Genomic DNA, 57,185 nt, shown 5'->3' on the forward strand with positions numbered 1-57,185 from the left:
CGGGTGTTTTGGCTGACCTCTAAAACAACTTTACTGCAATAACACGCAATTAATGAAATTTCTTGCATTTGCTACGTAATGGAGGAAAACTACGAGGCAGGTGCAGGGACACGCTCTTGGGAGGAGTTCTATGAAGTACAAGAAAATCAATGGGTTTGTTGCATCTGCCGCAATTGCAGTTGCTGGTGTAGCGGCGGTTCCGGCACAGGCCGAGGGCATCATGTGTGATCCGGGCGAGACCTATATCATGAACGTCATGGTTTCGGGTCACCCCTATTGGGTACCGGTCTATCAGGGCTTCAAGCAGGCCGCCGAAGCCTTCGGATGCGAGACCGTTTTCTCGGGAACCCCGGATTACGACATCACTAAGCAGATCGCCTCGTTCGAGCAGGATCTGGTGAAATCGCCTGCGGGAATTCTGCTGCACCCGATGCAGTCTGACCCGTTCATCGAGCCGATTGACCGCGCCATCGGCAACGGAACCGAGATCGTGACCTTTGCCGCCGATAGCCCGAATTCCAAGCGGACCGGCTATATCACTTCGGACAACCATGCCGAGGCAAAATTCGCAGCGGAAGAAATCGTCAAGCAGGTAGGCGACAGCGCCGAATATGCGGTTCTGGAGAACCCCGGCCAGTCGAACCATGACCTGCGCGTGACATCGCTAATCGCGTATATGGAGGCCAACTATCCGAATATGAAACTGGTGGGCCGTCAGGCGACCAATCAGGACAGCAACGCGGCTTATCGTGCGACGGCTTCGATCATCCAGGCCAACCCGAATGTCGCGGCAATCTGGATCCCAGAAGCGGGGTCTGCTGAAGGTGCCGTGGCCGCCAAGCTGGAAGCTGAATCGGACATCCTGATCATGCATGCGGACGTCACGCCCACAACGCTGGAGCATATTCGCGCGGGCAACATCCACATGTCGCTGAACCCCAATCAGGGTGTGCAAGGCTTCATGGGCTTCATGGCGGTGCATCTGGCCAACCGGGCGGACATCTTTGATCCGTTCAACGACTGGCAGACCAGTGGATTCAACCCGGTTCAGATCCCGTTCATGGACAATGGCTTTGCGGTCATCACCAAGGACAATGCCGACAGCTTTGATCTGAACGTCTACATGGAAGGCCGTGACCCGGCCTGATCGGGAAACATGCTTCTCCCCGAGGACCGTTTGCTGCCTAAAGACGTCTTCTAAGGTGGGCGGTCCTCAACTCTAAGACTTAGTTAGCCAAGAAATGAACATCGTGATGCGGGATGTGATCCTCAAAATCGAAAACCTCAGCAAGTCCTTTGGTCCGGTCAAGGCGCTGCGAGGGGTAAATTTCGAACTTAAGAAGGGTGAGATTCACGCGATTGCAGGCGAGAATGGCGCGGGCAAGTCGACACTAATGAATGTGATCGACGGGATTTTGCAACCGGACAGCGGGGATATTGTGCTGGACGGTAAAGCGGTCAAAATCTCGTCGCCCACAATGGCACAGCAACTGGGCATTGGTTTCGTCCATCAGGAAATCGCCCTGTGCCCGGATGTGTCGGTGGCCGAGAATATCTTTATGGCCACCACGAATGTCAGCCGGTCGTGGCTGATGGACTACAAGAAACTGGAACGCGAGGCGGTGGATGTATTTCGCCAACTCAGCGATATCGACCCTTCGGTTCTGGTAAAAAACCTATCTATCTCGAATCAGCAACTGGTCGAGATTGCCAAGGCCCTAACGCTGGATTGCCGCATTCTGATTTTGGATGAGCCTACAGCCGCACTCACGGAAACCGAGGCTCAGACCCTGTTTGGGATCATGCGCAATCTGGCAGATCAGGGAATTTCGATCATCTACATCTCGCACCGGATGGTCGAAATTTTCGACAATTGCGACCGTGTGTCGGTGTTCCGCGATGGGCAGCACATTGTCACGAATGACGTAGCAGATATTCAGCCCAGCGATGTCGTCAACGCGATGGTCGGCCGGGTGATCGACAACCTGTATCTCGATAAAGCCGCCGAAGGCGCGATTTCGGAGGAAACCGTCCTTAAAGTTAAGGGTCTATCCGAAGCGACGCGGTTTCAGGACGTCAGCTTTGAGCTGAAGAAAGGCGAAATTCTGGGCATCGCGGGATTGATTGGTGCCGGACGAAGCGAGATCGTCAAAGGCATTTGCCAGCTTGAGGGGGATGTCACGGGGGATGTCTGGCTCAATGGTGAAAAGTTAGCGCTACGCAACTATCAAGACAGCATCGCCAAGGGAATGGTGTACCTGTCTGAAGACCGAAAAGGCGACGGCGTTTTCCTTGATATGTCGATTGCGTCGAATGTGTCAGCCTTGAAGGTCGAACAAGTGGCAGGGCCGCTCGGATTGATCCGGACCGGCACCGAAGAGGCTCAGGCCGAGGCTTTGGGGCGTAAGCTGAACCTGAAATGCAGGTCGTTGAGTGATCCTGTTTCGTCCCTGTCGGGGGGGAACCAGCAAAAGGTGGCAATTGCTAAAATGCTCTCGGTCAATCCGCGGCTGATCTTTCTGGATGAGCCGACCCGAGGTGTCGACGTGGGCGCGAAATCGGAAATTCACAAGATCCTGAGAGACTTGGCAAACGATGGTGTCGGGATCGTTGTGATTTCGTCCGAGTTGCCCGAACTGATTGGTGTCTGTGACCGGGTGCTGGTGGTGCGTGAAGGGCGTATCAGCGGCCAAGTCACAGGCGATGAAATGACAGAAGAAAACATCATGCATCTGGCCTCGGTCACGGACGCGCAGGCATCAGTCGCATGAGTGGAGAAGCGAAAATGGACAACACCGTAAATCTGGCCCAAGCGGATGCGGCCGACAATATGCCGTTTCTGAAACGGCTGTTTCGGATGCGCGAAACCGGATTGATCGTGATCATTCTGGCGTTGTTCCTGATCATGTCCTTTGCCTCACCGTATTTTCTGACCTGGGCTAATATGCGGGCAATGTCGATGGCCTTTGCGGTGGATGGCTTGCTGGTGATCGGGATGACGATCCTGCTGATATCTGGAGGCATTGACCTTTCGGTGGGCTCGGTCACGGCACTGGCCATGGTGATCGCGGGCTGGCTGTTTCTGAGTGGAGTAAACCCATGGGTGGCCTCGGCCATGGCAATTGCACTCTGTACGGGTATTGGCGCGTTCATGGGGTTCTTCGTGACGCGCGTAGGGCTTCACCATTTCATCGTATCGCTGGCGATCATGGTGATCGCGCGGGGCGCATGCCTGCTGTTCACTGGAGGGCGTCCGCTGGGCCTTTATACCCTACCTCCCGAGTTCAAGTTCATCGGGCAGGGCACCATCGGGCAGATCCCGATCGTGATCGTCATTTTTCTGGTCTTCGTGATCGCCTTTGACTTCATGCTGCGGCGCACGACTATGTTCCGCAAAGTGTTCTACACTGGCAGCAACGAAAAGGCCGCCGCCTATTCGGGTATCCGCACCAAAAAGGTGATCTTCCTGACCACCACGCTCTGTTCAACTCTGTGTGGCATTGCAGGCATTATCTACATGGCGCGGTTCGGCTCGGCCCAACCGACCTTCGGGCTGGGGCTGGAGCTGACCATCATTGCCGCCGCCGTCATTGGCGGGGCCAGCCTGAATGGCGGGTCGGGGTCAATCCTTGGCGCAATCCTGGGCGTGATCCTTTTGTCGTTGGTCTCCAGTTCCTTGGCGCTGCTGGATGTGTCGGTCTACTGGCAGGACATCATCCGCGGCTCGATCCTGTTGGCGGCAGTGACCATCGACCATTACCTGAACAAAAGGCGAGGGTGATGGTCGACAAGAAGAAAGACTTTGAGCTGATCCGGCAGATCCACACCGTTCTGGTCCTGCACTATCTGGAAGGCCAGAAACAGGCCGATATCGCGCGGGCGCTGAACCTGTCGAACTCGAAGGTCAACCGTCTGATCACACAGGGCCGCAAGATGGGCATGGTCAAGATCGACATTGAAAGCCCGTTCGAGACACTGATGGATATCGAACGGGATTTGACAAAGTCGTCGGGCCTGTCTGAGGCCATCGTCACCCCTTCGGTTGCGGGTAGCGAAGAAACAACTCTGCAACAAGTCGGGCGGGCCGCTGCCAACCATTTGATCGAAAACCTTAGCGAAGGTGATGTTATTGCGATCACTGGCGGAAAAGCCGTCAGCGCCACGGTCGAAGCGTTGGAGGTCGAACGCGCAGTCGATGTTACTGTAGTGCCCCTGACCGGCGGCATTCAGGGCAAATACTATACAGATGTGAATCACTTGGCGACGCAGATGGCAGAGCGGTTGGGCGGCAAGACAATGTTGTTGCATGCGCCGCTATTTGCGGAGAGCCGCGATCAGCGGGACATGTTGGAACAGGTCTCTTCGATCCGCGAGGTGCTGGATCTGGCCCGCCACGCCAATGTAGCGCTTGTAGGGGTTGGGTCAATCGAGCCGGAAGGCTCCAGCTACTACGACCTTCACCCAGTGCCCGAAGCAGATCGTAAGATGCTGATGGGCATGGGCGTGATCGGAGAGTTTCTGGCCCACCTGATCCATATCGACGGCTCGGTCTCGAACTATGCGCTGAACTCGCGGCTGGTCTCGGTGTCGCCAAACGATCTTGCGCATTGCAAGCGGGTGATCGGGGTGACCGCAGGAGCGCAGAAAGTGCTGCCGATCAAGGCGGTACTGAACGGAAAGTTTCTCAATTCGCTGATCTTGGACGAGAGCACAGCGACTGCAGTCTTACGGGAAATGGAAGGAGCACGAAATGTCGCATGAAATGTTGACGCGGGAAATCGGAAACTCTGGTATCGAGGCCTCTGTGGTCGGTCTTGGAACCTGGGCCATCGGCGGGTGGATGTGGGGCGGAACGGATGAGGCGAAATCCATCGCCGCAATCCAGGCCTCGGTCGATGCGGGGATTACGTTGATCGACACGGCCCCTGCCTATGGGCAGGGCGTAGCCGAAGATATTGTTGGCAAGGCATTGAAAGGGCGCCGCGACAAGGTGGTGCTGGCCACCAAATGCGGGTTGGTTTGGCATACGCAGAAGGGCAACCATTTCTTCGACTATGACGGCAAGCCGGTGCATCGCTATCTGGGCAAGGACGCGATTATCTATGAGGTCGAGAAAAGCCTGACCCGACTGGGTACCGATTACATCGACCACTACATCACCCATTGGCAGGACCCTACCACCCCCATCGCTGAAACGATGAAGGCGTTAGAGACCCTGAAACAGCAGGGCAAAATCCGCTCTATCGGGGCCAGCAATACTTCGGTCGATGAGGTCAAGGCTTATGTCGCCTCCGGTCAGTTGGACGCCATTCAGGAAGAATACTCGATGGTCAAGCGCGACATCGAAGGCACGCTGCTGCCTATGTGCCGCGAGAATGGTGTGTCGGTCCTTAGCTATTCATCGCTGGCGCTAGGGTTGCTCAGTGGCAAGATCGGTCCTGATCGGGTGTTCGAAGGCGACGATCAGCGCAAGGACAATCCGCGTTTCTCGATGGCTAATCGCCAGAAGGTTGCCAATCTGATGGGGACCATCGCGCCTATTGCCGAGGCACATGGCGCGACGCTGGCGCAGACGGTAATCGCTTGGACCGTGCAACAACCCGGTATCACATTCTCGCTTTGCGGCGCGCGTGACGCGGCACAGGCGGCCGAGAATGCCAAGGCGGGCCAATTGCGCCTGACCGAAGCTGAAACCGCTGACATCAGTGCGCAAGCTATCGCGCACCTGAGCGATCTCGACAGCTAAGACCCCAAGGCCCCCGCAACGAACAGGACCACCATGTCAGAACAAAGACAACAATGCCTGACAAAGCTGCACGAGAACGCTGTTTTTGACGCCGTGGTTATCGGCGGGGGCATAAACGGGATTGGAGTTTATCGGGATTTGGCCTTGCAGGGGCTGCGGGTCTTGCTGGTTGAGCGCAACGACTTTGCCTCGGGGTGCAGCGCCGCGCCGTCGCGGATGATCCATGGTGGATTGCGTTACCTAGAGAATGGCGAATTCGATCTGGTGCAGGAGTCGCTGCGCGAACGCGATGCACTGCTGTTGAACGCTCCTCATATGGTGCGGCCTTTGCCGACGGTCATTCCGATCACTTCGGTGTTTTCGGGTATGTTAAACGCGGTGGCCAGTTTTGTCGGTTGGCAGGGCAAACCCTCTAGTCGTGGTGCGATGCCGATCAAGCTGGGGTTGTCGCTGTATGATTGGGTGACGCGCAAGCGGCGTATCCTGCCAAAGCATCATTTCAACAGCGCAGGGCGAACGCGCAGCGACTGGCCTGAGCTAACGCCCAAGGCCACTCGATCAGCCGTGTATTATGACGCGCAGATCACGCATCCAGAACGTCTGTGTGTCGAAATGATCCGCGATGTGCAGATCGCCGCGCCTGATTGCATAGCTTTGAACTATGCCGAAATGACGCGGGACGGTGAAGATTATGCTGTGACAGACCGGCGCAGCGGTCAGCAATTGCCAGTTCAGCCCAAGGTGATCGTGAATGCCACTGGTGCCTGGCTGGATGATACAGTCCGCAGCCTGGGCGGCGAAGCCAGTCAGCAGATGGTCTCGGGCACCAAGGGTTCGCACCTGATCATCGACAACCCGGCACTGTTGCAGGCGCTTGGCGGTCATATGGTCTATTTCGAAAATACCGACGGGCGGGTCTGTATCGTGTTTCCCTATCAGGGAAAGGTGCTGGCGGGTTCAACCGATATTCGCGTCGACAAAGCAACGCGCGTGCGATGTGAGCCGGAAGAGTTCGACTATATTCTCGGTTCACTGCGGTTGGTATTTCCTGAGATTCAGATCGCTGCCGAACAGGTTGTGTTCAGCTATAGCGGGATCCGCCCGCTGCCGCACAGTGATCAGGATTTCACCGGTCGGATTTCGCGTGGTCATTACACGACGCGGCTGGACGGATCGGTGCCGCAGTTCTGCATGGTTGGTGGTAAATGGACGACCTTCCGCGCATTTGGTGAACAGACCACGGATAAGGTTCTGGCCGCGCTTGAAAAACCGCGTAAGACGTCGACCCTTGGATTGCCTATCGGGGGCGGAGCACAGTTTCCCGATGATGCGAAAACGCTGCAAAACAGGCTGGTCGAGGACTTTCACATTTCGCCCGACCGCGCGCTGCACCTGATGGAACATTACGGCACGCACGCCGACGATGTGGGACAGTTCTGCCAATCGGTTAAGGATACGCCACTGTTGGCTGGCTGCCCTTATACCGAGGCCGAGATTATTTGGCTGCTGCGCACGGAATTTGTCGAAACCCTGTCTGATATCGTCCTGCGCCGGACCGCTTTGGCGATCACAGGGCAGATTTCGGATGCGCTGCTGGGCCAGTTGGGAACTCTTGTGGCCGCCGAACGCGGTATCAGCCCGCAGGAAATCACTGATCAGACCCAAACGCTTATACATGAATTGTCCGAGTATTACGGCGTGTCCGCCGAAACTCTGACCGCACGAAACAAGGAACGGAGAACAGAATGCGTGTAAGTACCAAAGCCCGAATGAACCGGATGTTTACCAATGGCGGATGTCTGGACGTGGCGATCGACCACGGGGTCTGCAATGAGCCCAGCTTTATGGTCGGGCTTGAGGATATGGCGGGTGTCATGGACACGCTGATTGGGGCCAAGCCGGATGCCATTCAGTGTGCCTATGGGCAAGCCGACCTGCTGCAATCGCGCCCCGAAAAGGACAAGCCCGCGCTGGTGATGCGGATCGACATGGGCAACCCCTATAACGATCAGCGCCACCGGGTGATGTGGTCGATGCTGCAAAACGCAGACGAGCCGATTATCGGCGCACTGGAAATGGACGCCGCCGCCGTTGTCGTCAACCTGTTCATGCTGCCGGACGAGCCTGAACTGTTTCGTCAGTGCGTCGAGAACATCAGCAAGGTGCGCGCGGCCTGTCACAAATACGGTATGCCGTTGATGATCGAACCTCTGGTCATGCTGCCCAATGAAGTGCGCGGTGGTTATCAGGTGGATGGTGACGCCGAGAAGATCGTGACGTTGGTGCGACTGGCCTCGGAAATGGGGGCTGATATCATCAAGGCAGACCCAACCGAAAACCCCGAGGACTTCCACCGCGTGATTGAGGCTGCGCGCGTGCCCGTTCTGGTGCGCGGCGGTGGTAAGGAAGAACTGAAGAACGTGTTGATGAAATCGGCGGCACTGATCGCGCAGGGTGCGCAAGGGATGGTTTATGGCCGCAACATCTATCAGCACGACAATCCCAAGGCGGTTGTGGCAGCATTGATGGCGATGATCCATGATAAGGCCAGCGGCGAAGAAGCGTGGGATATCTATAACCGTGGCTAACAACCAATACATATTGGGCCTGGATGCGGGGAATACGGTCATCAAGGCCGTGCTCTTCGACCTAAACGGGCAGCCCGTGGCGATGCAGGCGCTGGACGGTCAGTCTTCGACCCCGCAACCGGGACATGTGGAGCGTGACCTGAATGAGCTTTGGGCCAATGCACGGCAGGTGATCTCTGGTTGCATCGACAAGGCCGGGGTCACGTCGGATCAGATTATTGGCGTCGGTTGTGCCGGGCATGGCAACGGGCTGTACCTGCTGGACAAGGCGGGTGAACCGCTTGTCGGCATCCAGTCGCTTGACACGCGCGCTGCCGGTCTGGCCGAGGAATTGTCCGAAGCCGCAGGGGATGCTCTGCACGCGCTGTGTTTGCAAAAACCGTGGCCGTCGCAAACCCCGGTTCTGCTGGCTTGGATCAAACGCCACCAGCTCGAGATTTATGTACAGACCGGCACTGTGCTTCTGTGCAAGGATTTCATTACCTACAAGCTGACAGATGAGCAGGTCAGCGAGATATCGGACATGTCGGGCAGTGGTCTGACCCGGATGCCGGACTGCACCTATGACGACACACTGTTGGCGCTTTACGGTTTGGAAGACGCGCGCGAGATGCTCCCGCGCTTGATCGACCCGGCGGATATCGCCGGAACCGTCAGCGCCGAGGCCGCCGCAGCAACCGGCCTGGCCGAAGGCACACCGGTGATTGGGGGCTATTTCGATGTGGTCTCCAGCGCAATGGGCTCGGGCGTCGTGCGTGCGGGCGAGGCGTCGATCATAGCAGGAACCTGGAGCATCAATCAGGTGTTTTCGGACAAACCTGCCGTCAACGATGATCTGTTCATGGTGTCGGGCTTTGGCCCCAACCGGTTCGTGAACATCGAGGCCAGCGCGACGTCGGCCGCCAATCTTGAATGGTATGTGCGTGAATTCGTCGAACGCGGCGCGCATCACGACGATCCTTTTGGGTTCTGCAATGACAAGGTGGCCGAGGTCACCCCTGCGGCGGATGACCCGTTCTTCCATCCGTTCCTTTATGGTTCGGGGCAGGGGGCGTCGTTCCGGGGCGGGTTTTATGGTGTTGCGGGCTGGCACGGTGAAAGCCACATGTTGCGCGCCTTGTTCGAGGGTGTTTTGTTCGAGCACCGCCGCCATATCGAGGTTCTGAAAACCGCAGGCGTCAGCTTTGATCAGGCGGTTCTGTCTGGCGGTGGCTCGCGCAGCCCTGTCTGGCCGCAGATGTTCGCCGATTGCCTTGGTGTACCGATCTATGTGGCCGAAGCGCAGGAAACTGGTGCTTTGGGTGCGGCGATTGGTGTGTCGGTGGCAACGGGCGCGTACGGCTCCTACGAAGAGGCCATCGGTCAGATGACCCGCCGCAAGGCCGAGTTCCAGTCGAATGCGGACATGAAAGCCCATTACGATAACCGCTACGCGCAGTACCTTGCGCTTATCGAAGCCATGCGCGGGTTTTGGGACAGCGCTCAAACTTCAACCGAAAGGTAATCAGCATGAAAGCCGTGGGATTTCTGAAATCACTTCCAATTGACGCGCCTGACAGCTTGATGGATGTCGACCTGCCAGAGCCGGTTCTTCGACCCAACGATCTGCTGGTCGAGGTCGAGGCAATCTCGGTCAATCCCGCAGATGCCAAGCGCCGCATCCGAACAGCAGCCGAGCAGGACCATGCCGAGCCGTTCATTCTGGGATATGACGCCGTAGGTATTGTGCTTGATATGGGCCCCGACGTTACAGGATTCACCAAAGGTGACCGGGTGTGGTATGCTGGCGATGCCGATCGCCCAGGGTCTTATGCTGAGTTGCAGGCGGTCGATCATCGCATCACATCACTTGCTCCGAAGTCGATGGGCCCCGCCGCGGCGGCCTCTTTGCCCTTGGTGTCGCTGACCGCGTGGGAAATACTGTTTGACCGATTGCAAGTTCCCACAAATGAAACGCCGGCCAGCCTGCTGGTTATCGGCGGGGCCGGAGGGGTGGGTTCGATTACCCTGCAACTTGCACGTAGGCTGACTGGATTGAATCTGATCGCCACTGCATCTCGCCCTGAAACGGTCGATTGGTGCAAGGACATGGGTGCGCATCAGGTGGTTAACCATCGCGATCTGATCGCCGAGGTGCAGGCCGCAGGGCATGAAACCGTGGACTACATCACGCAATACGCCGACACCGCACAGCATTGGGATGCCATGTGTGAACTGATCGCGCCGCAGGGCCGCATTGGAACCATTGTCGAAACGTCGGAAAAGCTGGATATCTCGGCATTGCAGGGCAAGTCCGCTGCTCTGATGTGGGAACTGATGTTCACCCGTTCGCTGTTTGGAACGGCAGATATGGCTCGGCAGGGGCAGATTTTGGCTCGTGTTGCCAGTATGGTCGATGACGGGATCATCCGAACGACCGAACAAAAAACACTGAACGGCTTGTCAGCGGAAACGCTGAAAGAGGCTCACGCGCTCATCGAAACCGGTCGCATGATCGGCAAACTTGTCGTCGCATTCTAACCAGAAAGACCAGAATTTCATGACACACGCCCGGAAACTTGATGGCGAATACGACTATATTATCGTCGGTGCAGGCACGGCGGGCTGTGTTCTGGCAAACCGCCTGACTGAAGACCCCAAGACGCGGGTTTTACTGCTAGAGGCGGGCGGATCGGACAATTACCACTGGGTCCATGTCCCCGTTGGCTACCTCTATTGTATTGGCAATCCGCGCACTGACTGGATGATGAAAACCGCTGCTGAGCCGGGGCTAAACGGGCGTTCCCTGGTCTATCCGCGCGGCAAGGTTCTGGGCGGCTGCACCTCGGTCAATGGCATGATTTATATGCGGGGGCAGGCGGCGGACTACGATCATTGGCGTCAACTGGGCAATGCCGGTTGGGGATGGGACGACGTGCTGCCCTATTTTCTGAAGTCCGAGGATCACCATGCGGGCGACAGTGAGATGCACCGCTCAGGAGGTGAGTGGAAGGTTTCAAAGCAGCGTTTGGAATGGGATATCCTGAAGGCTGTGCAGGAAGGGGCCAAGGAATTTGGCATTCAACCACGCGCGGATTTCAACGATGGCAGTAACGAAGGCACCGGGTTCTTCGAGGTCAACCAACGCAAAGGCGTGCGCTGGAATACAGCGAAAGGTTTTCTGCGCCCGGCGATGAAACGCCCGAACCTGCGCGTAATGACTCATGCAGAAACACAGACGTTGTTGTTCGACGGTAAGCGAGTGACAGGCGTTTGCTTTCAGAAAAAAGGCGTTCGCTATGATGCCTTCGCAGGGGCCGAGGTTTTGCTGGCCGCCGGGGCGATCAACTCTCCCAAAATTCTGGAACTCTCGGGTGTTGGCCGAGGTGATGTGTTGGCCGAACATGGCATTGCTGTGCATCACGAAAGCACAGGCGTGGGTGAGAACCTTCAGGATCATCTGCAAATCCGCACCGTGTTCAAAGTACAGAACGCGAAAACGCTGAATACGATGGCTAACTCGTTGGTCGGCAAGGCGAAGATCGCTCTGCAATACGGGTTAACGCAATCGGGGCCGATGTCCATGGCACCCAGTCAATTCGGGATGTTCACCAAATCCAACCCAGATCTGGCGACGCCGGATCTGGAGTATCACGTTCAACCCTTGTCCACTGACAAACTGGGCGATCCGTTGCATCCGTTTCCGGCCATTACCGTTTCGGTCTGCAATCTGCGCCCTGAGAGTATTGGAACCTGCCATATTCAGGGAGCGGATACCTCGGACCAGCCCGATATCCGTTTGAATTATCTGTCCACGGACAATGACAAGCGTGTTGCCGCGAAATCAGTGCGCCAGGCGCGGATGATCATGACGGCGAATGCCCTCAAGCCTTATCAGCCCGAGGAAGTTCTGCCGGGTCCAGCCATGGAAACCGAAGAGGATCTTGTGAAAGGTGTTGGTGACATTGCCACCACGATCTTCCACCCAGTCGGGACATGTAAGATGGGGTCTGATGCATCGGCGGTAGTGGGTACGGATCTCAGAGTGCATGGCCTTGGGGGGATTCGGGTTGTTGATGCGTCAATCATGCCGAAAATCGTTTCGGGCAACACTGCATCTCCTGTTGTTATGATCGCTGAGAAAGCGGCCGACATGATCCGCAACAGGGCCTGAGACATGTCGGAGATTGTGATCATCGCGCGCATCGAGCCGGAAGAAGGCCAGTCAGAAGTGGTGCGCACCGCAATCGAAGATCTCGCAAATGCCAGTCGTCAAGAGGCAGGTAACCGGGGCTATGATGTGTTCTTATCACCCGACAAAAAGACCGAATTTCTGATCCACGAGATTTGGTCCGGGGGTGAGGCGATTACCAGTCACGGGCGCATGCCGCACATGGTCCGGTTCAAAGAAATCGTGAAGGGAAAAGCGCGAATTTCCGTTCAGAAGCTGGCGAAGCTGTAAGCTCGGCGGGATTCTTTTCACCAAAATCTAACAGTGATTCAGAGCATTTTTCTTTTCGGTCACCATTGTGCTGACCAGGATACGTCTGTGCTGTAACGCCCTTCTAAAGAGAATGAACTTTATGTGTTTATTTTCAATTATTTATGAGAATATTGCAATAGCGGATCCACAAATTTCTTAAGCTTATCGGGCGCCAAAAACAGTTGACTAGGCAAGCAAAATGATAATAATAACATATACTGTAATATATTTCAGCATCGATTCCTGAGGAGAGGTTCGGGCTGGAATTGCGGCTCTGATGCCTATTGTTTCAGATCAGCCGCGCTCTGGAGGAAACAAAAAGGGAAGAGATGAAAATGCAGCGGAGGAATGTACTCAAGGCGGGTCTGCTGGCCACGACACTGACTTTTGTTGGTGGGGCCGGGGCTTTTGCTGATGATGGGAAGCGGATCGCATTCTTTGTGTCCGACTTGTCGAACGTATTTCACCAATCTCAGGCGGCCGAGGCCGAGCGCTATGCAAAAGAAAAATATGGTGCAGAGGTTGTGGTCTTTGACGGCCAGGCAGATTCTGCTGTCATGACTCAAAATGTCGACCAGATCGCCGCCGGCGGTTTTGATGCAGCCACTCTGCACATCTGGGATGCTGAGGCCGCGACGCCCGGCGTCGAAGACGCGTTGGCCGACGATATTGTCATGACCTCGTTCTTCAGCCCGATCACCGACACGGGCATCCCGACCGCACGCAGCGATGAAGCCGCAGTGTCGTTCGAAATGGGCGCACAGATGGCCAAAGCGTGGAAAGAGGCACATCCTGACAAGTCGATCGTCATGGTGCAACTGGGTTGGCCGAACCACACCGAGGTAAACTCGGGTCGGACAGCGCCTTTTGCTGAAGGTGTGCTTTCGGTTGATCCTGACGCTGAAAACCTGGGCGCGCTGGATTCCAGCAAGGGTCAGGAAGCGGCCAAGCAGATCATTGTCGACCTGCTGACCCAACGGCCCGAGGTGAACTTGATCTATTCCGAAGCCTCTAACCTGACCGTCGGTACTATGGCCGGCCTGGCGCAACTGGGTCGTGGCAAGTTCGACAACGGCAAACCGCTGACTGAAATCGTGGCAAGCGTCGATTTTGACTCGGTCGAATTCGAGCAGGTCTATGATCCGAATTCCAGTCTGAAAGTCTCGATGGGCCTGCCGCCGGTTGAAACCGCACAAGGCCGCATCGACCTGATCATGGATGTTCTGGATGGCAAGGTCGCACCAACCTCAGACACAGCGGAAGAGTTCTTCTATAAGGCCTACACTGTATCTTACTGGTCGATGCCGAAAGATGAGGCAGAACAGTGGCTTAAGGACCAGTTCGGCGGCTAACCGACCCTGACGAACCTATCGTTGCGATCAGGCCTAATACCCGACTTTTGACCTGATCAGCCCGGTTGGTTCTTTAATTGCTGCCAACGTCGTAACCGCGTCCTCCCTACTGAGGCCGGCGTTGGTAGCAACCTATTCAAAATCAGATAAGCTTGGCCCATGGAAGCGACCAGTTCGCTGCCACTGTTGTCTTGCGAAAATAAAGGGAATGATCGTGCAGACTGCCTTTGCCGACAATGCACAGGAAAAAGCTCTGTCCGTCAGGGATCTGACCAAGGACTACCCCGGTGTACGCGCCGTGGACACCGTGTCGTTCGATATTGACCGGAATACGGTGCATTGCCTGGTCGGCGAGAATGGGGCGGGGAAGTCAACTATCGTCAAGATGCTGACAGGCGCGCTTGCCCCGACAAGCGGATCAATGGCCATTCTGGGTCGTGATCATGCGCCCAGCAGCACGCAGGATGCACGCGAAAGCGGTATTGGCACGCTGTTTCAGGAACTGCACGTTGTTGATCAACTGACTGTCTTGGAAAACCTGACCCTCGGGATGGAGGCCAGTCGGCTTGGTTTCCTGGTCAAGTCCGATCTAGAGGAGCGGGTGACTAAAACACTCGCGGCAATTGAACCGATGATCGACCCCAGTGCGCGCGTTTCATCGCTGAGTGTGGCGCAGAAACAGATTGTCGAGATTGCCCGCGCGGCCTCATCAGGGGCCAGTATTATCATCATGGATGAACCCACCGCCGCCTTGTCAGAACGCGAGGTCGAGCGCCTGTTCGGAGTAATCCGCAGGCTTCGGGACTCGGACGTGACGGTCATCTATATCTCGCACAAGCTGGATGAGATTTTTGAGCTGGGCGACAACGTCACCATCATGCGTGACGGCAAGCACATCGCCACCAAACCTCTGGCGGACGTGAACGGCCGGCCCGAGTTGATAGAGATGATGGTGGGGCGCGCGATCACCCATGACTACGAACCGCGTGGTGAAATTGCCGACAAACCGGTGCTGACGGTCAAAGGGCTTAGCAATCACCTTCTGAAGGACGTTTCATTTCATGTGAATGAAGGCGAAATCGTTGGTTTTTATGGCCTCGTTGGCGCGGGCAAGACCGAAGTGGCGCGCGCCATATACGGGGCCGACAAAGCGGACGGGCAGATTGATTTTCTAGGCCGAAAACGTCCCTCCTCGCCGAAAGAGGCCATCGCGGCAGGGATTGCTCTGGTCCCCGAAGAGCGGCGCACGCAAGGTCTGTTCACGGAACTGACGATCCGGCGCAACATTCCGATCATGAACATCCGCAAGCTTGCCAGTTTCGGTGTGTTTAAGGATGAACGCGAAAAGGAAGTTGCCCGGGAATATGTCGGTAAACTGGGGATCGCGACCAATTCGATTGAGAAGTACGCCGAAAAGCTTTCGGGTGGGAACCAACAGAAGGTCGTTTTGTCCAAGTGCCTGTTCGCGGATGCAGATATGCTGCTGCTGGACGAACCAACACGCGGCGTCGACGTCGGGGCAAAGTCCGAGATTTATGATCTGATCCGCGATCTGGCCAATAATGGTCGCGCGATCTGTATCTTTTCATCCGAACTGGAAGAGGTGTTGGGCATCTGCGACCGGGTGTTCCTGATGTATGACGGGCGGGTTGAAGCTGAAATCCAAAACGAAGCAGAGGTCGATATTCCTCAGATTCTGAATGTCGTAACCGGCGGAGGCGGAAAGAAGCCATGACCGACCAAGCAATTGCGGGCCGCAGGCTGGCCGCACGGGACAACAGGTTAAGTGATGAGATGTTCATCACGTCGCTTGTCGCCGGAGCTGCGGTGGCGTTGTTCCTATTAGCCTCCATTCTGGTGCCGAATTTCTTTCAGTTTCAGAACGTTGTGAACCTGGTGACAAACAACTGGGCGGTGATCTCACTCGGGGTCGGTGTGACGTTCTTGTTGGTTTCGGGGAACTTTGACCTGTCAGTCGGAGGCATCGTCGCACTGTCGGGTGTTTTGGCCGTGTGGTTTGCGCAGTCGACCGAAGGTGCGAACGCTTTGTCCTCGGGCTGGGGAATGCCGACTTGGCTGGCGATGGTCTGCGCCCTGATCGGCGCAATGCTGATCGGGGCAATCAATGCGGTATTTGTTGTCGCGCTGCGGGTGCCGTCAATCATCGTCACGCTGGGCACGATGATGCTGGCGCGGGGGATCGCGCAGGTGGTCACGCAAGGCTCGCAACGTAACACAAACCTGCCGTCAGATTTCGGTGTGCTGGGGAACATGACCATGTTCGGCACTTCGATCAAACTGCCGGTTGTGCTTATGACGGTCCTGATCCTTGTGGCCGTTTTTGTAGAACGCAAGACGGTGTTTGGCCGGTTGACCTATCTGATCGGAGCCAACCCTGTCGCATCGCGGCTTTCGGGGGTCGATAACGCGCGGCATGTCATCAAGCTGTATCTGTTCAGCGCGGCCATGGCCGGAGCTGTTGGCATTTTGCTGGCCTCGGAATTCAAATCCGGGTTCTCAAACCGTGGCATGCTGATGGAGTTTGACGCGCTGGTCATCTCGCTGTTGGGTGGCGTCGCAATTGCAGGCGGGTTCGGGTCAGTGATCGGGATGTTCTTTGGAGCAATCATATTGGCGACCGTGACGTCTGCGGCTACCGGGTTGGTTCTTTCGCCTGACTGGCAATTCACCCTCAAGGCCATCGCGGTGTTCATCGCAATCATGGCTCAGACTTGGGCTCTGGCCCGGAGACATGCATAATGACCGATCTGACCCAAAACCCCAGTTCTGGCGATCGTGTAAAACGGTTCCTCAAGGACTATTACATCTATCTGGTCCTGATCCTTGTTGTGGTTGTTCTAAGCACCGCCAATCTGGACAAGTTTCCCCTGTTCGAGCGTGGCAACTTCCTGAGTGAGCGCAATATCATCAACATCCTGCGTATTTCGGCACCGATCCTGACGCTGGCCGGGGCGTTCACGTTGTTGATGATCTCGGGCTATATCGACTTGTCCGTGGGCAGCGCCATGAGCCTGAGCGCGGTTGTCTATGCTATGCTCGTAATCAACGGGGTACCTTTCCTGCCGGCTTTTGTTGCGACCGTTGTATTGGGCGTTCTGCTGGGGGCTATTAACGGGTTTCTTGTGATCCAATTAAAGATCACGCCAGTCATCGCCACGCTGATCACCCTAAGCCTTTATAAAGGCATCGCATTGTTGCTGGTTGAGGATGGTGTTTCGGCGATCAAATCCGGCGGCGACCTGAAAATGCCCAGTTGGCTCAACGATTATGGACGAGATGGTGTGCTGTTTGGTCTGCCGTGGGCCTTTTGGGTGGCCATACTGGTTACGATTGCAATGATCATCGCGCAGGATCGGATGAAACTGGGCAAATACGCCGCTGCAACCGGGGGCAATCCGACGGCTGCGAAATTGTCAGGTATCAATACGGCGCGGACGGTGATCCTGCTTTATGTGCTGGTCGGGGTTTGTGCGGCGCTGGCGGGCATTGCGCGGTCCAGCTTTATGTCGCTGGGCGACCCACTGTCGGGCGACGGGATGGAACTAACCGCTATACTTGTGGTTCTGTTGGGTGGTACAGCCTTCAGCGGCGGCGAAGGGCGGGTTCTGAAATCCTTTATCGGGGCGCTGATCATCATGTCTTTGACTGTGGGCATGTTGACACTGGTGCCCGCCTATTTCCAAACTCTGGTCGTTGGCACCGCGTTGTTGCTGGCGGCGGCATCGAACCATTTGGTGAGCAGAAGGGACAGTGAAAATTGAACGCATCCGGACCCGATCCCGACACGCTGCGCCTGATCGCCCGTGTCCTGACCCTGCATTTTCAAGAGGGGCTGCTTCAGGCTGACATTGCCAACAGCTTGAAATTGTCGACGGCCAAGGTGAACCGGCTGATCAAGCAGGGCCGCGAGATGGGCATGGTCGAATTTCGCATCCACAGCCCGTTCCAACGTCTTTTCGAGCTGGAACGCCAGATGAAGGAGCGCTGGCCGCTGTCCGCTTGCCTTGTGGTCAACACCGTAACCGAAAACGCTGAAATCACGCTGGATCAGGTCGGAAAATCGGCGGCGCAGCATCTGCAGCATATTCTTGGACCCACCGACGTTTTGGCAATATCTGGCGGCAAAACGCTCAGCGCCGTCGCGGACCATTTGAAGCCGGGCGGAGCAGCGTCGAATGTCGTGGTGCCAATGACCGGAGGGGTGCAAGGCCAGCATTATACCGATGTGAACCACATCGCGACCCGTATCGCCGACGGTTTGGGAGGTTCGGCAACCCTGATCCACGCGCCCTTACATGCTGATACGCAGGACGAACGAGATGTTCTGCTGTCAGTGCGTGCAGTGAGCGATGTGCTCACCCAAGCGCGGAACGCAAATGTCTCTCTCTTGGGACTGGGAGCTGTAACCGAAGAGGATGCGACTTATTACAAAGCGCACCCCCTGTCCGAAGAGGACCGGTCGCAGCTCTACGATAGCGGGGTCAGGGCGGAACTGCTTGGGCACTTGGTCGATTGCGAAGGTGAGCTGTGCAGCACCGCGCTTAACTCCAGACTTGTCAGCCTGCCGCTGAAGGACGCCAAATTAGTTCCGATCCGCATTGGTGTTGCCTCCGGTATCGATAAGGCTGAACCGGTACGTGCTGCACTAAATGGGGGCCATATCAGCACTTTGGTCATTGATGATGTTACAGCGCAGGCGGTATTAAACGAGGCAAGCGAAAACGCCGTTTGAGAAAACACTGGTTTTGTCTGATTTTGCTGCCAAAGACTGAACATCTGGCTGAAGTCACCGACTGAACTTTGTGCCGTCGCTGACCCTGTGGTCGCCGGATCTGACTAATGCTGGGATGCAAATCTTTCGCTAGATCAGCAATGGTCAATTCACGCACAGACTCCGCCCGTTACAGCAGTTCACACAGGATGCAGGAAAATTGATTCTCCTGCTCAACCTGCGTTGCCTTCAAAGAAATTTGCGAAAAAACCCTATTGATTTGTCACTGGGGCATCTCCTGACATGAGAGACGCGACAGGTGCGATCTGTGCCGCGATTTGAGTTCTGAGCTGAACGAGTGTGATGTCATCTTGTTTGACGAATTCAATGAACGCCTGATTTAATGCGCCAAATATTAGTGTGCCCAGGTCTGTGGCGATTAGGTTTTGGCGCACCAGCTTCCGGCCCTGCAGAACCCTGATCAATTCGGTCACCTGTGCTGCAAGCCGACGATCCTGTTCCGCGTAACGCCGACCACTTGGTGTGTTGGGGTGTTCGATGGAATGGGCAATCGCCGCGCGCCACATTTCCTTGGATAGGTACTCGAGCGAGTGATCGTAATATTGATAAATCAACGCCAGAAGCGCGTCGTCTACGCGCTGTGGTGGGTTGGCCAGAATCGGCGCGCCTGCGGCGATGACTTCTTCGACCTCCATGGCGACGGTGGCAATCAGAATGTCGCCCTTGGTCTCATAATAGTTGTAGACCGTGCCGACCGACACTTCGGCCATTTCTGCCAGATCTTCGATTTTCACCGACCGATAGCCGTGTGACCGGAATTTCGCGGATGCGGCTTCCAGAATGCGACGCTCGCGCGCTGCTTTTTGCCGCTCTCGTAATCCTGCCATGTGGAAAAACGACCTCGTGTAACACAAATCCAAATTTAGAGTTGACTTAAAAGATGAGGCTGTTCAAGTTTTTTCGGACAGACCCACACAAAAACCGGGCAATCCGTAATCAACAGGAGATGAACGAATGCAAACCGGACGTAAAATCCTTGGCGCGTCGACGCTGGCCTTGATGGCTGGCACTGCCTGGGCCGAGGGCGAATTGAATGCGTTGGTGTGGTGCGACCATACTGATCCCGAACTGATCGCGCCGTTTGAGGCGGAACATAACGTCAAGGTCAACCTTCGCGAATACGAAGGAACCGGCGCGGCGCTGGCATTGCTGGAGCAATCCAGACCCGGCGACTGGGATGTGCTTGTGGTGGACGGGATCGACGTGTTCCGCGCAGTCGAAGCCGGTGTTCTGGCCCCGCTGCCCGAGGGCGCGATCTCGACTGCGGATTACTTCCCCGAAGTGGTCATGGCCGAAAACAACTCAGTCGACGGCGTGACCTATGCCGTGACCGAGAAATTTGGCTACAACGCGATCTCATACAACTCGGCCAAGGTCGATCCCGCGGATATGGAAAGCCTGACCAGTGTCTGGTCCGAGAAGTATGACGGGCGGATTTCGATCTATGACTACTACCTGCCCGTGATGGGGCTGGCTGCTATTGCCGAAGGCATTGCAACGGATGCGATTGGCCCGGGAGATTTGGCAAAGATCGATGGTGTGCTGTCAACCATGCGAAGCCGAGCGGCCTCGGTCGCGGGGGTGGTTGCGGCGCAAACGGCGCTGGCGACAGGCGAGGTGGATATCGTTGTCGGTGGGGGTGAGTGGCTGACGGCCGTGCTGGCCTCGGAACAGCCGGAACTGACATGGACCATCCCCAAGGAAGGCGCGGTTCGCTGGGCACAATCCATCGGCGTGGTTGAAGGGGCCAGTAACCCAGATCTGGCGGTTGAGTTCATCAAATATATCACCAGCCCGGAAGGGCAGGCTCGTTTGGCGACGTCTTCGTGCTTTTGGGGAATGCCCGCAAATGCCAAGGCCGGAGACGTTCTGACCGATGCGCAGAAAGACATCCTGCGCTGGGATCAGCAGCCTGACTATTTGGCGCTGACACAGCTATATCCTGCACCGGATGCGGATCTGGATATCGAGATGCAGGATCTGTGGCTGGAAACTCTGCAGCAGTGAGCATGTCCAAGGACCAGATCCGGGGCTGGGGCTTTGTGACTCCGGCCCTGCTGTGGACCATCGCTTTTTTCATCGTGCCTTTCGTCGTGATGGGCGCGATGAGCCTTGCTTCGCTTGAAGGGCGCACGCTTGTCTGGGACCTGTCGCTGGCCAACTATGCCGAGCTGCTTGAAAAGAAGTATCTGTGGCGCGCGGTTCTGGTTTCGCTTGAAATCACGCTGGCGGTGACTGTGATCTCGGTCGTGCTGGCTTATCCGCTGGCCTGGATCATTGCCTTTCGTGTGTCGCCGCGCTGGCAGCGCCTGGCCCTGCTGCTGGCAATCCTGCCATTCTGGACCTCCTATGTGGTGCGGTCCTATGCGTGGCTGCTGGTTCTGGCGCGCGAAGGCGTAGTGAACGAGACCCTGATGTGGATCGGCGCCATCGCCGAGCCGATCACGCTGGCCAATACGCGCTTTGCGACGGTGACGGGCTTTGTGCATTTCTTTGTGATGCTTCTGACCCTGACGATTTATGCCAACCTGATCCAGCTATCCCCGAACTATCGCCGGGCGGCAATGGACCTTGGCGCCAACGCCTTTCAAACCTTCCGGCACGTGATCTTGCCGCTCACGCTGCCCGGTATTGTCACCGGAGCATTCCTGACCTTTGTCCTGTGTATCGGCGATTACGTCACGCCGCAGATTCTGGGCGGCAATACCGAACTAACCGTGCCACAGGTCATCATGGTGCAATTGGGACGACGTGCGGATTTCCCGCTGGCCTCGGCGCTGGCCATCGTCTTGATGAGCATCGTCGCGCTGGCCTACCTGCTATCTGCCCGCTGGTTAAGGCTTGACCGGCTATGATGCGTTTTCTGCCGTGGGCTTACCTGATTGCCGCTTTTGTCTTTATCTACCTGCCGGTGGGTGTGCTGGTCCTGTTCTCGTTTCAGGAAGGAACGCTGCCGGTGCCGCCGTTTAACGGACCGTCCCTGCAATGGTACCAGACCATTCTTGGGGACGAGGATTTGATGGCAGCGCTGCGCAACTCGATCCTTGTTGCCTTCGGGTCGTCTGCGGTTGCCGTAACGCTTGGATTTCTGGCCGCATACAGTTTGGCGCGGCACGTTCTGCCGGGATCGACCCTGATCCGAGGGCTGCTGATTGCCCCCCTGACTGTCAGCTACCTGATCGTCGGGCTGGGTCTGCTGATCGTTCTGACGCGGTCGGGCTTTGGCGTTTCGCTATGGACCGCCGCCATCGGGCACGTGGTTATCAACCTGCCGCTGGCTTTTGCCATCATCTACGCCTCGATGGGGGCGCAACAGCAAAATGCCGAACGAGCGGCCCGTGATCTGGGCGCGTCCGAGCCCAAGGTGATCATGCTGGTGACGGTTCCGATGTTGCTGCCGTCGATTGCGGCGGCCTTTTTCCTGTCGGTCACGCTCAGTTGGGACGAGTTTATCATCTCCTTCCTGCTGACCCGCTTTGACGTCACCCTGCCGGTTGAGATCTGGTCGCTGCTCAGGTCTGGCCTGTCGCCGCAACTGAATGCAATCGGCAGCTTCGTCTTCCTGATCTCGGTGGCGGTTGTGCTGCTGCTGGAACTCACCATCTTTCGGAAAGGCCGCCAATGACCGCGTCTGTCACGTTTTCAGGTCTCAATCACTGGTTCGGTCAGTTTCAGGCGCTGTCCGGGATCGACCTACAGATCGAGGCCGGTGAATACGTAACCCTGCTGGGGCCATCCGGCTGCGGCAAGACCACCCTTTTGTCTATCCTTGGCGGGTTTCTGGAACCCACCGAAGGCCGCGTGCTGATTGGCGGTCAGGATTTGACCCGTGTCGCGCCAGTTAAACGCCCCACGACCACGGTGTTCCAGGACTATGCCCTGTTTCCGCACATGTCCCTGCGGGACAATGTGGGCTTTGGCCTGCGTATGAGCGGTATGGGCCGGAAAGCCCGCCACGCCCGCGCCGAACAGATGTTGGATCTGGTCGGTCTGAAGGATGCGGCGCTCAAACGTCCCCATGCCCTGTCCGGCGGTCAGCGTCAGCGCGTTGCGCTTGCGCGGGCATTGGCCGTAAACCCGGACGTTCTACTGCTGGACGAACCGCTGGGCGCGCTGGACCTCAAGCTGCGGCGATCCATGCAGGATGAACTGAAATCCATTCAGCAACAGATCGGAACAACCTTTGTGCATGTCACTCATGATCAGGAAGAGGCCATGGCCATTGCCGACCGGATCGTGGTCATGAGTAAGGGCCGGATCGAAGATCATGGCACGCCCGACCGGGTTTATCGTCACCCCGCAACACTGTTCACGGCGGATTTCATGGGTGAAAACAACCATATAGAAGGTGTGAAATCTGGGGCTGGTGTAGAAACACCCTTTGGGCTTCTTCCCGCACAGAATGCTCCAGCGTCTGCGGCGGCCGCAATCTGCCTCCGCCCCGAGGATATCCGCGCGGACGATCAGGGCTCGTTCCCGATGGGGCAGGCCACCGTGACTACAGCGGCGTTTTTCGGAACCTATTGCCGGGCGCATCTGTCACCGGCCTGTGCCCCGGACCTGAACCTTACGGCCTATCTGGCGCCCGACCGCGCGTGGGCGCAGGGGGATGTGCTATCGTTATCCGCAGATGTCGAGAATTTTCGTCTGTTCGAACCGGAGACCCCCTGATGCAACGCGCGCAACCGCAGGATTGGTACCGCACCACCCGCAAAGGCGAAGACGTCACCCTGATCGATGAGCCTTTCATCACGCCGTTCTATCGCTGCAACATGTGGCATGTGCGTGGGCGTGACCGCGATATGCTGGTCGACAGCGGTATGGGTGTTGTGTCGCTGCGAACATGGGTGCCTCTGGTGACCGAACGTGCGTTGACGGCGGTCGCAAGCCACACCCATTTCGACCATATCGGCTGTCATCACGAGTTTGAGGACCGCGCGGTTCACAGGGCCGAGGCCGATATTCTGGCGAACCCAACCCGCGTGGCGACGTTGGCCGACCCCTATGTGACGGACGAGATTTTCGACTGCCTACCGCCCTTGCCCTACCGATCCGATACATATGCGGTCAGCGGCGCGCAGGCGACGCGCCTGCTGGACGATGGCGATATCGTCGATCTTGGGGACAGGCATTTCGAGGTGATCCATACACCAGGTCATTCGCCGGGCGGAATTGCCTTGTGGGAGGCCGCGACAGGCATCTTGTTTTCGGGCGATATTGTCTATGATGGCGAGTTGATCGAAGACACTTATCATAGCAATGCGGACGATTATTACCGCTCGATGGTACGTCTCTATGATCTACCTGTACAAACTGTGCATGGGGGTCACTTCCCAAGCTTCGGGCGCGATCGCCACCGCGCAATCATTCGCGCGTGGTTGGATGGAAAGAACACGGCGCGATGACAGCAATTCTCGCAAAGATGGCCTGTTCGCGGGACACATTTATCCTGCAGCTCCAAAGAAAACCCACAGGCCGGAAACCGTTGTCCTGATGGGCCGAGTACCAGCCATGCGCCAACAGAACAAACAAGCGGGGCTGATCGCTTGGAACATAATTGGCTAATAATCTTGAGTTTTTGTTTACGGATGCCGTGACCCGTTTCTACTATCAAATTGTAATTTCTGATATTGATAAACATGGATAAGAACCGATGTCCGAAACTCTTGATTTACACAAGTTCGAAGATCTTAGCCCTTTTGAGATCAAAGACGAGCTCATCAAGCTGGCTCAGAAAGAGTCACGCGCCTCGACCCTACCGTATCTGAACGCTGGTCGGGGAAACCCAAACTGGATTGCAACCAAAGCGAGAGAAGTCTTTTTCTTTTTGGGGCAATTCGCGATTACCGAGGCGCAGCGTGACCGGAATGAACCACAAGTCGGGTTGGCCGGAATGCCACAAGGGCCGGGGTCTTATCATCGTTTGATGGCTTATTGTGCCAATGCGGAAAGTACTAGTCCTGCCGCGGCTACCTTGGCAAGTGTCGTGGATTTTGCAATTCAGAAGTTCGATTTTAATGCGGATGACTTTGTGCTGGAACTGACCGACAGCATCATTGGCGATCATTATCCTATGCCGGACCGCTGTCTCGTTCACAATGAACAGATTGTTCATGAATATTTGATGTGGGCAATGTGCGCGGGCCATCGCCCTGATGCCAAGTTTGACATCTATGCGGTCGAAGGAGGAACAGCCGCAATGTGCTACATCTTCAAAGCGTTGAAAAATCAACGGCTTTTGAACGCGGGCGATACGATCGCGTTGGGGACACCTATTTTTACGCCCTACCTCGAAATGCCAGAACTTGAAGACTATTCACTGAATGTCGTGCATGTCTCATCCGAGGAAGAAGATCACTTTCAATTGACGGATGAAGATCTGGAGTCGCTGGCAGATCCTAAGGTCAAAGCCCTATTTCTGGTGAATCCCGGAAATCCTTCGTCAGTCGCAATAAGCCCTGACGTATTGAAGCGATTGGTCAGTTTTGTAAAAACCCGTCGGCCAGATCTGATCATTCTGACGGATGACGTGTACGGGACTTTTGTGCCAAACTTTGAATCCGTGATGGCGCATCTGCCTGAAAACACAATCGGGGTTTACTCATACTCCAAGTATTTCGGCTGCACGGGCTGGAGGTTGGGTACAATCCTCGTGGCCGAAGACAACATATTTGACAAAATGATCGCCGAGGCCCCGGCCGAGACTAAAGCGGTTGTCGAAGCGCGCTACAGAACCCTGACACCCGATCCCTCCACACTCAAATTCATAGACAGAATTGTTGCGGACAGCCGGGATGTTGCCCTGAATCACACGGCTGGCCTTTCACTTCCTCAGCAAGTGATGATGACGTTGTTTTCTCTGGTCGAGATGATGGACGAAGACAAGGCATATCAAGCCCTTTGCATGAGCATTCTTGAACATCGCTTCACTGAATTGGTCGAAGGTATGGGGATCGAAGTACCGGATAACCCCTTGTACGACAGATACTATGGAATAATTGATTTTGAGTTCTGGCTCCGGAAATATGTAGGTGAAGAAGTCGTGGATTGGATAAAAGAGAACGTCCACCCGCTCGACATTTCGTTCAAACTTGCGCAGGACCATGGGATTGTCCTTTTGAATGGATCGGGATTCGACGCGCCTAACTGGTCTGCACGTGTGTCCTTCGCAAATCTTGATGATGATGCATATCGGAAAATCGGGCGTGCGGTGCGTGCCGTTGCGACGGGATACGTGCAATCGTATCGCGCTTCAAAAGGTCTGCCGATTCACGGTTGAACTCGCATTACAGGATAGGGCCGAGGGACAGCCGTTTTCATGGAAGCAATCATTTCGATATTCAGAACTCACCCTGAATTGGCGCTGTTTTGCAGCCTGACCCTTGGTTACGCGATTGGGAAAGTTTCCTTCGGCTCTTTTACTGTTGGCTCAGTGGCGGGATGCCTGCTTGCTGGTGTCTTGGTCGGGCAGACCGGAGTGGTCGTGTCCGATGACTTGAAGCAGACATTTTTCCTGTTGTTTCTGTTTTCGATTGGCTATCGCACCGGGCCTCAGTTCTTTCGTTCCTTGAACCTGGGTGCCCTGCCTCAGATCGGGATTACCGTTTTATTATGCGCAATTGCGTTGCTGGTTGCGGTCCTTCTAGCGCCACTTATGGGTCTTTCGGTTGGTGTCGCGGCGGGGCTTTTGGCAGGTGGGGCGACTGAAAGTGCAACTTTGGGTGTGGCCATTGATGCATTTGCGAAAACAGGTGCTGACGCAGCAAGCCAGCAGATATTTGAAGCCGAAATCGCGACAGGTTTTGCGGTTGCATATTTTGTTGGTGTCATCGCCACGATTGTGTTCCACACGCAAATTGCACCGCGGTTTTATGGGCGATCTTTGCGGGACGCATGTGCTGAATATGAATCTGAACTGCAAGATGACGATGCCCCGTGGCATTCCGAGCATCGTGACTTTGAAGCGCGGGCCTATCGCATAAATCCTGACTTTGCAGGACATACCGTGGCCGAATTGGAAGCTCGGGTTCCGATCCACGTGCGGGCTTTCTTTGATCGCGTTCGCCGAGGCAACAAAATCCTGCCGACGTCACGGGACATGGTCCTGCAAAACGGAGATATCGCAGCGATCGCCGGGATGCGGTCCTATCTTATTGACCATGGTAGCCTTCTGGGGGAAGAGGTCGAAGACCCTGAACTTTTGGATCTTCCCGTTGAAACCAGCGACATTGTTGTAACTAACAAAGAGTTGGTCAACAAAACCCTAGGTGAACTTTCCGTCCGCCCCGAAGCCCGAACTATCTTTCTTCGTGGGATCATGCGCAGCGGTGAACGGCTACCGGTTTTTCGGGGTGTCCCATTGCACATGGGAGATGTCCTGACAGTTTCCGGTACGCGCAGCCATATTCAGGACGCAGCAAGCAAGTTGGGTTATCTGGACCGAGAAACAAGCAAAACGGACATGGTGTTTGTTGCGTTTTTTATCCTGTTGGGTGGTTTGATTGGGATTCCAGCCCTGCATTATGGCGCGGTCGAGCTTGGTCTGGGCACTTCGGTAGGGGTATTGTTGGGGGGGCTGGTCGCAGGTTGGTTGCGCTCGGTTCGCCGCACATTTGGATTTGTTCCCGAAGCCACGCTTTGGATATTCGATTCAGTTGGCCTGTGCGTCTTTGTGGCATGTGTGGGCATTACCTCGGGGACAAGTTTTGTGGCTGGTGTACTGGCAAGCGGCCCGTCCCTGATTTTTGGTGCGCTGGCAATCGTTTTTCTGGCGCATGGATCAGCGATTTTTGTGGGTCGTAAGATATTCAAAATCAACGAAGGGGTCCTGGCCGGAACATGTTGTGGGGCAGGGACATCCGCACCCGCTTTGGCAGCTGTACAAGAGGCCGCGCAGAGCCAAGTACCAACCCTTGGCTATGGGTTGGGTTATGCAGTTGGTAACGTCCTTCTCGCCCTATGGGGTTCAGTGATTGTCCTGCTATTGGTCTAGAGTCGAAAGCGTGGCACATCCAAGCAGTGTGCTGAACTAAACCAAAACCTCGCGCAAAACCGCAGTTTTGGAGAGCGAGAGCTTTTGAACAAGATTATGCGGATAATCGTTCGAATATAATTCGGCAGAATCAAACATCCGATCCTGCTGGCCGTCTATTGGGCGCTATAGCTTGCTGCAAATCCGTCGGGTATCAAATTTTCTTGGATGAGAATTTCAATGCGTATTTGCTCTTGCGACTGCATGATCTCACGGTTGTCGCACCTTGCGCGCAGCAACCGGACCGAGCTGCGTACCAGATGACCGGGATTTTGCGCGATGATTGCATCCACTTCTTTGTTCAATAGCGCGCTGCGTGTACGTTCCGTCAGCTCATGTGCAATTACGACCAGCTCACCGTGATCAGTTTTGCAATGCAGGGCATTCAGGGGTGAGCGCGCTTCGGAACTCATGATATACGCAGCGATAACGTCTTGATTGTTTCGCAACGTGTTCAGGACGATTTCTTGCGCCCGTGACTGATCACCATGCGTCTCAAGTGAGGGCAGCGCAATTAGATTTGGATAGTCCTGCTTGAGAACCTGATCGAACCCGTGACGCCGTTCCAGACTGTCACGTGCGTTCATGGTTTCTGAAACGACCATGACTTTTCCTTGCCGCCCGCAAATGAAACGGCCAATTAGGCGGGCCGCGGTTGCGCCCGCGGCGCGGTTGTCGATGCCAACGAAATCCATATCGGACATTTCAAGCTGACCGGATATGAGGTGCACAACCTGAACGCCTTTTTCTTGAAGCCGGATGGCGGCATCCCGCACCTGAGGTGATTCAGGCGCCATCAACGCAATCCCGTCGACCTTATCAGGCGACAGCTTCAGCAATGTGCGTGCGATCAGATGCGGATCGGCCTGCGAAATTTCCTGATGCGAAATCTCGATCCCTTCGGCCGCAAGGCCTCGGTCGGTTTCGGAAATGCGTTCGCGCAGTTCTGAAATAAACAAATCCCCGCGGCGCGGAAGCATGAACCGAAACCTGTACCTCTTGCTTTTGGCCAGATTGGCAGCGGACAGGTTGCGCACAAAGCCGATCTTATCGATTGCTTCATTCACCGCCTTCACGGTTTTCTTGCGCACGCCCGGGCGATTGTTCAGGACGCGATCCACAGTGGCCAGACTGACACCGGCAGCTTTGGCGAGGTCTTTGGTTGTTGGTCGCATCGAGTCGGTTTCTATCCTTTGGTGTTCAAAAATATTTGCCCAGTTTCAAGGCACATGCAAGCGAAATGAGGCACGTACCTCAGAAAAAGCTTGATCTGAGGTACGTGCCTCATTTACGACTATTCCATCAATGAGTCGCCGTCAGAGGAGTCGGCGCCAAACAAATGGGAGGAGCTTTCTGATGAAGACGCAGCTTAAACTTTCTGTTGCAACTGCCGCGGTGATGGCCGTTTCCGGCGCCGCCAGCGCCGAGGACCTGACCCTGTGCTGGGCATCCTGGGATCCGGCCAATGCGCTGATCGAACTGAGCAAGGACTTCGAGGAAAAGTCCGGCCACACCATGAATTTCGAATTCGTGCCATGGCCTAACTTTGCAGACCGGATGCTGAACGAACTGAACTCGGGCGGTAAACTATGTGATCTGATGATTGGTGACAGTCAGTGGATCGGGGGCGGCGCCGAAAATGGGCACTATGTCAAACTGAACGATTTCTTCGATGCCGAAGGCATCACAATGGATGACTTCATCCCGGCAACCGTGACAGGTTACGCGGAATGGCCGAAGAATACCCCCAACTATTGGGCGCTGCCAGCGTTCGGAGATGTTGTCGGCTGGACCTATCGCAAGGATTGGTTCGAACGCCCCGAACTGCAGGCTGAGTTCAAGGAAAAGTACGGCCGGGATCTGGATGTCCCGAACTCTTTGGACGAGTTGAAAGACATCGCTCAGTTCTTCCAAGGCCGCGATATTGACGGAACGACGGTCTACGGCGCCGCGATCTATACCGAGCGCGGGTCCGAAGGCATCACGATGGGTGTGACCAACGCGCTGTACAACTATGGGTTCGAATATGGTAACCCCGACAGCCCGTATGAACTGGATGGCTTCGTCAATTCTGAAGATGCGGTCGCTGGTCTGGAGTTCTACAAGGACCTCTATGATACCGCCACACCGCCGGGATCTTCGAACTGGTACATGGGTGAAAACATCGACGCTTATAAGTCCGGTCAGGTCGCATTGCAGATGAACTTTGCCTTCATCTGGCCGGGTGTTGAGGCTGACGCGAATGTGGGCGGCGGCAAGTCTGGTTACTTCCCGAACCCCGCAGGTCCGAGCGGGCAGTTTGCCCAATTGGGCGGGCAGGGGATTTCTGTTGTCTCTTATTCCGACAAACAGGATGCTGCACTGGAATACATCAAGTGGTTCGCACAGCCTGAAATTCAGTCTCGCTGGTGGGAACTGGGTGGCTATTCCGCGCTGAAGGCGGTCGTCGAAGACCCTGGTTTTGCAACCAGCCAGCCCTATGCGCAGACCTTCCTCGATTCGATGGCGATCGTTAAGGATTTCTGGGCGGAGCCAGCTTATGCCGAACTGCTTCTGGCCATGCAGCAACGTGTGCATGACTATGTGATTGCGGGCAATGGCACGGCCGAGGAAGCCTTGAATGGTCTGGTCGACGATTGGACCGAGACTTTCGAAGACGAAGGCAAAATCTAAGCGTAAATCTTGCCGGGCAATCCCGTTTGCCCGGCGCTCCCTCTCCGGATTGGCAAAATGCTAATCCGGAGCACTCCGCCACCTTCGGAGACAGCGTCGCTGTCGCCGATGAAGGATCAAACAATGATACACACACCGATGGATAAAATCGCCAAAGCGACACCCGAGCCGATGGCTCGGAAAGTGCGCGGGCTGTCAGATCGAACCATCGCCTGGATTTTCGTCGCGCCGTCTATTTTCCTGCTGTTGGCCGTCAACATCTTTCCGCTGATCTGGACCATCCGGCTGAGCTTTACCAACTACAAGGTGAACAGGCCCAACCGTGAAATCGATTTCGTCGGTCTGCGCAACTACGAACGTATCCTGACCGATAGTGACACATGGATGACGATGCAGGCCACGGCGCATTTCCTGATCTGGACCATCGTTCTGCAGGTTCTGATCGGCTTTGCACTGGCCTATTTGCTGAACATGAAATTCAAGGGCAATGATATGTGGACCACGATCATCGTGTTCCCCATGATGTTAAGCCCGGCCGTTGTAGGTAATTTCTGGACTTTCCTCTATCAGCCGCAAATCGGCCTGTTCAATTATGTAGTGACGTTCTTTACCGGTGGTGATCCATCCAGTTTTTCTATGATCGGCGATGTTCATTTGGCGCCTTGGGCCATTGTAATCGCCGATACCTGGATGTGGACGCCATTTGTGATGCTGATCTGTCTGGCGGGTCTGCGTTCAATCCCGGATTCGATCTATGAAGCCGCCGAATGTGACCGCGCCAGCAAGTGGCGGCAGTTCTGGACGATCACCATTCCGATGGCGCTGCCCTTCCTGATGCTGGCCGTGTTGTTCCGCGGCATCGAGAACTTCAAGATGTTCGACCTTGTGGTGCAGCTGACCGGCGGTGGTCCGGGCAATACGACCACGCTGACCTCGATCGACCTGAAACGCGAAGCGTTCGAGAAATGGCGCACCGGCTATTCCTCGGCCTATGCGGTCATCCTGTTCGTCACCGTCTTTGGGCTGGCTTCGATCTACGTCAAAGCCCTGAACAAGGTAAAAGAAAGATGAGCTTTTCTGTTACAGAGCCGTCCAACCGGACGAAGTGGGTCGCTGGTACCGCTGTGGTACTGTATGCGGTCATCACGATCCTGCCGCTGATGTGGATCATCGCCACCGGGTTTAAGTCGCCTGCCGACTCGATCTCTTATCCGCCCAAAATCCTATTCGAGCCGACGCTGGAAGGCTACGTCAACCTGTTCACGCAGCGCACGCGCCTGAATGAAGAAGACCTGGCTGCGCTGCCCCCGCCAGAGACATGGTATGATGAAATGGTTCGCGAACAGGGGCAGGTTATCACTGGCGCGTCGCGCTATGGCGAGCGTTTCATGAACTCGGTCATCATTGGGTTCGGCTCGACCTTTCTGTGTATGGTGCTGGGCACCGCTGCGGCCTATGCGTTCAGCCGGTTCCGGGTGCCACTCAAGGATGATTTGCTGTTCTTCATCCTGTCGACCCGGATGATGCCGCCGATTGCGGTGGCGATCCCAATTTTTCTGATGTTCCGGCAACTAGGGTTGAACGACACGCATCTGGGTATGATCCTGCTGTATACGGCCGTGAACCTCTCCCTGTCGGTCTGGTTGCTGAAAGGGTTCATCGACGAGATCCCGGTGGAATATGAAGAGGCCGCATTGATCGACGGATACACCCGCTTTCAGGCCTTCTACAAAGTGGTGCTGCCGCAGGCCGCGACGGGCATCGCCTCAACCGCGATTTTCTGCCTGATCTTTGCGTGGAACGAATACGCCTTTGCTGTTCTGCTGACCTCGGGCACCGCACAAACCGCACCGCCCTTCATCCCGACCATCATCGGTGTTGGCGGCAAGGACTGGCCCGCCGTGGCCGCCGGGGCGACGATCTTCTTAGTTCCGGTCATGGTCTTCACCATTCTTCTGCGCAAGCATCTGCTGCGCGGCATCACATTCGGAGCGGTACGCAAATGACAAGCTTTATCAATGGCCTGCTGCGGCTGCGCCGTGGCCCTTGGGAAATGGTGGCCTCCATCCTTATCGCGTTGGGTGTGATCATGCTGATGCAGCCCTTTGTGCTGGCCCTGTTCACCTATTCCTTCATTGTCACGCTGATTGGCACGGTGATGTTCATCATCGTCAGCCACTTCCCGGAGTAAGAACATGGCACAGATCAGAATCGAAAACGTGCGCAAGGAATTCGGGACGTTTACCGCCGTGAAGTCGTCGAGTTTCACCATCGAAGATGGCGAGTTCTTCATGCTGCTTGGCCCCTCGGGCTGCGGCAAGACCACGACGTTGCGTATGATGGCCGGGCTTGAGCTGCCCACCAGCGGCGAGATTTACATCGACGGTGAAGAGGTGGGTATGAAGCCTGCCAGCCAGCGCGATATCGCCTTTGTGTTCCAGATGTTCGCGCTCTACCCGCATATGAATGTCGGCAAGAACATCAGCTATCCCCTGCTGAGCCAAGGGATGCCCAAGGCGCAGGTCAAAAAGAAGGTGGACGAGGTCGCCCAGATTCTGGGGATCACCGATATTCTGAAGAAACCTGTTGGCGGGTTGTCAGGAGGCGACCGTCAGCGCGTCGCCTTGGGGCGCGCCATTGTGCGGGACCCCAAAGCGTTCTTCATGGACGAGCCGCTGGGTGCGCTGGATGCAGAATTTCGCGAGCATATGTCCGAAGAATTGCGTGCCTTGCATGACCGGATGGGGGCAACCACGGTTTACGTGACCCACGACCAGCTAGAGGCGATGCAGATGGGCGACAAGATCGTCGTCATGAACCACGGCGTTGTCGAACAATTTGGAGTGCCGCAAGATATCTATGACTGGCCCGCTACGATGTTCGTGGCCAGTTTCATCGGTTCACCTTCCATGAACTTCCTGAATTTTCATGGCATTGTTGGCAGCGGCACTCACTCGGTCGATCTGGGCGACAGTCAAATTCGCATCCCCGAACAGCATGGCGGCGCGCGTGGCGATCTGGCGCTTGGTGTGCGACCTGAACATGTGCATCTGGATGACAGTTCCAGCTATCGCGGCGAAGTGACGGCGACGGAATACCTTGGCACCACTCAGATCGTGACACTGAACACCCCGAATGGCGAGATCAAGGCGCGCATCCCATCCAGCGATCGCGTTCATGTGGGCGAAAAAACGGGCCTGCACTTTGATGAGCGTACAATCACGGTGTTCGAAACGGAAAAGGGCAGGGCATTGTTGTCCGCAGGAAACGAAGGAGTTCTGAACCATGGCTGAGGTTGAGCTTCGCAATGTGACAAAAAGCTTTGGCGACATGGTCGCTTTGGACAACATATCCATGACGATCCCGGATGGGGCTTTTGTCGTCCTTCTTGGGCCAACCGGGGCCGGCAAGACAACGACGCTGCGCATGGTGTCCGGGCTGGACAAGCCGGATGAGGGTGACGTCCTGATGAATGGCCAAACCCTGACCGGATTGACCCCGGCTCAGCGCAACGTCGCCATGGTGTTTCAGCAATACTCGCTGTACCCGCATCTGACAGTCTATGAAAATCTGGCCTTCCCGCTGCGGTCCCCTTTGCTGAAGACGCCCGAGGACGAGATTAGGATCAAAGTGCAGCGCGTCGCTGAGACATTGCAGATCGCGCACAAACTTGAAAACAAGGCGACCGCCTTGTCTGGCGGGGAAATGCAGCGTGTTTCGATTGGTCGTGCCTTGGTGCGAAATCCCGAAGTCTATCTGATGGACGAACCCCTCAGCTCATTGGATGCCAAGCTGCGCGCTGATCTGCGGGTTGAGCTGAAGAGCATTCAGGCGGATAGTGGCGCGACGCTACTGTATGTGACACACGATCAGGTCGAGGCGATGACCATGGCGACCCATGTGGGTGTTCTGGATAATGGAAAGCTGATCCAGTTTGGCACGCCGCGGGAAATCTACGAAGCCCCAGTCAGCATCTATGCGGCCAGCCGCCTTGGCCAGCCCCGGATCAACATTCTGCCTGCCGATATCTTTGGTCACGCCCCAAGCGGTGCCAAGTCCATCGGCCTGCGCCCAGAACAGATCGGACAGGGGGACGGGCAGGACAGTCTTGTTACGCGGGTCGAACATCTGGGCGATCAGACCAGATTACATCTGTCTTTCAGGGATCATGATCTGATTACTGTAACCGACGCACACACCTCGCTCAAAAGCGGCGATATCGTCAAGATCGCTCCGAACAACCCGTTTTTCTTCGACGCCGAAGGCGTCCGGATTCAGTAAAAGAGGCTGAAATGACCCATTTTATCAATAGAAAAGAAGACATCGTTGCAGAAGCCGTTGACGGCGTGATCGCAACATCGGGTGGTCGCCTTGCCCGGCTGGACGGTTATCCACATATCAGGGTGGTGGTGCGCACGGACTGGGACAAGTCGAAGGTTGCGCTGGTGTCTGGCGGGGGGTCGGGTCACGAGCCCGCGCACGCCGGGTTCGTTGGCGAAGGTATGTTGACCGCCGCGGTGTGTGGTGACGTATTTGCCTCACCTTCTGTCGACGCGGTTCTGGCCGGGATTTTGGCTGTGACCGGACCGGCAGGTTGCTTGCTTATCGTCAAGAACTACACCGGCGATCGCCTGAACTTTGGCCTTGCGGCTGAACGTGCGCGCGCCTTTGGACTCAATGTGAATATGGTCATCGTGGATGATGACGTCGCGCTGCCTGATCTGCCCCAGGCACGCGGTGTTGCGGGGACGCTGTTCGTGCATAAAATCGCCGGTGCATTGGCCGAGAATGGCGCTGACCTCGATGCGGTGGCAACCGCAGCCGAGCGCGTTATTGCTGGCACATCGTCCATCGGTATGTCGCTTGACACCTGTACGGTGCCCGGCGCACCGAAAGAAGATCGCATTCCAAGCGGTAAGGCTGAACTGGGCCTCGGTATCCATGGTGAGGCCGGGATTGATCAGGTTGAATACTCGGATGCTAAATCCGCCATTGCCATGATGGTTGAAAAGCTGGGTGCAAAGATGGACCCTGACCAGCGCTATGTTGCTTTGTTGAATAACCTTGGCGGGGCTTCCGTTCTGGAAATGTCTATTCTGGCGCATGAGCTCAAGCATTCGTCGATCGGGCAGCAGATTAGCCATATCGTTGGACCTGCGGCGTTGATGACTTCTCTTGAAATGCGCGGATTTTCGATCTCGGTCTATCCTGCGCCGACCGAGGATCTGATGGCATTGCAGGCCAAAACGCACCTGAGCGCATGGCCCGGTGTAAACGCATTGGTCGACGTTCCCGTGCTTGAACTGCCCGATGGCCTGAAGCCAATTAAGCCTCTGGCCTCAGATCATGCCGAGACGCGTTCGTTCCTGATAAGATGCTGCGAGATATTGATAGCGGCCGAGGCTGACCTGAACGCGCTGGATGCCAAGTCCGGCGATGGTGACACAGGCTCGACGCTTGCAGGCGCGGCACGTGCCCTGATCGCAGCGATGGACAAGCTGCCTTTGGCGGATCACACGCAACTGTACCGCGCAATCGGCCAAGAGCTGAGTCAGACTATGGGCGGGTCTTCAGGCGTTTTGCTCGCCATTTTCTTTGCGGCGGCGGGGGATGCGGCATCAAGTGGTGAAACGATGCAGAAGGCGTTGCACGTTGGTTTGAAGCGGATGCAGGATATTGGCGGTGCTCAACCCGGTGACCGGACAATGATTGATGCATTGAAACCGGCTCTGGACAAGCTGGAAGGCGGATTGCCCGATGCAGCAGTTGCCGCGCGAGCTGGGGCTGACAAAACGGCAACGATGTTGCGGGCCCGAGCTGGTCGCGCATCATATATCAACGCAGAACAACTGCGGGGACATGTCGATCCTGGTGCCGAAGCTGTCGCGCGGCTTTTTGAACGATTGGCCAGCTAACTACGACCGCAAGCGGTCGCAGGGCGCCACCTTGGCCTTGCGACCGCGCCTCAGGGTTGCGCGACGTTGATGGATGTGCCGAGTTCGCGCGCCTTCTGCATCATACCGTCCGGCAACGGTGCATCGGTGAAAAGGATATCGGTATCGGCAAGATTCCCAATCCGCCCAGGGGCTGACCGCAGCATTTTTGAGCTATCGGCAACCACAAAAGTCGACTTTGACTGTCGTATGATGGACTTCGTCGCGCGCACTTCCTGAAAATCGAAATCCAGCAGATCCAAGTCTGCGTCAATTCTGGCGCAGCTTATGATTGAATGGTCGAATTTGAACAAATCCACCACCTGTGTTGTCAGGTTGCCAAGTAGACCACCGTCTGTGCGCCGCAACGAACCACCTGCGACAACAATTTCGATATCCGGGTTCACCGCAAGGATATTGGCGGTGTTCAGGCTGTTGGTGACAACCAACAGGTCTTTGTGGGCCAGCAACTCATGGGCAACAGCTTCGGTGGTGGTTCCGATGTTTATGAAAACGGTTGCGCCGTTTGGAATGCTGCCGGCGCATTCTCGGCCAATTCTTGCCTTGCCTTCAGTATTTCGGCTGCGGCGCTGCACATAGTCGAGATTTCCCGCCCCCGAAGACACGACAGCGCCCCCGTGAACGCGTTCCAGTTGGCCGGTATCAGATAGCTGCGCAAGGTCTCGGCGGATGGTCTGCTCGGCGACCCCAAAGCGTCGGGCAAGATCTTCGACCCGGATCGTTCCTTCGATTTGAGCGATGTGCAGAATCTCAGATTTTCTGTTCTTGCCGAGCATGTTTTGATCCTTTGCGCTCAAAAATAGATGTGCGGTTTTTGTGTGGTTTTCAAGATAATTCGAAATTATCGAACATAATTGCCAAAAAAGAACGCCTGAATGCGCGAAAATGTTGACTTTTGGCTTGAATGATGATTGTTAGCGATAACAAATGAAAATGGTTCAGGGGCAAGGTCCGAATGATCCGAAACAGAAACATCAAAGTTGTGGCGACGCTTGGTCCAGCCTCAAGCAGCTATGAAACCATCCGTGCCCTAAAAACCGAAGGGGCGGATGTGTTCCGCCTCAACATGAGCCACGGACGGCACGATGATATCGCCCGGTTGCATGCCACGATCCGCAAGGTTGAGGCGGATATGAACGCGCCCATTTGTATTCTGGCAGACCTTCAGGGCCCCAAGCTGCGCTGCGGCCTGTTCGAAGGCGGTGGTGCGCTGTTGGTCGATGGGCAGAGCTTTCGGTTTGATCTGGAGGGCACCGCGGGAAATCAAAATCGTGTTCAGTTGCCGCATCCGGAAATCTTCCGGGCTCTGACCCCGGGTGCAACGCTACTGGTCAATGACGGTCTCATTCGCATGTCTGTGATTGATTGCTCAGACCAACATGCCGAGTGTCGCGTTATGGTAGGCGGGCGTATTTCCGACCGCAAAGGCGTGAATGTCCCTGATGTCGTGCTTCCTTTGGCTGCGTTGTCCGACAAGGACCGGGCAGATCTTGAGTTTGTGTGCGAGCTTGGTGTCGAATGGCTTGCCTTGTCATTTGTGCAAAGGCCCGAAGACATCGAAGACGCGCGCAAACTGGCAAAAGGCCGGGCGCGTATTTTGAGCAAGATTGAAAAACCGGCGGCGGTAAACTGTTTTCCTGCAATTCTGGATGCGTCGGATGCGATCATGGTGGCGCGTGGCGACCTGGGTGTGGAACTGCCCATCCAAAAGGTTCCGGCAATCCAAAAGCAGCTGGTGCGGGGGTGCCGCGCGGCCGGGAAGCCTGTGATTGTCGCAACTCAGATGCTGGAAAGCATGACCGGCAGCCCTGTGCCCACCCGCGCTGAAGTGTCCGATGTCGCTTCGGCCATTTATGACGGTGCCGATGCGGTCATGTTGTCGGCAGAATCCGCAGCGGGACAATTTCCGGTCGATGCAGTTCAGATGATGAACGCTATAGCCGAGGAAACGGAACAGGATCCCGGTTACCTTGAAGCGATCGAAGCAGCACGCACCCCCTGCAAGAGCACGGTGTCCGAGGCGATTACATCTGCGGCTCGGGAAATCGCTGAGACGACCGCGCTGAAGACGATCTGTTGTTACACCATGTCCGGCTCGACGGCCACGTTGGCCGCACGGGAACGCCCGCGCGTGCCTATTCTGGCGCTGACCCCCGATCCGTCCGTCGCCAGAAGGCTGGGCCTGGTTTGGGGTCTATCCTGTGCTCCGGTCGATCCCGCCATCCGTTTCAAGGGCGCGGTAAAAGCGGCAGTCTGCGCCGCGCGGGATATGGGGCTGGCCGGTCAGGATGACCGCATCGCGGTTACGGCGGGCATTCCTTTCAACACTGCAGGCACCACGAACATCCTGCGCGTCGTGTCGATGTCAGAATCCCTTGATGCGCAATCCGAAGCGGCATTCTAAATTTTTGGAGAAGTAAAATGACGGTAAAAGTAGCAATCAACGGGTTTGGTCGCATCGGTCGCAGTGTCCTAAGATCTTTGGTTGAGGCAGGGCGGAACGATGTCGCCGTGGTGGCCATCAATGATCTTGGTCCGATTGAGACGAACGCGCATTTGTTGAAATACGACAGCGTTCATGGGCGACTGGATACAGATATTCAGGTTGATGGAAACACTTTGCTTGTTGGTGGGCGCGAAATACGCGTCAGTGCAGAGCGCGACCCCGCAAAGCTGGCTTGGCAGGATGTCGACGTCGCACTTGAATGCACCGGTCTGTTTACAAAACGCGAAAGCGCCATTCAGCACGTGAGCAATGGGTCAAAGAAAGTTTTGGTTTCCGCCCCGGCTTCGGGTGCTGACAAGACGATCGTTTATGGCGTGAACCACAAAAGTCTGACAGGCAACGAGATCGTTGTGTCGAATGCAAGTTGTACAACCAACTGCCTGTCTCCGGTTGCCAAGGTGCTGGACGACGCCTTTGGGATTGAAACCGGTTACATGACCACAGTGCATTCTTACACAGGTGATCAACCTACCCTGGATACGATGCACAAAGACCTCTACCGCGCCCGAGCGGCCGCGATGTCGATGATCCCGACCTCGACAGGAGCGGCCCGTGCTGTCGGTGAGGTTCTTCCCCAGCTCAAAGGGAAATTGGACGGTTCTGCCATCCGGGTGCCGACACCGAATGTTTCGGCTGTCGATTTTTGCTTTATGCCGAAACAAGACGTAACCGTGGATCAGATCAACGACGCAATTCGCGCCGCAGCAGACGGCGAAATGCGTGGGGTACTGGCGGTGACAGATGAGCCGTTGGTTTCCGCAGACTTCAATCACGACCCCCATTCGTCGATCTTTGCCACCCAGCAGACCCGTCTGACCGAGGGTGGAATGGTTCGGATTCTGAGCTGGTACGACAATGAATGGGGTTTCTCCAATCGAATGCTGGACACCGCCCGCGTGATGGCAACCAAAGTCTGAGGGCCACATAATGAGCACAATCATCGACATCCACGCCCGTGAAATTCTTGACAGTCGGGGCAACCCGACGGTTGAGGTGGACGTGATTTTGGAAGACGGCACGATGGGCCGGGCGGCGGTGCCGTCGGGGGCCTCGACCGGCGCCTATGAGGCGGTGGAAAAGCGCGATGGCGACAAGGCGCGCTATATGGGCAAGGGCGTGCTGGAAGCCGTTGCTGCGGTGAACGGTGAGATCGCGGAAGAACTGGTTGGCTTTGACGCGACTGAACAGGTCGCCATCGACCAGGCGATGATCGAACTGGACGGAACCGAGAACAAGGGCCGTCTGGGCGCGAACGCCATTCTGGGTGTCTCGCTGGCCACGGCCAAGGCCGCAGCCGATTTCACCACGCAGCCTCTGTATCGCTATGTCGGCGGCACGTCGGCGCGCGTTCTGCCCGTGCCGATGATGAACATCATCAATGGTGGTGAGCACGCGGACAACCCGATCGACATTCAGGAATTCATGATCATGCCGACCTCGGCCGCGAATATTCGCGAAGCGGTGCGCATGGGGTCCGAGGTGTTCCACACGCTGAAACGCGAACTGTCGGCGGCAGGTCTGGCCACTGGCGTCGGCGATGAGGGGGGCTTTGCACCCAACATCGCATCCACACGCGAAGCGCTGGATTTCATCCTGCAAGCCATTGAAAAGGCAGGTTACAAGCCGGGCGAGGAAATCCACCTTGCCCTGGATTGCGCCGCCACCGAGTACTACAGGGACGGCAAATACGTTCTGTCGGGCGAGAATATTTCGCTGACCTCCGAGGAAAACGCCGAGTATCTGGCGGCGCTGGTCAAAGACTATCCGATCATCTCAATCGAAGACGGCATGTCCGAGGATGACTGGGACGGGTGGAAGGCCCTGACCGACGCTATCGGCGACAAGGTCCAGCTTGTGGGCGACGACCTGTTTGTGACCAATCCCGCGCGTCTGGCCGAAGGGATCGAGCGCGGCTGCGCGAACTCGATGCTGGTCAAGGTGAACCAGATCGGATCGCTGACCGAAACCCTGCGCGCCGTCGATATGGCCCACCGCGCGCGCTATACCAACGTGATGTCGCACCGCTCGGGCGAGACCGAGGACGCCACCATTGCCGATCTGGCCGTGGCGACCAATTGCGGCCAGATCAAGACCGGCTCGCTGGCGCGGTCGGACCGGTTGGCCAAGTACAACCAGCTGATCCGCATCGAGGAATCGCTGGGCGAGGTCGCCGAATACGCTGGGGCTTCGATCCTGAAGCGGTGAAATCCAGTCGGGGTGCGACCTTGATCCAAACTCTGTGAGAGGGGTCGCACACGCAGGACGAAAATGACGAATACCCTGAATCCTCACCCTTGCGCGCATTGAGTGAGAAGCTCAGCGCCAAGTGAGTACATTAAGATAAGATTACGGTTGCTTAATATTGCGGTTGGAGCCTTGCAGGGAAACCGCTCACGGACCACCTAATCGGGTATCCCATTGGACAAAATCAGAGGCGATCAGGATGAAAAAGGTGGTGTTGACCAGCATTGTTGGCGGATCGTTGTTCTTGGCGGCATGTGGGGCCCCAACAACGCCAACTCAGGCCCAACTACAGCATGACGCGCGCTGCGCTGCGGGTGTTCTGGGCGGTGCCGCACTTGGTGGAGTGGTTGGGAACCGGTTCGGTGGTGGAACAGGCAAGGCTCTGTCTACCGCAGCCGGCGCGGGTCTGGGGATGTATGCAGGTCAAGCGGCCTGCCACTGACCACATTTAGTCGGATGCGCCGTCTTGCTTGAATTTACTATTTTGATTTAATCTGTGGGAACACTTGCTGGAAGGATTGCCCCGAACACATGGTTTGCGGCTCGGATGCAAAGGTGTTTTCCGGGTTCGAAAGCCGGTTTATCCGGCTGCAACGTTCTGCCGTTGAATGCCCAGCCCTTCGATCCCTAGTTCCATCTTGTCACCGGGTTTCAGATAAGTCGCAGGGTCTTGACCCATGCCAACACCCGGCGGTGTTCCGGTTGAGATGACATCCCCCGACTGCAGGGACATGAACTGCGACAGATGCGAAATAACGGTCGCGACGCCGAAATGCATCGTCTTTGTCGACCCGTCCTGATACCGATGCCCGTTGACCTCTAGGTACATCGGCAGGTTCTGCGGGTCTGGTACTTCGTCGCGTGTGACCAGCCAAGGGCCGATCGGGCCGAAAGTGTCTGCGGACTTCCCCTTGACCCACTGACCTGAACGATGCAACTGAAAGTCCCTTTCGGATAGATCATTGATCACACAATATCCGGCCACGTAATCCAGAGCTTCGGCCTCTGAGACATATTTTGCCTCTTTCCCGATGACGACGCCCAATTCCACTTCCCAATCGGTCTTGACTGAATTGCGCGGGATTTCCACGGTGTCGTTGGGTCCGATGATAGCCGATGTCGCCTTGAAAAAGATTACGGGTTCATCCGGCAATGCCATTCCGCTTTCAGCGGCGTGGTCGGCATAATTCAAGCCAATGCAGATAAACTTGCCCACGTGTCCGACGCAGGACCCGATACGTGTGTCTGCCGCAACAAGCGGCAAGTTGGCGACGTCTACAGCCCGTAAGCGGTTCAGGCTTTCGTCGATTAGAACCGGACCTGAGATATCGTCAACGATGCCTGATAGGTCGCGGATATTGCCGTCCTCGTCCAGAATGCCGGGTTTTTCTGCCCCCACAGTTCCGTGCCTCAGCAGTTTCATTTCATGGTCCCTTTCCGTTCAGATGGTCCAACCGCCGTCGACTGCGAATGGTTGTCCCGAGGTATATCTACTGGCGTCACTTGCGAGATACAGTGCAAGTTCGGCTATTTCTTCCGGTTTGCCGATCCGGCCCATCGGTTGCCGCGCGATAAAGTCAGTCATTGCTTGGTCGTAGTCACCCGACGCGCGCAAACGGTCGTGCAGGCTTGGGCTGTCGACCGTCCCCGGACAAATCGCGTTACACCGGATTTTTTGGGTTACGAAATCGGCAGCGACGGACTTGGTCAGGCCGATCACGGCCGCTTTTGATGCGCAATAGGCAAACCTGTTCGGTACGCCCTTCATGGATGATGCGACGGACGACATATTGATGATCGACCCGCCACCTTCTTTGAGCATTCCGGGCAGGGTTAGCTGGATCAGCCTGAACATTGCTTTGACGTTAAGGTCAAAACTGAAGTCCCAGTCCTTTTCGCTGCATTCCAGAATTGATCCGCTGGCAACAAAGCCTGCGCAATTGACATGCAGGTGTGTGATGAAGATGTCATTGATCAACTGACCCGGAACCTGCATCCCGATGATATTGCGAACGCAGCCCGATCCGAAATCGAAGAAGAACCGTTTTCCATTGCCCAATTCCACCATGATACATGTCCCGGCCTGATCTTCACGGGGTGGAAATGGAGTTGAACCACAGAATGAAATCCGCATCTCGTCAGGCCCGAGTTCCTCGGACAGCGGGAAATAGTTCGCGTTCGAGCCTGTCATGTATTTCGTGGGGCGAAAATACTCTGGCAAAGTGATGCCCCCGGCAGGCCTGCCGCCGTAAGGGTTCTTAAGGGTTTCACCCAGTGGTCCATTGCCTTGGTGCGCTTGCGCTTCGCCTGTACCGTAACTGACCGCTCCGGTTGCGACTGCACCTGCGGCCAACCCCTGAATAACGTGCCGCCGTGAAGGGTTTTCGATTTCGTCAGATTGCTGGTTCGGATTGTTCTTAATATCTTTGCTGTTGTCTTCTTTTGTCATGGCCATGCCCTCAATTGGAAATGCTACGAGGATCGCGCTTCACCATCCGGCGAAGCTCGTTCACGAGTTCAGATTTGATGTGGGCCCATTCCGCGCGCTCTGAGGCTGTGATGGATACGTCATCCAATTGCGTCGAAACCTTCCGTAGGTCCTCGATGACTTCTTTCAGCAACGCATCCGCTTTGATACGCCCTGAAAGCACTTCGGAAAGTTCTGGTATCTCTTCAATCAGATCCACCGCCACTGGATAAATCCCGGTTCCCACTATCTATTCTCACATCCAGATGAGTGTGGTTGACCGCATCGGCCAAGTGAGTCACCGTGAGTTGGGGGTGAGTTTGCCTTGAACACAGTCAATGATTTGCAGATAGATCAAGATGTTGGGCAGCCGTCGCCGGATCTTGTCCGCGAAGCACTCGCGCGTGTTGTATCAAGCGAAGAGTTTCAGGCTTCGCCCCGCCTCCAGCAGTTTCCTACCTACGTTGTCGAGGAAACTATCGCGGGTCGCGGCCCCCAGATTCGGGGTAAAGCAATCGCTGTCGAGGTCTATGGGCGCCGCATTGACGGTTCTGGCGGTCAAAACCTTGTTCGTGTCGAAGCCAGACGGCTGCGTCGATTACTGCGTGAGTACTATGACGATCACTGGGATGGTACCGGCGTTCAGATATTTGTCGATCCTGGCGGCTACAAACCTCGATTTTCGTACGAGGCCCCGCCTGAAGATCGCACCGAAAATGTTAGAACGCACAAAGGTGCTGCGCGGCGTTCCTGGCGCGCATTGCTTTTCGGATTTGGGGCTCTCGCTTCTGTCGCTGGCCTTGGGATTTGGCTCGGCTGGGAACGCAACGAGTCTATGCCAACATCCAATTTCAGAGAGCAAGCGGAACGAGCCGCACTTGGCGAGCAGTCTTTGACGCGATTGCAGGCGTCTAACCTTGCGGATCAGGCGCGCGGCATGTTTTTCCCCGTCTTTGACGCTGAACGTCAGCGGATCGCACTAGGAATGTTCCAGCACGCGACCGAACTCGACCCTGCGCTGTCCGACGGCTACGCCGGATCGGCGCAGGTTTTGGCGACTCTGGCATTGTTGTCACCGGATGAAGCGCAGAGAGAAGAGCTTATTGGCCAAGCTTCGAAAATGTCAGGGAAGGCGCTTGAATTATCCCCAACTGATGCGTGGGCGAATGCTGCAAATGGATGGGTATTGGCTGTAAGCGGTCAGTCAAACGACGCTTTGAAATTTGCGAAGATTTCGATCGAACTGACCCCATCGGACGGCCATGTTTTGGATCTTGTTGGAATAACGGCCATTGTTGCCAATGCACCCGAGCTTGCAGCCCAAGTCAGCAACCCCGAGAGATCCCGAACGGGATCTGGCCGATTTGGCGCAAGAAACATCTGGGGGGTCTCGCAGCTTATGCTCGGGAATTACGAAAGTGTTGTCGAAGCCTTTCAAGGCGCTCCAGCCGCCGGCGCCCCTGTCAGCGCCCCTTCATTGCTGTTTCAAGCTGTTGCGCAAAACAAATTAGGAAACTCAGAGTCTGCGCGACAACTTGTTACTGAAATGCGAAAGACGTGGCCCGAGTTTCCTTACGAACTTCTCACCAACAGAATCTTTCCAAATGCTGGTGCGACCCGAAATTCAATATTCGAAACACTAGAAGTGTATGATCAATTGGGTTGCAAGAGTCCGTGTCACGGGCGCGTAAGGTCAAGCGTTAGCGTGTCCGACGAATAAGGATTGTCTGAACGGGACTTTTCATATCTGGCCGGATCTATCTGCGCCGAGATCAGCGCACCAATTGCTGCAGTTTTTGTACCCAGGGCTCGTCCTTTGGCTGCGCCAATGTCCCCAGTTCTGCCCCGCGCCATATCCGGAAATGGCCAACTCGGGCGCGACGAGCAGATCGGAGCCCTCTGCCTTGGCATCGCGCATGGCCTGTTCCAACCGGGTCTAACGGTCTTGGGGGGTGCCGCCCGCCTGCATCTGAAATGCGGTGATTTTCATGTTCGACCCCTTGTCGTGGTGCAGTTGGATCAAAAATTCAGCGTTTCCTTTCGCGACCGTATTCAGAATGCCGGATTCAACAAATAGTGCGTTGCAAACGGATACATTTCTCAGGCTCAATGAAAAGATGAAAATAACTGGCTCAGACATCCATCTTTTGACCGTATTTAACAGTGTGGTGCGCAATCGGGGTTTTTCGGCTGCGCAGGTTGAGCTTGGCATCAGCCAGCCGACGATCTCAAACCATATTACTGCGTTAGAGGAGCGTTTGGGCGTGCGCCTGTGTCAACGCGGGCGCCGCGGGTTCCTGCTGACCGAAAAGGGTCAGATGGTGCATGAGATAGGCATGGCTCTGCTTGGGTCTTTGGACGAACACTCGACCCATCTGGCCGAGTTGAAAGGCAATATGGTGGGCCGTTTGAAGCTGGCGGTGGTTGACGCCACCACAAGCGACAAAAATTTCAAGCTGCCGCAAGCTATAAAACGGTTCACCGAAGCCGCGCCCGCAGTTCGGATTGATCTTTCGATTTCCGAGCCGCAGGAGATTCTACAAGGTATTCTGGACGGTAGTTACCACATTGGGATTGGGAGTTTTGATAATGTTGGTAACGGGTTAAGTCTGACCGATTTATACGATGAAAACCACGCGCTCTATTGTGCGGGTACACATCCTCTTTTTGGCGCCCTCGCAGAAGAGATCACCGAGGATGTGATCGCACGTCAGGCCTGGGTGCATCGCGGATACTGGAATCAGCAAAGGCGGAAGACCCTGAAACCGTCCGAAAGGGACCTGTTTGTGCAGAAAATCGAAGCTCAGCTCATCTTGGTTCTGAGCGGAGCCTATGTCGGTCTGTTGCCCCTGCATCTGGCAACCCCACTGGAGCGCGAGGGCCGTGTCCGGCGTCTGCCCAATAGCCACGGCGACTTTACCTGCACCATGCAGATTGTCACCCGCTCCGGGAGCCTGCCTAACGTCAATGAGCTGTTCATTTCAATTCTCGAAGGGGTTTATAGGCCAAATTACATTGGGAAATGAAAATGTAAGAGTTTGCGCAACGGTATTTTTCGAGCGCCCGCCTCTGGTTAAGGTCTGGCGATAGTCGAAAAAACAGCGCGACGGGAACCACAATGCCAGACACCGCAAGGCCGCATTTCAATCAACCTTTGGGCGGAAATGAGATGCCGCGTTTCGGGGGTGGAACCACGATGATGCGGCTTCCGGCTCAGGATACAGCGCAGGGGCTGGATGCTTGTTTCGTTGGGATTCCAATGGATATCGGTACGTCGAACAGAACCGGTACACGTTACGGCCCACGGGCAATTCGCGCTGAAAGCTGCATGTTGCGGCCCTTTAATATGGCCACCGGCGCGGCACCTTTTGCCAATATGCAGGTGGCGGATATCGGGGACGTAGCGATCAACACCTTCGATCTGAAAAAATCCGTGGACATCATCACCGACGCCTATGATCAGATCCTCAGCCACAACACCGTGCCGATCACGCTGGGCGGTGATCACACGCTGACCTATCCTGTGCTACGCGCGATTGCCCGCAAGCACGGCCCGGTGGCCTTGATCCATGTCGATGCGCATTCAGACACGAATGACGAGATGTTCGGCGAAAAGATCGCCCATGGCACCCCCTTCCGGCGCGCGGTCGAAGATGGGTTGCTGCAAAATGAAAAAGTTTTTCAGATCGGGTTGCGCGGCACGGGTTACGCGCCCGATGATTTTGACTGGGGCCGCAAACAGGGTTTTATCGTCATTCAGGCCGAAGAATGCTGGCACAAGTCTCTAATCCCCTTGATGCAAGATATCCGTGCAAATATCGGAGATACGCCCACTTATCTGACCTTTGATATCGACAGTCTGGATCCGGCCTATGCCCCCGGCACTGGCACGGTTGAAATGGGCGGGCTGACCAATATCCAAGCGCTTGAGATCGTGCGTGGTTGTGCCGGGCTCAACCTTGTCGGAACCGATTTGGTTGAGGTCTCGCCGCAATACGATGTCAGCGGCTGCACCGCGCTGATCGGGGCCAACCTGGCCTATGAAATGCTATGTGTTTTGCCCGGAAACCAGGCCAATTAACGGCACTAATAGGAGACCGCAATGCCACAATCACCTTTCCGCGCCGCCGCTTTCTGGGTACTGCCGCCGCCCTTTCCGTGCCTACGATCGTCAGCGCCGCACAGCCGCTGAAGGTCGGAACCTATGGCGGGTTCTTCAAGGACAGCTTCAAGCAGTTCATCTTTTCTGAGTTCACCAAGGCCACAGAGATCGAGGTGAACTCGGCCGCCGTTCCCACGGGCGAAACTTGGCTGGTGCAGATCAAGAACGTCGCCCGCGCCAAGACCGCGCCTGCGGACGTCTCGCTGATGGCTGGTATTCCGCGAAGCAACGGGGCCGCCCACCGAAATCGCCCAAACTTGTGTCGGCCATGATTGGGTCGCATCCCTATATCCTGATCGCGAACTCCGAACATTCTTTGGCGGGGTTAAGCGCAGTGTCGTCCTAAGCGATTTTGCAGGGAACGTTCATCGCCCGAGAAGAGGGATTGGGCACCCGGATGCTGATGGCGCGCTATCTGGACGACATGGGAGCAGGGCAAAGCTATCGGGTTTCGGTTATGGGGTAACGAAACCATCAAACAGGCCGTGAATGCAGGGCTGGGTATTGCTATGCTGTTCAAACATACGGTTATGGAAGAGCTGAAAACTGGGCGTCTGGTCAGCCTGAACCTGAACGTTCTGCCGCTGCAGCGGCATTGGCATCTTATTCAGCCACTCAATATACCGGGCGCGCCCGCAGCAAAAACAATCTGGGGCGAGATTTGTGAAATGGAAGGTAGTTTCCTGCCCCGACAGATCAGGGGCAGGGGTCTGCCGGCTTGTCAGGCCGAGGCAAGCACGTCGGCCTTCGACGTGGCCCGAGCTGCGCCGCTGTTATCGCCTAATCCTTTCAACGCGCGCGCGACGGCTCGCCAGTTTTGAACAGACGTTGGCTTTAATCCGGCGCGCTCATTGGCCAACCCCAGCGCCAGATCATAGCGTTTGTCGCGCAAGGCGGCCTCCAGCAAGGTCCAGCCGATGATGTCCCGCTGGGCAAAGCTGCCGCCCAAGCGGTGGGTCATATAACGGACCGGCAACAAGCGTTCGACGCAAGCGGAATAATCTTCGCGCTTAAAGTCCTGAATTGCCATGCAAAAAGGCATTCCTATTTCGCGGCTCATTGCAGCGTTCGCGTCCGAGGCGCTTTCGAGATAGCGTTTGTTGGCGTGGATCAACAGGTCTTGTGCCTCTAACCGGTCGTCAGACGCAAATGTCATCATCGCGTGCACATCATTGAATGCATAAAGCGTGTCCTGGGCCGCCGGTTCCCATTTGTTGGCCAGATGCACCCAGCGGTCGCCCGAATCCTGACCGGCCAGATTCATACGCCACAGCAGGGCCGCCGCATCCAGCTCTTCGTATTTGTTGCCATCCTTCTGGCGGGAATCCAGGTGGTGATCAAAGATATCGTAGACCTGATCATATTGCTCCAGATCGAGGTGATATAGCGAGGTGTGCCACCATAGGTGGTTTGCGAAATTAGACGTGCCCCAGACGTCAGCGCGATCTTTCATGAACTTGATGCCGCAGGATTGCTGTCCGCGCATCTCCATCACATGGCTTACTGCGTGAATCGCATAGGGGTTGTCAGGCCGGATATCCAATGCCTGTCGTGCCAGATCTTCGGCATGGGTAAAGTCGCGGTTTTCTTCCAACCCAAAAGCGTAGAAGCCCAGAACAAACTCATAGCCCGGAATATCGGGATCCCACAGGTTGAAGACACGGGCGGCCACGTCGCGCTGCCCCGGGACATCGCCAAGCAAAACCATGGTGTAGTGGATCAGACCAAGCGCAAACAGATCCTTAGGGTATTGCGTCAGAACGGCCTCCCACTTCTGTAAGGCCCCAAAAAAATCACCAGCCGCCCAGGCTTTGACAGCCGCCAGGTGACCCTGCTCGCGTGTGTTGGCCTGGTCTGACAGTTGTTCCGCGCGCGTGATCGCTTCGATGAACTGCGGGTACACGCGCGTTTCCATGAACTGTGTCAGCCATCCAGCCTTGAACAGCCACCCCATGACAAAGCGGGGATGCTCGGCCAAAATCGCTTCAATGCCGGCAATTGCGTCTCCGCGGAAGGACAAGGATTGTTCAATCGCCCGTTCCAACCCCTCGATGGCCGATGCGTCGCCATAAGAAACCGGTACCCCGCGAATATCCTTTGAGGACCGCGGAGTGCCTTGCATTTGATCGAGAGCCATTTTGTCGTCCTTAGCCGCTGTCAATAAACATATCTCTTATTCGAACCGCTCGCGCTTATTGGGCAAGCGTTGTCTGCACCATTTCGGGCTGGCCTTGTCCTCGTTTATGCCACAGGCGGTACCTGACCGAGTATGAGCTTCGCTGATTTGTGAAGGGGAGTGTTAGTTTCGTGTTCAGATTGGGTCAGCGAGCGCAGATTATTGCATCACAAAAGGAATTTCGGCAGGAATCGGTTAAAATTTGAAACATGTGCCAAAAAGTCTGAAATAATTCTGAAATAATATTGACGAGAAAACACACCCCTTGGACCGCCAATAATTGACTTTGGCGGTTCAAGGGGTGAATCGACTCTGGGTGTATCAGGGCGACCGGGCGTTTTCGGAGTCGGCTAATAGTGCGTCCACAAAACCCGGCATGCCGTCGTGGTGGGAAAAGGATTGGGTATGCGGAATCAACCCGACCGGTTTCTTGCGATATCCTTCGGTGAACAGCAAAAACGGAACCTACGCACGCATTTCGGCCTCGGCATCAACCCCGCTGTCGCCGACAAAAATCTCAGGCCCCGGTGGCAGGTCTGCATAGGCCGAATACAGGGGAGCCGGGTCGGGGTTATGTACAGACGGTCTGTCCCCGGCGCACACGACCTAAAAATATTCTTCAAGATCAAGATGCTTAACGACGTCCATGCAGGGGACCGTTGGCTTGTATTTGCAAATTCCCAGGTTGTGACCTCCCTGAACCAGCGCATCCAGCGCCTGTTTGACGCCCGGATATATTAGCGTCAAATGAACGGCTTCCTGATAGCGTTCTTTGAACTTGCCCAATATCCGGTCATGATCCGCGTCATCACGTCGTTGCAGGCGTCGATGTACAAAGCGCAGGTGATGCATTCCATCTGTGATCCGTTCCTGATGTCGATTCCTTTCGGGCAGACATTCACTCAGCCCTTGCAGTCAATGCAATTGCCGGCATCCAATGTGTTGGCTTTGCCTCGCGGCTCTCCCCGCCAGTCACGATAGCCTACAACCAGAGTGTGTTCATCGATCATGGCAGCCTGAATGCGCGGCCCCGGGCAGGCATAAATGCAAATGTGCTCACGCATGAAGTCGACAAAGATGAACGTTGACAGCGTCACGAAACCGATGGTGCCGTAGGCGGCCGGGTGGGCAAAAAATGCGACCAGATCAGCCAGAAACGTTGGCGCGTTGGCGAAATAGATAACCCAAGCTCCGCCAGGCCCGACACTGATTAGCTGCCAGATGGTCCGTTTGGTCAAGCTCAACCGCCACTTCTGCAGGGTCCACGTGCTGCGATGCAGCCTGAGCCGCGCATTGCGGTCCCCTTCAATCCATCGCTCGACCAGAATGAACAGGTCGGCCCAGACAGTCTGCGGGCAAGCGTAGCCGCACCAAACGCGACCCAGCGCCGATGTGAACAGGAACAGTCCCAGACCTGCCATAATGAACAGGCTCGCGACGAAATAGAATTCGTGCGGCCAGATCTCGATCCAGAAAAAGTAAAGCCAACGGCTGGCAATATCGACCAGTACCGCCTGATCAGACAGGTTTGGACCCCAATCCCACCTGAGCCATGGGGTGACGTAATATATGCCCAGCGTAACGATCAAGATCACCCATTTGAGGCGGCGATAATAGCCTGACACCTGACGGGGAGATATGGGTTCGCGCGGAGCACATAGTGAGGGAGACGACATCCGTTACTTCTTGATCTTGCTTGGATTGTACCCAAGTTAGGTTCTGTCGGTTTTTGCATACCGCTGTGCTGCAATCGGGTGCGAAACACTGTGCTATTGCCTTGAAAGGTTGGAATGAAACGTCGAAAGTCTTTCCGTTTTTCGTTTACTTGCGCTTCTTTCTGCCCGGCGGCCATAAGGGCGGCACAAGCGTGATTGATGCATTTCAATATGCATACAAAGGGCATATAAATGCAGACAAGGAGTGAAGCAATGAATGACAGCACGCCAAATGTCGCATGGGTTCCAGCCGTCGAAGAAGGCAACGGCCCTATGTACCTTGCGATTGCTGAAGCCATTGCGCGCGATATTCGTGCGGGCGTCCTGCGCCCCGGTCAGCGGCTTCCGCCACAGCGCGCGCTGGCCAGTGTTCTCGGCATTGATTTCACGACCGTCAGCCGGGCGTATTCGGCTGCAGGAAAAGACGGTTTGGTCGAGGGGCGCGTGGGGCAGGGCACCTACGTCAAAGAGTCCAGGCCTGCCAATCCGGTGGCTTCGGACAGCGCAAAAAACCAGACTGTCGATATGAGCATGAACGTGCCTCCCCGGTTAGAGGATGCTGGGCTGGTGCGCAGTATGTGGCAGGGCTTTGATGCGCTTCGATCCGAACATGGGGTTGAGTTTCTGATGCGCTACCAGATGCCCGGTGGCAGTCATGAAGACCAACAGGCCGCGCAGTTCTGGCTTCAGCGCCATCTGGGGCTTCAGCCGCATGATGACATCATCATTTGCAATGGTGTGCAGGGCGCAACCTGGACTATTTTGTCGCTCATACTCGAGCCGGGCGATACGATATGCTGCGAAGAATTGACTTATCCCGGCCTTCTGGCGCTTGCGCGGCACCTGAAGCTGAACGTTGTGCCGATCCCAATGGATGCGGACGGTCTGGACCCCGACGCGCTGGATGAGGTTTGCCAGACCGCGAAGCCCCGTGCCATTTACGCCACGCCGACCTTGCACAACCCGACGACGATCACAATGCCCGTCGCACGGCGCGCGCGTATTGCCGAGGTTGCCTGCAAGCACGATCTTCACATCATTGAAGACGATGCCTATGGGGTGCTTGCAAGCACGGCGCCGGATCCGCTTTGTGCCATTGCGCCAGAGCGGACGTGGTACGTATCATCCCTTTCAAAGTGTCTGGCACCGTCGCTTCGCGTTTGCTTTATGGTGCCGCCATCCGGCACGTCGAATGACAGCGTCAGGCGGGCGATGCGCGCAAATGGCAGCGTCGTGTCACCGATTTCTGCAAGGTTGGCAACGAATTGGATCACCTCTGGCCTGGCCGACAAAATTTTGTCCGCGATCCGGTTTGAGACTGAACGGCGGCAGGGCGTACTGCATCAATCTCTGCCGGATATTCGTGTTCCAAAGGACGCATTTCATGTCTGGCTTCCGCTGCCGGGCGGGTGTTCCGCCACAGAGTTTGTTCTGAAGCTGCGCGGCTCGGGGCTGGGGCTTGTGCCCGGTGCAGCTTTTGCGCTTGGCAAGGCGCCAAATGCGGTCCGGGTTGCGCTTGGGTCTCCTGATACCGCGGCGAATTTGGGGACAGCATTGCGCAAACTGGTCGATGCGTTGGAAAACGCGGATCAGCACGATTGGATGGTTGTCTGAAAGTCCAAACGCTCACGGTAGATTCAGCCAGATTAAGAAAAGATGGACGTGGGTTCTGTTTCGCTTGAGGCGACAGGAAAAACCATCGCAGAACTTACTGCGACGGCTCATCTTTTTTGCTGAAATAGCCCTTGCGAGCGTCGCGTGACTGAAGGTTGAGGGAGATCATGTTGCGTAGCCGGGCTTTCCGGAAGGGAGTTGCGCAACCGACTAGGGCCTTGATCTGTCCGAAAAGCCTAGGCTTGCTTGGCAAGCCTGCCTTAGAACCCGTGCATGTGTTTTGCCCACTGAAGCCCAATTAGCGCGCCCTTGAACCGTGGCAGCAAGAACAGGGATAACGCAACTGCACCGGCGGATGTCACCGTCGCCATAACCAACGGCGTAGGTTCCCAGACAGACCAGATAATATGCAGCGCAAAGCCTGCTAAGTGACCAACGATCAAAATCGTAAAATACGCAGGGCCATCATCGGCGCGCGCGTGTGTCAGATCAAGGCCGCACACAGTGCACGTATCATTCACCTTTAGGTACTTGTGAAGCACGTGCCCTTTGCCACAGTTCGGGCATTTGCGAGCAAAGCCCCTGCGCAGGGCTGATCGTGTGTCTCTTTCTTCCATTTCCGAATCCAGCCATCAAAGATAAATTCTCGGGGTGTATGGCATACAAAAGCCAAACATTGTAGCAAAATGTCACTTTTTGTATGTATATTTTGACGCATGCGTTTGCAAATGGCGGGCGACTGTAACCTGCCGTCCACTCAACACATGGCCGCAATTCATTAAGATCGACGAGTACTACCTGACCTAAACGACGCAGCGCCCAGATTGTTGGACTGATCCGAACAAATCCGGGCGGCAATCAGTTTGTGCAGAATGCTTGTAGGGGGTGGGCGGTTCCGCTCATGGTTTTCTTGCTATGAGCCAGTACGTTACGCCCAACGCCAGACCGATCGCTGCATATCCAAGAAAGTAGTGAGGGTCCAAGCTCTTGTCGTCCAGCGTGATGATCTTTCGAGCGACCGCCATCAAGGCTGTCGCGACTACAAGCTTGATATGGATGACGTCGGCGGTCAGGTAGAGCGTGATATTTGTATAGATTTCGATCGCGATCAATACGACCAGAACAGCACTGAATACCGCCAGAAGATCGCTAACCTCCAGAATGTACAAAGGTGGTTCCATAAATTTCTGATAGGTTGTGAAACCGGCATCAATAATTGCCAACAAAATAATGCCGAGCATGAGGACAGATAACGCTCGAACGCCGTGGCGGATCATGCGGTTGCACCATCGAACGATAGCGTCCTCGTGGTTGGGATCCAGCTCTACGTGTTCTGGGACAAATTTGTTTTCACCGCCACTCATCGTCGTCTCCAATAGTAATTTTCTGTGCAAGCAACGGATATTGCACCAAATTGAATCGCTCACTTTTCTTTGATGTAATCCTCCCATGAATTGGAATTGCTTTTCCAGTCTGATCTGCCGGTCGTCAAAACAACGCGTTAGGCTGTTCTGGAAATGCCAATCCGACCCATTTGAATGGGGGTTTTGGGTGAGACTGTCGATCTTATAATTCCGCTATGCGGAACACTAAACCGCATATTGACTAACTCAGATCTTGGAGCTAGAACAACGGCGCTGCATCTGAGGAGAGTGTATTGCGCCAAACCCACCAGCTGATCGAAGAACAGGCAGCGAGCGAATTATCCCACAAGAAAGTTGGGGCTTTCGCGGACACACCGGCACAATTGATCAAAGAGGTTGAGAATGCTTGACGCATATATTTACGATGGGCTGCGCAGCCCGTTTGGTCGGCACGGCGGTGCGCTGGCATCGGTCCGGCCCGATGATCTGGCATCACAGGTTTTGGACGCGCTGGTTAAACGCAGCGCATTCGACGCGTCCGAGATCGAAGACGTCATTCTTGGCAATGTCTGCCAGTCGGGCGAAGACAGCCGCAACGTGGCCCGCTACACCGCATTACTGGCCGGTCTGCCGGTTGAGGTTGGCGGTCAGACCGTAAACCGCCTGTGTGGTTCGGGCATGTCAGCCGCTTTGGACGCCGCGCGTTCAGTTACAATTGGCGAGGCTCCTTTGTACGTCGCAGGCGGTGTCGAAAGCATGACCCGCGCCCCCTTTACCATTGCCAAGTCCGAAACCGCCTATGCAAGGCAAACACAGATCTTTGACAGTGCCATCGGTGTGCGCTTTCCAAATCCGCGCATCGCTGAGATGCATGGGGAATACCCGATGCCAGAAACCGCTGATAATCTGGCCCAGGACTATCAGATCACACGTGAGGCGTCGGATCAATTCGGATACAACTCTCAGGCCCGGTACGAGGCGGCCCGAGCGCGTGGCTTCTTTGATGCCGAGATCACCCCGATCACCATCAAGGGGCGCAAAGGGGCGACCCATGACGTTGGGCAGGACGAACATCCCCGCCCGGATACACAACTTGAGAAGATGTCGGCTTTGCGGACGATCTTCCCCGAGGGGGTGACGACTGCCGCCAATGCCTCGGGCGTTAATGATGGTGCGGCGATGCTGATGATCGGCGCCAGAACCGACCGTGCCGCGCCGCGCGCGCGGATTGTGGCCGGAGCCATCGCAGGCGTACCGCCCCGGATCATGGGAATCGGCCCGGCGTTCGCAGTCCCCAAGGCGCTGGAGCGTGCCGGTCTGACTTTGGATGACATGGACCTTATAGAGATTAACGAAGCCTTCGCGGCACAGGTTCTGGCCTGCTGCAAACACTTAGAGATTGATCCCGCTGACAGCCGCCTGAACCCCAACGGTGGTGCGATTGCGGTTGGTCACCCTCTGGGTGCGTCGGGTGCGCGGATCGTGCTGACCGCGATGCGGCATCTTGAGGAAACGGACGGGCGTTACGCCTGTCTGTCCATGTGCATCGGCGTGGGGCAGGGGATCGCCCTGATCCTGGAGCGCGTGTAAGCCCACATGTCGGACGCGGAAAGAGATCGCCGGTTTGCTTCGACCCTCGCCAAAGGGTTGCAGGTGATGCAGGCGTTCAAGCCCGGTGATGTCTCGCTGGGCAACCGCGAGTTGGCAAGGCGCACAGGAATGCCCCCATCCACCGTGGCGCGGACGACCTTCACCCTTGCCTCGATGGGGTTTTTGGAGCAGTTGCACCCGTCCGAGGCCTACCGGCTTGGGCCTTCGGCCATGGCGCTTGGATACACAGCACGCGCCGGGCTGTCCTTTCTGCCAATGGCCGAAATCGTGATGCAGCAACTGGCTGACGACACCGGTGTGTTGGTTGCGCTGTCCATGCGTCACGGCGATGCGGCCATGTTGACCCGCTGTTGGAGGCCGCGCAACGCATCGTCGCTGTGGCTGAGCGAGGGGCACCGGCTTCCGATGGAGCAAAGCGCCCCCGGTCGCGCCATTCTTGCCGCTGACCCAACGCTGGTTGCCGAAACTGAACAGGCACGGGCCGACCGCGAACATCTTGAAAGCAGAGGTTATGTAATTTCCTACGGAGGCTGGAACAGCGGCGTCAATGCTTGCGCTGTCCCGTTCCAAACCGCCCTGGGCACGCAGCCATTTGCCTTTCTGTGCGGTGCCAATGCCTCTGATCTGAATACCGAAAAACTGGAACGGGTTGTGGCGCCACGGCTGCGCGACACGGTGCAAACACTCAGGCATAGCCTTGGGTACAT

At 55.9% G+C, this 57,185-nt stretch carries 52 protein-coding genes and 2 pseudogenes (1 of these 54 running past the window's edge); 43 read left to right on the forward strand and 11 right to left on the reverse strand.

Annotated elements, in window-relative coordinates:
- Positions 1-130 precede the first annotated feature (130 nt).
- From ACT2B1_RS18630 to ACT2B1_RS18705, 16 genes are all read left to right on the forward strand, one after another.
- Positions 131-1,147: a substrate-binding domain-containing protein gene (locus ACT2B1_RS18630; RefSeq protein WP_171124768.1), complete on the forward strand. Its 1,017-nt coding sequence runs from the start codon at positions 131-133 to the stop codon at positions 1,145-1,147.
- A gap of 106 nt (positions 1,148-1,253) precedes the next feature.
- Positions 1,254-2,771 carry a sugar ABC transporter ATP-binding protein gene (locus ACT2B1_RS18635; RefSeq protein ID WP_481669252.1) on the forward strand — a complete coding sequence of 506 codons (1,518 nt, stop codon included), beginning with the start codon at positions 1,254-1,256 and terminating at the stop codon, positions 2,769-2,771.
- A gap of 59 nt (positions 2,772-2,830) precedes the next feature.
- Positions 2,831-3,781 (forward strand): ABC transporter permease, encoded by a 951-nt coding sequence (locus ACT2B1_RS18640; RefSeq protein ID WP_481669253.1) that lies wholly within the window; start codon positions 2,831-2,833, stop codon positions 3,779-3,781.
- The gene (locus ACT2B1_RS18645) at positions 3,781-4,761 is read left to right on the forward strand and encodes a sugar-binding transcriptional regulator (RefSeq protein WP_171212756.1); all 981 of its coding nucleotides are present in this window, start codon (positions 3,781-3,783) and stop codon (positions 4,759-4,761) included. Before ACT2B1_RS18640 ends, ACT2B1_RS18645 begins: the two co-directional genes overlap by 1 nt.
- Positions 4,751-5,746 (forward strand): aldo/keto reductase, encoded by a 996-nt coding sequence (locus ACT2B1_RS18650; RefSeq protein WP_481669141.1) that lies wholly within the window; start codon positions 4,751-4,753, stop codon positions 5,744-5,746. Before ACT2B1_RS18645 ends, ACT2B1_RS18650 begins: the two co-directional genes overlap by 11 nt.
- Before the next feature lie 33 nt (positions 5,747-5,779).
- Complete coding sequence (locus ACT2B1_RS18655) at positions 5,780-7,501, forward strand: glycerol-3-phosphate dehydrogenase/oxidase (protein WP_171241427.1); 1,722 nt, start codon at positions 5,780-5,782, stop codon at positions 7,499-7,501.
- Complete coding sequence (locus tag ACT2B1_RS18660; protein WP_171124751.1) at positions 7,492-8,334, forward strand: class I fructose-bisphosphate aldolase; 843 nt, start codon at positions 7,492-7,494, stop codon at positions 8,332-8,334. Before ACT2B1_RS18655 ends, ACT2B1_RS18660 begins: the two co-directional genes overlap by 10 nt.
- Positions 8,327-9,838 (forward strand): FGGY-family carbohydrate kinase, encoded by a 1,512-nt coding sequence (locus ACT2B1_RS18665; protein WP_481669142.1) that lies wholly within the window; start codon positions 8,327-8,329, stop codon positions 9,836-9,838. Before ACT2B1_RS18660 ends, ACT2B1_RS18665 begins: the two co-directional genes overlap by 8 nt.
- Positions 9,839-9,843: 5 nt before the next feature.
- Positions 9,844-10,854, forward strand: coding sequence for a zinc-binding alcohol dehydrogenase family protein (locus ACT2B1_RS18670; RefSeq protein ID WP_171124747.1), 1,011 nt, complete (start codon positions 9,844-9,846; stop codon positions 10,852-10,854).
- A gap of 19 nt (positions 10,855-10,873) precedes the next feature.
- A complete protein-coding gene (locus ACT2B1_RS18675) occupies positions 10,874-12,487 on the forward strand; it encodes a GMC family oxidoreductase (protein WP_481669143.1) in 1,614 nt (537 codons plus the stop codon).
- Between the two features lie 3 nt (positions 12,488-12,490).
- The gene (locus tag ACT2B1_RS18680) at positions 12,491-12,775 is read left to right on the forward strand and encodes a putative quinol monooxygenase (protein ID WP_171126955.1); all 285 of its coding nucleotides are present in this window, start codon (positions 12,491-12,493) and stop codon (positions 12,773-12,775) included.
- 356 nt (positions 12,776-13,131) lie between these two features.
- Positions 13,132-14,148, forward strand: a complete 1,017-nt coding sequence (locus ACT2B1_RS18685) for a sugar ABC transporter substrate-binding protein (protein WP_217351022.1) — start codon at positions 13,132-13,134, stop codon at positions 14,146-14,148.
- A 208-nt stretch (positions 14,149-14,356) separates the two neighbouring features.
- Positions 14,357-15,883 (forward strand): sugar ABC transporter ATP-binding protein, encoded by a 1,527-nt coding sequence (locus tag ACT2B1_RS18690; RefSeq protein WP_481669144.1) that lies wholly within the window; start codon positions 14,357-14,359, stop codon positions 15,881-15,883.
- A complete protein-coding gene (locus tag ACT2B1_RS18695) occupies positions 15,880-16,908 on the forward strand; it encodes an ABC transporter permease (protein ID WP_171212761.1) in 1,029 nt (342 codons plus the stop codon). The genes ACT2B1_RS18690 and ACT2B1_RS18695 overlap by 4 nt, the downstream gene beginning before the upstream one ends.
- Positions 16,908-17,930 (forward strand): ABC transporter permease, encoded by a 1,023-nt coding sequence (locus ACT2B1_RS18700; protein ID WP_481669145.1) that lies wholly within the window; start codon positions 16,908-16,910, stop codon positions 17,928-17,930. The genes ACT2B1_RS18695 and ACT2B1_RS18700 overlap by 1 nt, the downstream gene beginning before the upstream one ends.
- Entirely contained in the window at positions 17,927-18,901 is a 975-nt protein-coding gene (locus tag ACT2B1_RS18705; protein ID WP_171124733.1) for a sugar-binding transcriptional regulator, read from the forward strand. The genes ACT2B1_RS18700 and ACT2B1_RS18705 overlap by 4 nt, the downstream gene beginning before the upstream one ends.
- 251 nt (positions 18,902-19,152) lie before the next feature.
- On the opposite strand, the gene ACT2B1_RS18710 is transcribed toward ACT2B1_RS18705, so the two are convergent.
- Positions 19,153-19,788: a TetR/AcrR family transcriptional regulator gene (locus ACT2B1_RS18710; protein ID WP_171124731.1), complete on the reverse strand. Its 636-nt coding sequence runs from the start codon at positions 19,786-19,788 to the stop codon at positions 19,153-19,155.
- Positions 19,789-19,915: 127 nt separating this feature from the next.
- Between ACT2B1_RS18710 and ACT2B1_RS18715 the strand changes: the two genes are divergently transcribed.
- The 7 genes from ACT2B1_RS18715 (at position 19,916) to ACT2B1_RS18745 (ending at position 27,953) form a co-directional block, all read left to right on the forward strand.
- Positions 19,916-20,968, forward strand: a complete 1,053-nt coding sequence (locus tag ACT2B1_RS18715; RefSeq protein WP_481669146.1) for an extracellular solute-binding protein — start codon at positions 19,916-19,918, stop codon at positions 20,966-20,968.
- A gap of 2 nt (positions 20,969-20,970) precedes the next feature.
- A complete protein-coding gene (locus ACT2B1_RS18720; protein WP_171124726.1) occupies positions 20,971-21,816 on the forward strand; it encodes an ABC transporter permease in 846 nt (281 codons plus the stop codon).
- Complete coding sequence (locus tag ACT2B1_RS18725; RefSeq protein ID WP_481669147.1) at positions 21,813-22,586, forward strand: ABC transporter permease; 774 nt, start codon at positions 21,813-21,815, stop codon at positions 22,584-22,586. The genes ACT2B1_RS18720 and ACT2B1_RS18725 overlap by 4 nt, the downstream gene beginning before the upstream one ends.
- On the forward strand, positions 22,583-23,632 hold the full coding sequence (locus ACT2B1_RS18730; protein WP_171124722.1) for an ABC transporter ATP-binding protein: 1,050 nt from the start codon (positions 22,583-22,585) through the stop codon (positions 23,630-23,632). Before ACT2B1_RS18725 ends, ACT2B1_RS18730 begins: the two co-directional genes overlap by 4 nt.
- Positions 23,632-24,366 (forward strand): MBL fold metallo-hydrolase, encoded by a 735-nt coding sequence (locus tag ACT2B1_RS18735; RefSeq protein ID WP_171124720.1) that lies wholly within the window; start codon positions 23,632-23,634, stop codon positions 24,364-24,366. The genes ACT2B1_RS18730 and ACT2B1_RS18735 overlap by 1 nt, the downstream gene beginning before the upstream one ends.
- A 248-nt stretch (positions 24,367-24,614) precedes the next feature.
- Positions 24,615-26,240: a bifunctional aspartate transaminase/aspartate 4-decarboxylase gene (locus ACT2B1_RS18740; protein WP_171124719.1), complete on the forward strand. Its 1,626-nt coding sequence runs from the start codon at positions 24,615-24,617 to the stop codon at positions 26,238-26,240.
- Positions 26,241-26,279: 39 nt separating this feature from the next.
- Positions 26,280-27,953, forward strand: a complete 1,674-nt coding sequence (locus ACT2B1_RS18745; RefSeq protein ID WP_171124717.1) for an aspartate:alanine exchanger family transporter — start codon at positions 26,280-26,282, stop codon at positions 27,951-27,953.
- A gap of 155 nt (positions 27,954-28,108) precedes the next feature.
- Here the strand turns inward: ACT2B1_RS18745 and ACT2B1_RS18750 are convergent, their stop codons facing one another.
- The gene (locus ACT2B1_RS18750; RefSeq protein ID WP_171124715.1) at positions 28,109-29,167 is read right to left on the reverse strand and encodes a LacI family DNA-binding transcriptional regulator; all 1,059 of its coding nucleotides are present in this window, start codon (positions 29,165-29,167) and stop codon (positions 28,109-28,111) included.
- A 181-nt stretch (positions 29,168-29,348) separates the two neighbouring features.
- Here ACT2B1_RS18750 and ACT2B1_RS18755 point away from each other — a divergent pair, with 181 nt between their 5' ends.
- From ACT2B1_RS18755 to ACT2B1_RS18785, 7 genes are all read left to right on the forward strand, one after another.
- The gene (locus tag ACT2B1_RS18755) at positions 29,349-30,665 is read left to right on the forward strand and encodes an ABC transporter substrate-binding protein (protein WP_171124713.1); all 1,317 of its coding nucleotides are present in this window, start codon (positions 29,349-29,351) and stop codon (positions 30,663-30,665) included.
- Positions 30,666-30,788: 123 nt separating this feature from the next.
- Complete coding sequence (locus ACT2B1_RS18760) at positions 30,789-31,736, forward strand: carbohydrate ABC transporter permease (RefSeq protein ID WP_171124711.1); 948 nt, start codon at positions 30,789-30,791, stop codon at positions 31,734-31,736.
- Positions 31,733-32,671 carry a carbohydrate ABC transporter permease gene (locus tag ACT2B1_RS18765; RefSeq protein ID WP_171124710.1) on the forward strand — a complete coding sequence of 313 codons (939 nt, stop codon included), beginning with the start codon at positions 31,733-31,735 and terminating at the stop codon, positions 32,669-32,671. The genes ACT2B1_RS18760 and ACT2B1_RS18765 overlap by 4 nt, the downstream gene beginning before the upstream one ends.
- Positions 32,668-32,856, forward strand: coding sequence for a hypothetical protein (locus tag ACT2B1_RS18770; RefSeq protein ID WP_170488331.1), 189 nt, complete (start codon positions 32,668-32,670; stop codon positions 32,854-32,856). Before ACT2B1_RS18765 ends, ACT2B1_RS18770 begins: the two co-directional genes overlap by 4 nt.
- A 4-nt stretch (positions 32,857-32,860) precedes the next feature.
- The gene (locus ACT2B1_RS18775) at positions 32,861-33,958 is read left to right on the forward strand and encodes an ABC transporter ATP-binding protein (protein WP_481669148.1); all 1,098 of its coding nucleotides are present in this window, start codon (positions 32,861-32,863) and stop codon (positions 33,956-33,958) included.
- Complete coding sequence (locus ACT2B1_RS18780) at positions 33,951-34,946, forward strand: ABC transporter ATP-binding protein (RefSeq protein WP_171124706.1); 996 nt, start codon at positions 33,951-33,953, stop codon at positions 34,944-34,946. Before ACT2B1_RS18775 ends, ACT2B1_RS18780 begins: the two co-directional genes overlap by 8 nt.
- Positions 34,947-34,957: 11 nt before the next feature.
- Complete coding sequence (locus ACT2B1_RS18785) at positions 34,958-36,580, forward strand: dihydroxyacetone kinase subunit DhaK (RefSeq protein ID WP_171126946.1); 1,623 nt, start codon at positions 34,958-34,960, stop codon at positions 36,578-36,580.
- A 50-nt stretch (positions 36,581-36,630) separates the two neighbouring features.
- On the opposite strand, the gene ACT2B1_RS18790 is transcribed toward ACT2B1_RS18785, so the two are convergent.
- A complete protein-coding gene (locus ACT2B1_RS18790; RefSeq protein WP_481669149.1) occupies positions 36,631-37,395 on the reverse strand; it encodes a DeoR/GlpR family DNA-binding transcription regulator in 765 nt (254 codons plus the stop codon).
- A 179-nt stretch (positions 37,396-37,574) separates the two neighbouring features.
- Here ACT2B1_RS18790 and pyk point away from each other — a divergent pair, with 179 nt between their 5' ends.
- The 4 genes from pyk (at position 37,575) to ACT2B1_RS18810 (ending at position 41,811) form a co-directional block, all read left to right on the forward strand.
- Complete coding sequence (gene pyk, locus ACT2B1_RS18795) at positions 37,575-39,023, forward strand: pyruvate kinase (protein WP_171241417.1); 1,449 nt, start codon at positions 37,575-37,577, stop codon at positions 39,021-39,023.
- A gap of 17 nt (positions 39,024-39,040) precedes the next feature.
- A complete protein-coding gene (gap, locus tag ACT2B1_RS18800) occupies positions 39,041-40,042 on the forward strand; it encodes a type I glyceraldehyde-3-phosphate dehydrogenase (protein ID WP_171124699.1) in 1,002 nt (333 codons plus the stop codon).
- Between the two features lie 10 nt (positions 40,043-40,052).
- Positions 40,053-41,330 carry a phosphopyruvate hydratase gene (gene eno, locus ACT2B1_RS18805; protein WP_481668957.1) on the forward strand — a complete coding sequence of 426 codons (1,278 nt, stop codon included), beginning with the start codon at positions 40,053-40,055 and terminating at the stop codon, positions 41,328-41,330.
- Positions 41,331-41,568: 238 nt separating this feature from the next.
- A complete protein-coding gene (locus ACT2B1_RS18810; RefSeq protein WP_171125516.1) occupies positions 41,569-41,811 on the forward strand; it encodes a glycine zipper 2TM domain-containing protein in 243 nt (80 codons plus the stop codon).
- A gap of 138 nt (positions 41,812-41,949) precedes the next feature.
- On the opposite strand, the gene ACT2B1_RS18815 is transcribed toward ACT2B1_RS18810, so the two are convergent.
- From ACT2B1_RS18815 to ACT2B1_RS18825, 3 genes and pseudogenes are all read right to left on the reverse strand, one after another.
- Positions 41,950-42,792, reverse strand: coding sequence for a fumarylacetoacetate hydrolase family protein (locus ACT2B1_RS18815; protein WP_171125519.1), 843 nt, complete (start codon positions 42,790-42,792; stop codon positions 41,950-41,952).
- Positions 42,793-42,810: 18 nt separating this feature from the next.
- Positions 42,811-43,314: pseudogene (locus ACT2B1_RS18820) on the reverse strand (SDR family oxidoreductase); the annotation flags it as partial.
- A gap of 514 nt (positions 43,315-43,828) precedes the next feature.
- A complete protein-coding gene (locus tag ACT2B1_RS18825) occupies positions 43,829-44,062 on the reverse strand; it encodes a hypothetical protein (RefSeq protein ID WP_171125552.1) in 234 nt (77 codons plus the stop codon).
- A 99-nt stretch (positions 44,063-44,161) separates the two neighbouring features.
- Between ACT2B1_RS18825 and ACT2B1_RS18830 the strand changes: the two genes are divergently transcribed.
- The 6 genes from ACT2B1_RS18830 to ACT2B1_RS18855 all read left to right on the forward strand — a co-directional run bounded on the left by ACT2B1_RS18830 (position 44,162) and on the right by ACT2B1_RS18855 (position 48,819).
- Entirely contained in the window at positions 44,162-45,556 is a 1,395-nt protein-coding gene (locus tag ACT2B1_RS18830) for a hypothetical protein (RefSeq protein ID WP_481669150.1), read from the forward strand.
- Between the two features lie 108 nt (positions 45,557-45,664).
- Complete coding sequence (locus tag ACT2B1_RS18835; protein ID WP_171126729.1) at positions 45,665-45,913, forward strand: hypothetical protein; 249 nt, start codon at positions 45,665-45,667, stop codon at positions 45,911-45,913.
- A 70-nt stretch (positions 45,914-45,983) separates the two neighbouring features.
- Positions 45,984-46,862 (forward strand): LysR family transcriptional regulator, encoded by an 879-nt coding sequence (locus ACT2B1_RS18840; protein WP_171125558.1) that lies wholly within the window; start codon positions 45,984-45,986, stop codon positions 46,860-46,862.
- Between the two features lie 92 nt (positions 46,863-46,954).
- Positions 46,955-47,917, forward strand: a complete 963-nt coding sequence (gene speB / locus ACT2B1_RS18845) for an agmatinase (protein ID WP_171125560.1) — start codon at positions 46,955-46,957, stop codon at positions 47,915-47,917.
- Entirely contained in the window at positions 47,887-48,270 is a 384-nt protein-coding gene (locus tag ACT2B1_RS18850) for a type 2 periplasmic-binding domain-containing protein (protein ID WP_171172830.1), read from the forward strand. Before speB ends, ACT2B1_RS18850 begins: the two co-directional genes overlap by 31 nt.
- Positions 48,271-48,507: 237 nt before the next feature.
- Positions 48,508-48,819, forward strand: a complete 312-nt coding sequence (locus ACT2B1_RS18855) for a type 2 periplasmic-binding domain-containing protein (RefSeq protein WP_371808193.1) — start codon at positions 48,508-48,510, stop codon at positions 48,817-48,819.
- Here the strand turns inward: ACT2B1_RS18855 and ACT2B1_RS18860 are convergent.
- The 3 genes and pseudogenes from ACT2B1_RS18860 to ccoG all read right to left on the reverse strand — a co-directional run.
- Complete coding sequence (locus ACT2B1_RS18860) at positions 48,720-50,135, reverse strand: tetratricopeptide repeat protein (protein ID WP_217351017.1); 1,416 nt, start codon at positions 50,133-50,135, stop codon at positions 48,720-48,722. The two genes, ACT2B1_RS18855 and ACT2B1_RS18860, sit on opposite strands and share 100 nt — an antisense overlap.
- A 645-nt stretch (positions 50,136-50,780) precedes the next feature.
- Entirely contained in the window at positions 50,781-51,026 is a 246-nt protein-coding gene (locus tag ACT2B1_RS18865; protein WP_171125513.1) for an HAD hydrolase-like protein, read from the reverse strand.
- A pseudogene (gene ccoG / locus ACT2B1_RS18870) lies at positions 50,972-51,850 on the reverse strand (cytochrome c oxidase accessory protein CcoG); the annotation flags it as partial. The gene ACT2B1_RS18865 and the pseudogene ccoG, both read right to left, overlap by 55 nt.
- A 252-nt stretch (positions 51,851-52,102) precedes the next feature.
- Between ccoG and ACT2B1_RS18875 the strand changes: the two are divergent.
- A complete protein-coding gene (locus tag ACT2B1_RS18875; protein WP_481669151.1) occupies positions 52,103-53,503 on the forward strand; it encodes an aminotransferase-like domain-containing protein in 1,401 nt (466 codons plus the stop codon).
- Between the two features lie 260 nt (positions 53,504-53,763).
- Here ACT2B1_RS18875 and ACT2B1_RS18880 read toward each other — a convergent pair whose 3' ends face one another.
- Positions 53,764-54,120 (reverse strand): DUF983 domain-containing protein, encoded by a 357-nt coding sequence (locus ACT2B1_RS18880; protein ID WP_481669152.1) that lies wholly within the window; start codon positions 54,118-54,120, stop codon positions 53,764-53,766.
- 282 nt (positions 54,121-54,402) lie between these two features.
- Positions 54,403-54,867, reverse strand: coding sequence for a phosphate-starvation-inducible PsiE family protein (locus ACT2B1_RS18885; RefSeq protein ID WP_217354453.1), 465 nt, complete (start codon positions 54,865-54,867; stop codon positions 54,403-54,405).
- Between the two features lie 402 nt (positions 54,868-55,269).
- On the opposite strand from ACT2B1_RS18885, the gene ACT2B1_RS18890 reads away from it, so the two are divergent.
- Positions 55,270-56,457 (forward strand): acetyl-CoA C-acyltransferase, encoded by a 1,188-nt coding sequence (locus ACT2B1_RS18890; protein ID WP_171126733.1) that lies wholly within the window; start codon positions 55,270-55,272, stop codon positions 56,455-56,457.
- Between the two features lie 6 nt (positions 56,458-56,463).
- On the forward strand, positions 56,464-57,185 hold the 5' portion of the coding sequence (locus ACT2B1_RS18895) for an IclR family transcriptional regulator (protein WP_481669153.1). 4 nt of this gene lie beyond the right edge of the window; the window shows 722 of its 726 coding nt (coding positions 1-722); its start codon is at positions 56,464-56,466; its stop codon lies beyond the right edge, outside the window.

It is taken from the genome of Ruegeria sp. S263 (genome assembly GCF_056780525.1).

Bases quoted from the DNA above. Each gene is read 5' to 3' on its own strand.
- gap (WP_171124699.1), top strand. From the start codon at position 39,041: ATGACGGTAAAAGTAGCAATCAACGGGTTTGGTCGCATCGGTCGCAGT.
- ACT2B1_RS18765 (WP_171124710.1), top strand. From the start codon at position 31,733: ATGAGCTTTTCTGTTACAGAGCCGTCCAACCGGACGAAGTGGGTCGCT.
- ACT2B1_RS18650 (WP_481669141.1), top strand. From the start codon at position 4,751: ATGTCGCATGAAATGTTGACGCGGGAAATCGGAAACTCTGGTATCGAG.
- ACT2B1_RS18745 (WP_171124717.1), top strand. From the start codon at position 26,280: ATGGAAGCAATCATTTCGATATTCAGAACTCACCCTGAATTGGCGCTG.
- ACT2B1_RS18810 (WP_171125516.1), top strand. From the start codon at position 41,569: ATGAAAAAGGTGGTGTTGACCAGCATTGTTGGCGGATCGTTGTTCTTG.
- ACT2B1_RS18670 (WP_171124747.1), top strand. From the start codon at position 9,844: ATGAAAGCCGTGGGATTTCTGAAATCACTTCCAATTGACGCGCCTGAC.
- ACT2B1_RS18730 (WP_171124722.1), top strand. From the start codon at position 22,583: ATGACCGCGTCTGTCACGTTTTCAGGTCTCAATCACTGGTTCGGTCAG.
- ACT2B1_RS18720 (WP_171124726.1), top strand. From the start codon at position 20,971: ATGTCCAAGGACCAGATCCGGGGCTGGGGCTTTGTGACTCCGGCCCTG.
- ACT2B1_RS18735 (WP_171124720.1), top strand. From the start codon at position 23,632: ATGCAACGCGCGCAACCGCAGGATTGGTACCGCACCACCCGCAAAGGC.
- pyk (WP_171241417.1), top strand. From the start codon at position 37,575: ATGATCCGAAACAGAAACATCAAAGTTGTGGCGACGCTTGGTCCAGCC.
- ACT2B1_RS18710 (WP_171124731.1), bottom strand. From the start codon at position 19,788: ATGGCAGGATTACGAGAGCGGCAAAAAGCAGCGCGCGAGCGTCGCATT.
- ACT2B1_RS18695 (WP_171212761.1), top strand. From the start codon at position 15,880: ATGACCGACCAAGCAATTGCGGGCCGCAGGCTGGCCGCACGGGACAAC.
- ACT2B1_RS18760 (WP_171124711.1), top strand. From the start codon at position 30,789: ATGATACACACACCGATGGATAAAATCGCCAAAGCGACACCCGAGCCG.
- ACT2B1_RS18635 (WP_481669252.1), top strand. From the start codon at position 1,254: ATGCGGGATGTGATCCTCAAAATCGAAAACCTCAGCAAGTCCTTTGGT.
- ACT2B1_RS18680 (WP_171126955.1), top strand. From the start codon at position 12,491: ATGTCGGAGATTGTGATCATCGCGCGCATCGAGCCGGAAGAAGGCCAG.
- eno (WP_481668957.1), top strand. From the start codon at position 40,053: ATGAGCACAATCATCGACATCCACGCCCGTGAAATTCTTGACAGTCGG.
- ACT2B1_RS18715 (WP_481669146.1), top strand. From the start codon at position 19,916: ATGCAAACCGGACGTAAAATCCTTGGCGCGTCGACGCTGGCCTTGATG.
- ACT2B1_RS18860 (WP_217351017.1), bottom strand. From the start codon at position 50,135: ATGGCTCTCGATCAAATGCAAGGCACTCCGCGGTCCTCAAAGGATATT.
- ACT2B1_RS18850 (WP_171172830.1), top strand. From the start codon at position 47,887: ATGTGTTTTGCCCGGAAACCAGGCCAATTAACGGCACTAATAGGAGAC.
- ACT2B1_RS18790 (WP_481669149.1), bottom strand. From the start codon at position 37,395: ATGCTCGGCAAGAACAGAAAATCTGAGATTCTGCACATCGCTCAAATC.
- ACT2B1_RS18890 (WP_171126733.1), top strand. From the start codon at position 55,270: ATGCTTGACGCATATATTTACGATGGGCTGCGCAGCCCGTTTGGTCGG.
- ACT2B1_RS18885 (WP_217354453.1), bottom strand. From the start codon at position 54,867: ATGAGTGGCGGTGAAAACAAATTTGTCCCAGAACACGTAGAGCTGGAT.
- ACT2B1_RS18690 (WP_481669144.1), top strand. From the start codon at position 14,357: ATGATCGTGCAGACTGCCTTTGCCGACAATGCACAGGAAAAAGCTCTG.
- ACT2B1_RS18750 (WP_171124715.1), bottom strand. From the start codon at position 29,167: ATGCGACCAACAACCAAAGACCTCGCCAAAGCTGCCGGTGTCAGTCTG.
- ACT2B1_RS18770 (WP_170488331.1), top strand. From the start codon at position 32,668: ATGACAAGCTTTATCAATGGCCTGCTGCGGCTGCGCCGTGGCCCTTGG.
- speB (WP_171125560.1), top strand. From the start codon at position 46,955: ATGCCAGACACCGCAAGGCCGCATTTCAATCAACCTTTGGGCGGAAAT.
- ACT2B1_RS18865 (WP_171125513.1), bottom strand. From the start codon at position 51,026: ATGCATCACCTGCGCTTTGTACATCGACGCCTGCAACGACGTGATGAC.
- ACT2B1_RS18740 (WP_171124719.1), top strand. From the start codon at position 24,615: ATGTCCGAAACTCTTGATTTACACAAGTTCGAAGATCTTAGCCCTTTT.
- ACT2B1_RS18640 (WP_481669253.1), top strand. From the start codon at position 2,831: ATGCCGTTTCTGAAACGGCTGTTTCGGATGCGCGAAACCGGATTGATC.
- ACT2B1_RS18775 (WP_481669148.1), top strand. From the start codon at position 32,861: ATGGCACAGATCAGAATCGAAAACGTGCGCAAGGAATTCGGGACGTTT.
- ACT2B1_RS18835 (WP_171126729.1), top strand. From the start codon at position 45,665: ATGTCCCCAGTTCTGCCCCGCGCCATATCCGGAAATGGCCAACTCGGG.
- ACT2B1_RS18660 (WP_171124751.1), top strand. From the start codon at position 7,492: ATGCGTGTAAGTACCAAAGCCCGAATGAACCGGATGTTTACCAATGGC.
- ACT2B1_RS18780 (WP_171124706.1), top strand. From the start codon at position 33,951: ATGGCTGAGGTTGAGCTTCGCAATGTGACAAAAAGCTTTGGCGACATG.
- ACT2B1_RS18645 (WP_171212756.1), top strand. From the start codon at position 3,781: ATGGTCGACAAGAAGAAAGACTTTGAGCTGATCCGGCAGATCCACACC.
- ACT2B1_RS18755 (WP_171124713.1), top strand. From the start codon at position 29,349: ATGAAGACGCAGCTTAAACTTTCTGTTGCAACTGCCGCGGTGATGGCC.
- ACT2B1_RS18675 (WP_481669143.1), top strand. From the start codon at position 10,874: ATGACACACGCCCGGAAACTTGATGGCGAATACGACTATATTATCGTC.
- ACT2B1_RS18875 (WP_481669151.1), top strand. From the start codon at position 52,103: ATGAATGACAGCACGCCAAATGTCGCATGGGTTCCAGCCGTCGAAGAA.
- ACT2B1_RS18855 (WP_371808193.1), top strand. From the start codon at position 48,508: ATGCTGTTCAAACATACGGTTATGGAAGAGCTGAAAACTGGGCGTCTG.
- ACT2B1_RS18815 (WP_171125519.1), bottom strand. From the start codon at position 42,792: ATGAAACTGCTGAGGCACGGAACTGTGGGGGCAGAAAAACCCGGCATT.
- ACT2B1_RS18700 (WP_481669145.1), top strand. From the start codon at position 16,908: ATGACCGATCTGACCCAAAACCCCAGTTCTGGCGATCGTGTAAAACGG.
- ACT2B1_RS18880 (WP_481669152.1), bottom strand. From the start codon at position 54,120: ATGGAAGAAAGAGACACACGATCAGCCCTGCGCAGGGGCTTTGCTCGC.
- ACT2B1_RS18685 (WP_217351022.1), top strand. From the start codon at position 13,132: ATGCAGCGGAGGAATGTACTCAAGGCGGGTCTGCTGGCCACGACACTG.
- ACT2B1_RS18785 (WP_171126946.1), top strand. From the start codon at position 34,958: ATGACCCATTTTATCAATAGAAAAGAAGACATCGTTGCAGAAGCCGTT.
- ACT2B1_RS18655 (WP_171241427.1), top strand. From the start codon at position 5,780: ATGTCAGAACAAAGACAACAATGCCTGACAAAGCTGCACGAGAACGCT.
- ACT2B1_RS18630 (WP_171124768.1), top strand. From the start codon at position 131: ATGAAGTACAAGAAAATCAATGGGTTTGTTGCATCTGCCGCAATTGCA.
- ACT2B1_RS18725 (WP_481669147.1), top strand. From the start codon at position 21,813: ATGATGCGTTTTCTGCCGTGGGCTTACCTGATTGCCGCTTTTGTCTTT.